We start from the raw sequence: 57,167 nt of genomic DNA on the forward strand, positions 1-57,167 counted from the left end.
AGGCCCGAGCGACTCGGCCAACTCCACGGCTTGGTGCTTGAACTCATCGGTGTAGCTACGACGGGTGATACGGGACATAAGGGACCTCCAGGTGCGATCAAAGTATCGCTTCTTGGCGTCCGCTGACGGGGGGCCAGATCACACGCCCCCGCAACCTCACCCCTCCCCGCCTTCGACACTCTCCCGGCACGTCCGGTAGATCCACGCCATGCGTGGATGAAGCGCTCCCGGAAACGAATGTATCGGGACGAATCTTCTGTAGAGCCGAGCCATGCTCGGCTGCGAGCAAGCGCAGCGCCGCGACCCGCTTTTCGCTCTTCCTTCTTCACTCCGTGGCCGGCCGCACGCCGGAACCTGTCCGAGGCGGGGCGGGTGGGCCGTGCAGGGGCGTTGGCGCCATGAATGGCGCCAACGAGCTTACAGGGACGTACTTGCAGCGTCCCCTGCACGGCCCACCCGCCCCGCCAACCCCATGTACCGCTCTACACGACCCGCCACGAGGGGCTCAGCCGTTGGCCGAATCCAGTAAAATCGCCGGCATGAACGCCCCCACCTTCCCCTACGACACCGCGCGCCTGAGCGAACTGGCCCAGCTGCTGATCGACAATGTCCGCGAACTGGCCCACGCCGGCTGGACCCCGGCCACCAGCAGCAACTTCTCCCACCGCCTGGACGATCGCCACGCCGCGATCACGGTGTCCGGCAAGGACAAGGGCCGCCTGATCGAGGACGACATCATGGTGGTGGACTTCGACGGCCAGGCCGTCGGCCGTCCGCTGCGCCCGTCCGCCGAGACCCTGCTGCACACCCAGTTGTACCGCCGCTTCCCGGACGTCGGCTGCGTGCTGCATACGCACTCGCCGGTGCAGACCATCGCCTCGCGCCTGTACGCGCCGCAGGGTCATGTCCGCCTGGAAGGCTACGAGCTGTTGAAGGCCTTCGCCGGCAACAGTACCCATGAAATGGCCATCGATGTGCCGGTATTCGCCAACACCCAGGACATGAACGTGCTGTCGAAGCAGGTCGATGACCTGCTCGACCGGCAGAACCTGTGGGGCTACCTGATCGACGGCCATGGCCTGTATGCCTGGGGCCGCGACATGGCCGAGGCACGCCGCCACCTGGAAGCGTTCGAGTTCCTGTTCCACTGCGAGCTGGAACTGCGCAGGCTGCGCGGCTGAACCCGCACGCAGGTGCAGATGCCGATCCGGAATCTGCACCTCATGCCCACCCTGCTACCCTGTCTTCCCCCCGAGACGTTCAAGCTGCCGCCATGAGCCGACTGCGCATCTACGACGACACCCGCCCCGAATCGCCGCTGCTGGACACCCAGGACGGCGCGGTCATTGCTGCCGAGCTGCAGAAGATCGGCGTCACCTTCGAGCGCTGGCAGGCCACCGCGCCGGTCGCACCGGGCGCCAGCCAGGAGGAAGTGTTCGCCGCGTACCGCGCCGACATCGACCGCCTGGTGGCCGAGCGCGGTTTCAAGAGCGTGGACGTGGCCTCGATCGCCCCGGACAACCCGAACCGCGCCGAGCTGCGCAAGAAGTTCCTCGACGAGCACTTCCACAAGGAAGACGAGGTGCGCTTTTTCGTCGCCGGCTCCGGCCTGTTCACCCTGCACGTGGGTGACAAGGTCTATGAGATCGAGTGCGTGAAGGACGACCTGATCGCCGTGCCCGATGGCACCACCCACTGGTTCGACATGGGCGAGGAACCCAGCTTCGTGGCGATCCGCTTCTTCACCGAGCCCGACGGCTGGGTCGGCCATTTCACCGGCACCGACATCGCGCAGAAGTTCCCTCGTTACGTACCCACCCAGGCGTCCTGATCCATGCAAGCCCGCGTCATCCTGACCGACATCGAAGGCACCACCAGCAGCATCTCGTTCGTCAAGAACGTGCTGTTCCCCTATGCGCGCAAGGCGTTGCCCGCGTTCGTCGCCGAACATGGCCAGCAACCGGAGGTCCGTCGCTGGCTGGACGCGGTCGCCACCGAGATCGGCGGTGCCTGCCAGGACAGCCTGGTGGCCGAGACGCTGCAGGGCTGGATCGACCAGGACCGCAAGCACACCGCATTGAAGGCGCTGCAGGGGCTGATCTGGGACGAAGGCTACCGCCGTGGCGACTACACCGCGCACTTCTACCCGGAAGTGGCGCCGGTGCTGAAGGGCTGGCACGCTTCCGGCCTGCCGCTGTACGTGTACTCCTCCGGTTCGGTGCCGGCGCAGAAGCTGTTCTTCGGTTTCAGCGACGCCGGCGACCTCAGCCCGCTGGTGTCGGGCTGGTTCGATACCGAAGTCGGCGGCAAGCGCGAGGCCGACAGCTACCGCCGCATCGTGCAGGCCATCGGCGTACCGGCCGGCGAGATCCTGTTCCTGTCCGATGTGGTGGAAGAACTGGATGCCGCCCGCGAAGCCGGGTTGCAGACCCGCCTGATCGATCGCCTGGATGATTACCCGATGCCGCGTACCGGCCAGGCCGCCAACGGCCACGAACGGGTCGAGAATTTCCAGCAGATCCAGCTGTAAGCAAGAAAAAGGGGACGGAGGGGATTAAGTCGTTTGTGGCACACATGGGCCACAAACGACTTAATCCCCTCCGTCCCCTTTGTTGCTCAACGGTCGTTGAGGGTCTTCACCTTCAGCGCTTCGCGCAGGGTAACCAGATCCACCGGGCCGCGCACCGCGATATCATGTGTTTCGCCCGGCAGCAGGTCCAGCAGGTTGTCTTCGACCTGCACATCCAGCGCGCCGAAGTCGATCCACGCCGCGCGCACGTACGCCGCGCTTTCCAGCCGCAGACGATAGTGGTCCCCTTCAATGGACAACGTGGCCTTGAGTTTCTGCCGCGGCAACAGCTGGTCCTTGGCCTCAACGAAACCGACCACCTGCCGCGCGCTCACGTCGCCGTGCTGCAGCAACTCGAACACCGCCACCGTACGCGTCGGGTCGGCACCGGCCAGCAGCTCTGCATCGCTGAAATCGCCCATCGAGGTGACACCCGCCGCCACCAACGTCACCGTTTCCTCGCGACGACGCAGCACCTTCCCCTCCACGTCCATCACCCGCAGACGCCAGCGCGCTTCCAGTGAGGCGCCATCATTGATCAGGCGCACCCGCGTGCTGCCCTCGTCGCGCAGTGCCGCCACCGTCACTGGCGCGAAGAAACGCCGCGCGGCGAAGTGCAGCGCCTTCCAACGGCCGAAATAGTCCACGCTGGACCACGAGGCACCGGGCCAGACATCGTTGAGCTGCCAGTACAGCGAACCCATCGTGTATGGCCGCGAGGCGCGATGATGCAGCGCCGCCAGTGCGATGCCATCGGCCTGCATCACTTGGCTGAGATAGACGAAGTCCTCGAAGTCCTTCGGCGTGCCGTAACCCAGTTCGATGTAGTGCAGCAGACGGCTGTTGCCCTCGCCGGCCATGAATTTCTGGTGCGCGCGGATCACCGGGCTGTCGATGCGCTGTTCGGCGCGGGTGGCGATCTGGTCCACTGTCGCCACCGACGGCCACGCCTGCAGCCCGTACTCGGACATGAAGCGCGGCGTCTCGCGCAGGTAGGCCTGCACCGGCAACGCCGGATTACCCCAGACCTGCCAGTAGTGCTTGTCGCCACGCGTTGAATCGTTGGCCTTCTCGTCAAGGTCGTTGCTCGGTGAGCTGGACCAGTACGGCACGCCCAGCCCCTCCTCGCCCACTACCTGGCGCAGGTCGTTGCCGAACAGGTCGACGTAGCCCTGCCAGACCTTCGCCGCAAATGCCGGGTTGGCCGCCTTCAGGTCGCGGCCGTGGCCCCAGTCCTTCCAGGCGGTTTCTTCCTCGTTGTTGCCACACCACAGCACGATGCTGGGGTGATGGCGCAGACGGCGCACGTTGTCGCGTGCTTCGGCCACCACGTTGGCACGAAACGCCGGATCGTAGCCCGGCTGCATGCCGCCGCCGAACATGAAGTCCTGCCAGACCAGCAGGCCCAGTTCGTCGGCGATGTCGAAGAACGCGTCGTCCTCGTAGTAGCCGCCGCCCCAGTTGCGCAGCATGTTCATGTTGGCGTCGCGCGCGGCCGTCAGCACTTGGCGCAGGCGTGCGGCATCGACGCGAGCGGGAAAGGCATCGAACGGAATGACGTTGGCGCCCTTGGCGAAGATCTCCACGCCGTTGATGACGAAGGCAAAGCCCTGCCCGCCCTTGCGGTCTTCCTCGCGGCGCAGTTCGACCGTGCGCAGCCCGATGCGCTGCTCGCGCGCCAGCTCCGGCGTGCCACCTTGGTCCAGGCGGGCCTGCACCGTGTAGCGGTCCTGCGCGCCGTGGCCGACTGGCCACCAGCGCCTTGGATCGGCCAGTTCAACCGGAACCTCGATGCTGTTCTGGCCGGGCTTCAGCAGCACCGTGCGCTGAACCTGGGCCACGTTGCGGCCCTGCGGATCGCGCACATCCACATTCACCACGGCCGAGCCCGCCGCCGCGCCCTGCTCCACTTGCAGCAGCACGGCCAGCTTCGCCTGCTCCGCGCTCAATGCATCTGTACGCACCGCAAGATCGGTCAGGCGGTGAGCCTCCCAGGCCTGCAGGTCAACCCCGCGCCAGACGCCGGCGGTGACATAGCGAGGCCCCCAGTCCCAGCCAAAGTGGTAGGCCGGCTTGCGCGCGAAGTTGCCGACCATCGCGCCCTTCGGCTCATCGCCATACGGCGACGGGTAGTTGCCAGCGATCTTGTGCGGCATTGCCTGCACGCCCGGCAGCAGGGTGCGGATAGGCGAACGGAACACGATCTGCAGTTCATTGTCCCTGGCCCGCAGGCGCCCATTCACGCGCGCGCGCCAGGTCCGGTGCGCGTTGTCCGCGCGCAGCAGCGGCTTGCCGTTGAGGCTGACGTCGGCGTAGGTATCCAGACCGTCGAAGCGCAGCTCGGCATTGGGCTTGGCCAGCGTCGCCGCATCCACGTCGAAGCGGGCGCGGTACTCCCAGGCGGCCAGGCCGATCCATTGCAGTTCGGCCTCTGGTGCGCCGACATACGGATCACGGATCAGTTCGTGAGCCAGCAGGTCGGTGTGCACGCTGCCCGGCACCGTCGCCGCCCGCCATTGCTGCAGACCTGGATGAGCGGCGCCCTGCGCGTCGCCGGGCAGCATACGGAACTCCCACTGTGCCTGCAGCGGCGTGGCAGCGACCGGGAAGGCGGACGCCGCGATCAGCAGCAGGAGCAGACGGACAACGAGGGGAAGGCGATGCACGGGATGCTCCTGTCTTTCCGCCGGGCATGGTCCGGCGCTACCAATTCAACACGCCACGGTAGCGCCGGACCACGTCCGGCGAGCGCGCAGCGCGGCAGACCTCAACGCACCACGTTCAACACTTCGTAGCACGCACCCATGGTGTGGTAATCCACCTTGCCGGCCGGGCTCTTCTCGTCGCTGTACTTGCGATTGTCGGCATCGAGGATGCGGAACCAGGCGCCGTACCGGTGATCGACGAAGTGTTCCCACGAATACGCCCAGATACGCTCGTACCACTGCCAATAGCGGTCATCGCCGGTACGCTTGGCCATCAGTGCGGCGGTCGCAAGCGTCTCCGCCTGCACCCAGAAATACTTGTCGTCGTCGCAGACGAAACTGTCGCCACCGATCGGGGCGCCATCCATGCCCGGCTGCCGGCGCGACTCCGGCGCGAAACCGTAGTACAGGCCACCCCGCGTCTCGTCCCAGCTGCGCGCCACGGCCACGTCGAACAGGTGCTGCGCGGTCGGCACCAGCCAGTCGACCTGCACATGGCGGTCCAGGATCAACAACAGCTTGGCCCATTCGGTCTGGTGGCCCGGCTGGAAGCCCCACGGGCGAAACAGGTGCTTGGGGTCGTCCAGGTTGTAGTCCCAGTCGATCTCCCAGTTGGAATCGTAGTGCTCCCACACCAGGCCACCGGCCTTGGCGGCCTGGCGACGGGTCATGTTGTCGGCCAGCTGCAGCGCGCGCTCCACATAGCGCTGTTCGCCGCTGGCCTCGAAGGCGGCCAGCATCGCCTCGCACATGTGCATGTTGGCGTTCTGGCCACGGTAGCCGGTGAAGTTCCACTGCCCATCGGCTTCGTCCTTGTAGAGGCCGTGCTGGGGCTCCCAGAAGCGCGCTTCCAGCAGCTGCCAGGTCTCGTCCATCCAGGCGCGGGCCTGTTCGAGACCGGCCTTCAGTGCGCAGCTGTAGGCCAACAGCACGAACGCCACGCCGTAGCAGTGGTTCATGTCGTCCTCGACCTTGCCGTCGCGCAGGGTCCAGGCGTAACCGCCGGTGGCCGGGTTGCGGTGCCCCTCGCGCAGGTAGCGCACGCCGTGCTCGACCGCCTCACGGTACTCGGCGTTGCCGAATTCGCGGTAGGCCATCGCGTAGTTGAAGACGAAACGCGTGCTGCTCACCAGATGGCGATGGTTGGCGTCGTAGATGCTGCCGTCGTCACGGAAGTAGTGGAAGAAGCCACCGTCCGGGTCGATGCAGTGCGGGTGGTAGAACGCCATCGTGTCGGCGATATGCGCGCGCAGGAACGCGGGCGAACGGAAATCGGGCGAGGTGCTCATGCGGTAATGTCCTGTGCCTGCAGCAGCTGCTGCACTTCATCGAGCGAGGGCATCGCGGCGAACGCGCCCTTGCGGGTAACAGCCAGCGCGCCGACTGCGGCGCCGAAGCGCAGCGTGGCGGTGATCGCCTCCGGGTCCTGGCAGAAGGCGGCAAAACCGGTACCGGCGCCGCCGCGCTCCAGCAGCCCAACCAGCACGCCACCGACGAAAGCATCGCCAGCCGCCGTGGTGTCGACGGTGGCCACGCGGAAGCTGGTGACCGTGCCGTGGTTGTCGCGCGTGTACCAGTGCAGCGTGGCCGCACCGTCGGTGACGATCACCCAGCGCGCGCGCGCAGCGAGCAGGCGCCGCAGTACCGCTGCCTCGCCATCGGCACCCAGCGGCGCGGCCAGGTAGTCCAGTTCCTCGCGCGACAGCTTGACCAGGTCGGCGCGTTCCAGCGCCTGCCACAGGCGCGGTGTCGGGTCCTCGTTCGCCGGCCACAGCGCCGGACGCAGATTGAGGTCGAGGCTGACCACCGCACCAGCCGCGCGCGCACGATCCATGCCGGCGAAGGTCGCCTCGGCGATGGCCGCTTCGGTCAGGCTGTTGGAACAGACATGGAAGCACTGTGCGCTGTCGAAGCACGCCGCCTGGAAGTCGCTGTCACGGAACAGCAGGTCGGCTGCCGGCGGGCGATAGAAGCTGAAGCTGCGCTCGCCGCTGGCATCCAGTGCGACGAAGGCCAGTGCGGTCTTGGCCGCATCGGTACGCACGATGTAATCCGTGCCCACGCCGTGCTCGACCAGGCTGTCGGCCAGGAAGTCGCCGAACATGTCGCGGCCCAGCGTGCCGACGAACTGCGTCTTCGCACCCAACCGTGCGGCCGCAACGGCAACGTTGGCCGGTGCACCACCGGCGTACTGCAGGAAGGCGCGCGGCGTGTCGGCCGAGGCCGGCGGCTGCGCTAGTAGATCGATCAAAATTTCGCCGAAGCAAACGATGGCACCCATTCCGGACTCAGCCTCCCTGCGTTGCGGAGGCCGGCGTACGCGCGCCGACCAGTCCGTAGAAAATGATGTAGCCGTAGCACAGCAGCGGCAGGATGAAGCTGGCCTGCACACCGATGTGGTCGGCCAGCACGCCCTGCAGGTACGGCACCACGGCACCGCCGACGATAGCCATGATCAGCAGGCTGGAGCCCTTGTTGGTCAGCGGCCCCAGGCGCTCGATGCTCAGCGCGAAGATGGTCGGGAACATGATCGAGTTGAACAGGCCGATCGCCACCACCGAGTACAGCGCGATGTTGCCGGAGCTCAGCATGGTCGTGACCAGCAGCGCCACGTTGACCAGCGCGAAGATCGCCAGCAGGCGGCTGGGCGAGAAGCGCGCCAGCAGCGCTGAGCCCGCGAAGCGGCCGATCATCGCCATCGTCCAGTAGGCCGACACGTAGTGCGTGGCTTCCTGTTCGCTGAAGCCACCGATGTTGGGCATCGACAGGTAGTTGACCAGGAAGCTGCCGATCGACACCTCAGCGCCGACGTAGAAGAAGATGCCCAGCACGCCCAGCAGCAGGTGGCGCTTGCGCAGCGCATCCAGGTAGCTGTGGTGGTGGCCCTGGTCGGCCTGCTCGGTGGCGTCGCTCAGCGCCGGCAGGCGGAACAGGAACACGAACAGCGCCAGCAGCACCAGCGCCACGGCCAGGCCCACGTACGGTCCCTGCACGGCCTGCGCCTCGGCGGCACGGTAGGCCAGCTGCTCGGCGGCCGGCAGCGCCGCGATGTCGTCAGCGCTCTTGACAGAGTTGGACAGGATCAGCATGCCGCCGAAGATCGGCGCGATGGCCGTGCCCAGCGAGTTCAGCGCCTGCGCCAGGGTCAGGCGGCTGGAACTGGTCTGTTCCGGGCCCAGCAGCGCGACGTACGGGTTGGCGGCGACCTGCAGCACGGTAATGCCCGTGGCCAGTACGAACAACGCACCGAGGAAGGCGCCGTACACGCGCAGTTCGGCCGCCGGCCAGAAGCCCAGCGCGCCAATGCCGGCGATCACCAGTCCAGCCACGATGCCCTTCTTGTAGCCCAGCGCCGCCACCAGGCGGCCCGCCGGCAGCGACATCAGGAAGTAAGTACCGAAGAAGGTGAACTGCACCAGCATCGCCTTGGCGTAGTTCAGTTCGAACACCGCCTTCAGGTGCGGGATCAGGATGTCATTGAGGCAGGTCAGGAAGCCCCACATGAAGAAGATCGTGGTCACGACAGCCAACGCCTTGCCGTTGGTGACGGCGGGTGCGTTGCCCGAAGAACCCGATGGACGGGGCGTTGCGGAGATCGGCATGCGGTACGCGCCTCGATGCGCGGAAGGTCGTTGTTGCGTGGAAGGGGTATGCGGAAGGAATCAGTTCGGTCGTGCGGCACTGCTTTCGCGGATGCGCAACTGCACCGGCGCGACCGTGCGCCGAGGCGGCGCGTCGGGTTCGTCCAGCCGCTGCAGCAGCAGCGCCGCAGCCTGGCGGCCACGCTCGCGCGGGTCGGCGGTGAGCGTGGTCAACGGCGGTACGGCCACCGCCGCCTCGGAAATATCATCGAAGCCGGTGACGGCGAAATCGCCGCCCGGACGGATGCCGCGCGAGTTCAAGCCCAGCATCAGGCCCAGCGCGACGGTGTCGTTGTAGCAGACCGCCGCGCTCGGGCGATGGCCGTCGGCGAAGAGTTCATCGGTGCGCGCAGCCGCCTCCAGGCGGTTCGGTGCCGACTCGATCATCCAGCCCGGCGGCAGCGACAGGCCCGCTTCGGACAGCGCCTGCTGGAAACCCGCGCGGCGCTGGTGGCAGGAACTGGATGCGGCGTGGCCCCCGAAGAACGCGATCTGGCGGTGGCCGCGCTCGATCAGGTGGCGCGTGGCCAGATAGGCGCCGTGCTGGTTGTCCAGGGTCAGGAAGTCCCAGTCGGCCCCGGCCAGTTCGCGGTTGAACAGCAGCACGTTGGCATTGGCACCCAGTGCCTGCCGCAGCTGTGCGGTATCGCTGCCCTCGGCCGGCGACAGGATCAGGCCGGCCGGGGTGTGCTCCATCAGCGTGGACAGCACCGCCTGCTGTCGCTCCGGCGATTCACCCGTGCTGCCGAGCAGGGTCACGTAGCCACGCCCGCCCAACGCCTCGTCCACGCCCGATGCGAACTCGGCGAAGAACGGGTTGGAGAGATCGTTGATCACCAGCGCGATGCTCGACGAGGTACGACGGCGCAGGTTGGCCGCCGCGCGGTTGTAGACGTAACGCTGGCGGCGCAGTTCGGCCTCGACCTTGGCGCGGGTATCGACGTTGACCAGCGGGCTGCCACGCAGCACCAGCGACACGGTTGCCCGTGACACGCCGATCGCGCGCGCGATGTCGGTCACCGTCACCGCCTTGCCGGCGCGCTTGCTGGGACTGTTGCCGTTGTCGTTCATCGTCTTCCCGGACTCCGCTGGAGGCTCAAGCCTAATGGATCAGGGCCGTGTCGTGCCGTGCCGTTCGCTGGGTCAGCGCGAACGGCACAGTCCGGCTCAGCGCAGCTGGCTGCCCGGTGCCGCGCACCAGGACACCGGCAGGTCCTTCACCGCGGTGCCCCAGCCCTGCTCCGGCGCCTTCGCGTCGAGCGCGAACTGCAGGCGCGGGCCCTGCTGCAGGCGGTCCCAGTCCAGCCACACCGGTGCATGCGCCTGGCCGTCGACCCGCACACCCTGCACGTATTGCAGGCGGCGGCCATCGGCACCCGGCGCGTCGATGCGCAGGGTTCGGCCATTGCCCATTTCCACTTCGACCTTGCTGAAGCGCGGCGTGTGCAGCAGGAACTGGCCGCTGCCCGGCACCGCCGGGTACACGCCGATGGCGCTGAACAGGTACCAGGCCGACATCGTGCCGAGGTCATCGTTGCCGGTCACGCCATTAGGGGCATTGGTGAACAACTGCTGCGCGGCACGCACCACGGCGGCGGTCTTCCACGGCTGGCCGATCAGCGTGTACAGCCACGGCGAGTGCAGGTCCGGCTCGTTGTTCGGGTTGTAGCGGAACTGGTTGTAGTAGCTGTAGGGCCCTACCACCCACGCCTTGCGGGCGGCATTGAGCGGATCGGCCTGCAGCGCGTCCATCGCGAAGAACGCATCCAGGCGGCGACCGGCCTGTTCGCGGCCGTCCATCGCTTCGACCAGGCCCGGCACGTCCTGCTGCGCCAGCCACTGGTACTGCCACGCCGTGCCCTCATGGAAACCGTGGTGCGAACGCGGGCTGTAGTGGCCATCGGCCGGCGTGTACCACTGGCCATCCTCGGTGCGCGGGCGCGGGAAGCCGGTGAAACCCGTCTCGGCATCCCGCACCTGCGGGTCCCACACCTTGCGCCAGTTGCGGCCACGCTCACGCAGCGTCGCCGCATCCTGCGCATGGCCCAGGCCATCGGCCATCTGCGAGAGCGCGCAGTCGGCCAACGCATATTCCAGCGTGGCCGAACCACCATGGTGCGGATCGACATCCATGCCCTTGGACGGGAATGCGCGGTCGTAGGCCACATAGCCCTTGTCCAGGTAGGTCGGGTTGCCGGAGCGTCCGGCCATGCGCGAGTTCAGTGGCGGCGTGCCGAAGGCATTGCGGCGCAGTGCATCCCAGGCCTGCGATTCACGGCCCTTGAGCGCGCCGAAGCGCCACAGGTCGACCATGAACGGCGTGACCGGATCGCCGGTCATGATGTTGGTCTCGAAGTTGGCATAACCCCAGCGCGGCAGCCAACCGACCTGTTCGTCGATCGCCAGCAGGGTACGGCCGATGTCGCGCGCCACGTCCGGGCGGGTCAGCGCCAGCCACTGGTTCTGCGCGCGGTAGGTATCCCACAGCGAGAAGTACTCGTAATAGGTCCAGCCATCGGCGCGGTGGATACCGTCGTCATAACCGCGGTAGCGGCCGTCGGCGTCGTTGCCGGTCATCGGCTGCAGCAGTGCGTGATAGACCGCGCTGTAGAACACCGCGCGGTCGTCGGCAGTGCCGCCCTGAACACGCACCCGGCCCAGCTGCTCGCGCCAGGACTGCTGGGACAGCGCACGCATGCGGTCGAAGCCGAGCAGCACCCCATTCTGCATGCCTTCTGCGCGCAGGTTGGTGCGCGCGCCTTCGGCATCCACGTGCGAGATCGCGCTGACCGCCGTCACCGACTGGCCCTTGGCCAGGTCGAAGCTGAGCCAGGCGCCGTTCGGCTTCTGCTCGCCTTCCATGCTGTGGCGCGCGCCCGGCAGGCCACCGCCCTCACCCCAGGTGCCATGCGCCTTGAACGGACGGTCAAACTCGATGCGGAACCAGGTGGTGTACTGGTGGCCGCCACAGAAGCTCTTGGTGACCAGTTTGCCTTCCACCACACGATCGCCGACCACATCGACCACGCTGCCGATCACCGAATGGCGCTCGTTGGCCTGGCCGACATTGACGAGCACGTGGCCATCGCCGCTGGGCTGGCTGAAGGTGTAGCGCTCGGCGGCGGCACGGGTGCGCGCGGTGGCTTCCGCATCGATGCCGCCGTAGCTGGTCAGGCGCACCTTGTAGTAGCCGGCCTGGCCGACCTCACCATCGTGGGTGTAGGTCGATGCGTAGGCCTTGTGGTCGAACTGCTTGGCATTGCCGGTATCGAAATCGCCGCCCGGACCGATCGAACCGGTCACCGGCAGCACCGACACCTGGCCACCCTGCTCCCAGCAGCCGGCGCCGGAAATGAACGAATGACCGAAGCCACGGATCTTCTCGTCGTCGTAGCGCCAGCCCGAATAGTGGCTGCCGATCGGGCTGACCTGGATCAGGCCGAACGGCGCCGACGCGCCCGGGAACGTATTGCCGTCGTCCTTGCTGCCGATGAAGGTATTGACCTCGCGTTCCAGCGCGGCCGGTGCGGCCTGCAGCAGCACCGGCACTGACGACAGCGCGAGCAGGCAGGCCAGGCGCACCAGCGGGCGCGAGGACAATGGGACGGCGGGAGCGGACGGCACTGGACGCATGTCGGGTTCCTGTAGTCGATGACGCGGAGGCAGACGGCCGGGGCCGTCCGGCACCGTTCCGCTGAGCCCTGCCCTGACCTGCAGAGAGCTCCCCCTGGAACGACGCCCGACCCACCAGACCGTGAATTTAGATCGATTCAAGTAGAGCATGCAGGTTCAGCCGAATGCATTCTGCGGCGCAGCATGAGATGGGGTGTTCGGCAGGGCTGCGCCCTGCACCTGCTACGAGCTGGAGCAACAGCAACCGCAACAGCAGAAGCAACAGCAGAAGCCGGTTTCCTGTGGGGAGTCGGGGTGGGTCCGGTTGCGGGGGACGCCGTAAACCCGTCCCTGGGGGCTTGGCCGCGGCATCCATGCCGCGGACACCCCCGCAACCGGACCCACCCCGCCTTCGACAGATTCTCGCGATCTGCAACGGATCAACGCCATGCTTGGCTGAATCTCTGACAGATAACGAAATCAATTGGGGTCAGATCCGTTTTCCATAGGAAAACGGATCTGACCCCATGCCGTTCCACATTCCGTCGCCAGGACAATCCAACCGTCACCGGGAGGCTGTCAAAGGTGGGGCGGCGTGGGCTGGCAGGACCGTTGGCGCCATGGATGGCGCCATCGAGCCCCCATGGACGGGTTTACGGCGTGTCCTGCCAGCCCACACCGCCCCGCCAAACCAGCAGAAAACCAGAGCCGCTTTGGCTTTGGCTTTGGCAGTTGCCGGCCAGCGGCCGGCACTACCGCGGGTGCAGGGCGCAGCCCTGCCGACCCACCCTCCCCTGCGCACGAAAACGATTTCACTGATTTCAGCAAACCGTCATCCCTTCGCCACGCCAGTACCATATTGCGCAGCAGCATGCGCCTGCGGGCGACCCGTGCTAAAAATCGCCCGCCCATCGCTTAGATCGATCCAAGACGACGCTGCGATGGCCGGGAGTTGGGGGAGCAGCAACAGGACGTACCAGGCCACGCGCGCGGCGCCACTGGCAGTTGCTTGGCGACAGCGACAAAGTCACTTCAAATTAGATCGATTCAAGTTGTCCGTGCCACGTCACCGGATCAATCCATGAGAGAGGGAGAGATGGGAATGAAGCATTCAACACGTACGCATGGCCAGGACGCATTGTCGTTGGCCATCGCGCTGGCCTTGGCCGCCGCCGTCATTCCGGGTGGCGCCGCCGCGCAACAGGCCGCTTCCACCGGCTCGCAGGACGCCACCACCCTGGACAGCGTCCAGGTCACCGGCTACCGCTACGCCATTGAAAAGAGCCTCGAGCAGAAGCGCGACGCCAACGCGGTGGTCGAGGTGATCACCGCCGAGGACGTCGGCAAGTTCCCCGACAAGAACGTGGCCGACGCACTGCAGCGCGTGCCCGGCGTGGTCATCACCCGCAGCGGTGGCGAAGGCAAGAGTGTCAGTGTGCGCGGCCTCGCGCCGGACCTGACCCTGACCCAGTTGAACGGCAACTTCGTCGCCTCGTCAGAGACCAACAACGAAGCGACGCGCTCCTTCAACTACACCCTGCTGCCATCGAACATGTTGTCCAGCGCGGAGCTGTTCAAGTCGCCGGAAGCACGCATCGACGAAGGCGGCATCGGCGGCACGGTCATCCTGCATACCCGCCGCCCGCTGGACATGGAATCCAACTCCGGCTACGTGAACCTGGAGGGCACCACCTCCGATACCAGCCACGATGTCGATCCGCAGGCGTCCGCGCTGTACTCGTGGCACAGCAAGGATGAGCGCTTCGGCGTCCTCGTCGGCGTGACCCAGCAGAAGCGCACCACCCGCACCATGGAAGCCAGCACCGAGGACTACCAGTGGTACGGCAATGGCACCACGGCCCGCGATGCCAACGGCAACCTGCTGGAACAGGATGGCATCCACTACTGGTGGGGCCAGTCCGGCTTCAACAACCAGGCTGGCAAGAACTACAGCGAATTCTTCATGCCGACCTCGGTGAACTTCGCGGTGAAGGAAGAAAAGCGCGAGCGCAAGGGCGGCCAGCTGACCTTCCAGTTCAAGCCGGTCGACAACGTCACGATGACCGCGAACTACTTCCGCTTCGAGCTGCAGGGTGACTACACCCAGAACATGCTGAAGGTGCCGGAGTGGAACCTGGCCCGCTACAACCAGGACGGCAACTGGGCCGGCGGCCGCCTGCTCAACGGCCTGGATTTCGACCCGAGTGGCAGCATCGTCACGGGTGCGCAGTACCAGAAGCTGGCCGGAAAGACCTATTACTGCAGTGAGGAAGAAGCAGCGGCAGCCGGCCTGGAACCCGGTGGCTGGGGCCCGGACGACTGCACCATCCCCACTCCGCAGCTCACCGGTGGATACAGCAAGGAAAAGGCACTGTCGCAGACCGCCGACCTGACCATCGACTGGGATATCAGCCCGCTGTGGAAGGCCTCGTTCACCGGCGGCCGCACCTGGTCCGAAGGTGGTCCGTCGATGAATTTCCGCATGTCGGCCAAGCCGCGCCGCAAGGTTGGCAACCAGTGGCAGTCCGGCAACCAGTACACCGCCTGGGACCTGACCGGCACGCCGTCGGTGCAGTTCTCGCCGGACCTGCAGCAGCAGTTGATGGCGGGCGTGGCCGAAGTCGATACCGGCTCGACCGATTCGTCGTGGATGCAGACCGAGGTCAAGCAGAACTACTTCCAGGCCGACGTCACCAAGCTGTTCGAGGCCGGCTGGCTGGATTCGATCCAGTTCGGCGCCAAGTACCGCGATGGCAAGGTCCACCGCAACACCGGCAACACCTATTGGGTGTGCCCGGGCCTGGATCCGTCCGACTATGACAACAACCGCTACCAGGCCGGTTGCGATCCGACCGCAGGCGATGCGCAGCCGGGCTTCTTCCTGTCCAACCCGATCAGCAACATCACCGGCGCGTTCAACGCCAACGTGTTCCCGGGCATCAACTACCCGGCCTACATCGACTACCTGAACAAGACCTACGGTGGCTCGCACAACCGCACCGAAGAAGACTTCGTCTACGACGTCAACGAGAAGATTTATTCCGGCTACTTCCAGGCCAACTTCCGCACTGAGCGGGTACGCGGCAACATCGGCGTGCGCGTGGTGCGGACCAAGCAGTTCGCCCAGTCCAGCGATTCGGTCGAGCGCTTCAACGACTATTTCGTCGACAACGCCAGCGGCGCGCCGATGAGCTGCGATCATCCGGCCGCCGACCCGAACCTGCGCTGCCAGGGTGGCTTCGTCCGCCTGCCCGACCCGCAGGTGCGCGACAAGGTGTATGCCCTGTCGTCGCTGGAAAAGACCTATACCGACGTGCTGCCCAGCTTCAACATTGCCTGGGACATCACCGACAACCTGGTGCTGCGTGGCGCGGCGTCGAAGGTGGTCGCGCGCCCAAGCTACACCAGCATCGCCTATCCCGGTGGCCTGCGCTACATCAGCGAAGAGTACGCCAACGACCGCCGCGTCACCGGCGGCACCGACACGCCCGGCTGGTACGGCTCGGGCAGCAACAAGGCGCTGGAACCGTTCAAGGCGGTCCAGTTCGACCTGGGCCTGGAGTGGTACTTCAAGCCGGGCGCGGTCGCAGGTGTTTCGCTGTTCCGCAAGAACGTGGACAACTTCACCGTGCCGGTGGTGCGCGACCAGCAGATGAACGTCGGCGGGCAGTCGGTCACCGTGCAGAAGTACGAGACCCAGGCCAATGGCCGCGATGGCGTGTCGCAGGGCGTGGAACTGTATGGCCAGTACACGTTCGACTTCGGACTGGGCGTGCAGGCCAACTACACCTACAACGACACCAACCTGGCCTCGATCGTGCTGGATGGCGAGGAAATCGGCTCCTCGCCGCTGGTCGGCAGTGCCAAGAACCAGGCCAACGTTACGGTGTTCTACGAGAACGACAAGTTCCTGGCGCGCGCCTCGTACAACCGTCGTGGTGAAGTGGTCGGCGGCCTGAACAATGGCATGACCACCTACACCAAGCCTTACAGCCAGCTTGACCTGAACGTGGCCTACAACCTCACCCCGGACTGGACGGTGACCGCCGCCGTACTGAACGCCACCAAGTCCGAGCTACGCAGCTACATCGGCAACGACAGCCAGGCCCGCCTGCTGTCCAATCTGTACGCCGGGCGCCAGCTGTATTTCGGCGTGAACTGGAAGTTCTGAGGCAGCGCCGGGCCTGGCCCGGCGCAGTCTTACCCGCCCCGACGGGAATGGTCCTCCACGGCAGCCGCGCTGGTACAGGCGGCTGCCGTTTTCATTTGCCTGCACCGCCGTTCAGCCACCTGCTTGACCCTGCCATCGTTGGAAGGTGCACACTGGTTTCACCTCACGAGCACCGAAGGAGCTACAGATGGAATTCCATGTTGACGGCATGACCTGCGGCGGCTGCGCGCGCAGCGTGACCCGCGCGATCCAGCAGATCGATCCCAGCGCCAGTGTGGTGGCCGATCCGCCGACCGGCCTGGTCAAGGTGCAGACCACCGCATCACAGGAGCAGGTGTTCGCCGCGCTGAACGATGCGGGATTCCCGCCGCGCACTGCCTGATCCCCTGCTTTCTGCCACAGCGGAGCCCGCCCCCTGCACTGTCACTGGGCGGGCTTTTCCTGCACGCGACATGGAAACTCAGCGCTTGCGCGCGCGCCGCCGCACCGCGCCGGTCTTCGCTGCATCGACCGGCGGCGGGGCCTCATCGTCTTCACCCAGCCGCTGCAGGATCGGGCATTCCGGGCGCTCATCGCCGGCACAGCAGCGGATCAGCGATTTCAGCGTGTCGGCCATCTGCCGCATGTGCTCGATGCGCTGTTCCAGGTCGGCGATGTGCTGCTCGGCCAGCTGCTTGACGTCAGCACTGTGGCGCGACGTGTCGTTCCACAGGCCCAGCAGGTCGCCGATCTCGGCCACCTGGAAGCCGAGATCGCGCGCGCGGCGGATGAAGCGCAGGCGATGGATGTCGGCCTGCGAATACGCCCGATAGCCTGACTCCGTTCTATCCGCCGCAGGAATCAGGCCGATCTGTTCGTAGTAGCGGATCATTTTCGCCGACACGCTGGAGGCCTTGGCGGCATCACCGATATTCATGCGATTCTCCTTCAGTGGGTCGCAACGGCGGCATCCGCCATCGGCGGCTGGAAGCGGCGCAGGCGCAGTGCGTTGCCCAGCACGAACACACTGGACAGTGCCATCGCACCGGCCGCGAACACCGGCGACAGCAGCACGCCCCAGACCGGGTACAGCACGCCGGCGGCCACCGGAATCAACGCGGTGTTGTAGGCGAACGCCCAGAACAGGTTCTGCCGGATGTTGCCCAACGTCGCCTTCGATAGCGCAATGGCATTGGGTACGCCCTGCAGGTTGCCCGACATCAGCACCACGTCGGCCGATTCCACCGCGATATCGGTGCCGGTGCCGATGGCCAGGCCGACATCGGCCTCGGCCAGTGCTGGCGCATCGTTGATGCCGTCACCAACGAAGGCGACGTGGCCGTGCGTGGCCTTCAGCCGGCGCACCGCCTCGACCTTGCCTTCCGGCAGCACCTCGGCCACCACTTCATCGATGCCGAGCTGGCGCGCGATCGCCTTCGCGGTCCCGGCGTTGTCGCCGGTGATCATCGCCACCTTCAGGCCCAACCGATGCAGTGCCGCGATCGCTGCCGGGGTGCTCGGCTTGATCGGATCGGATACCGCGATGATCGCGGCCAGGCGACCGTCGATGGCGGCATACAGCGGCGACTTGCCCTGCGTGCCGAGTTCCGCCGCCAATGCTGCGAATGCAGTGATGTCCACGCCCAGGTCGCGCATGAAGCGATCGGCACCGACCTCCACGCGTGCACCCTCGACACTGGCCCGCACGCCCATGCCGGTGACCGATTCGAAGTCGACCATGCCCGGCAACGTGATGCCCTGCCCGGTCGCGGCATCAACAATCGCGCGGGCGATGGGATGCTCCGAGCGCGACTCCACCGCGGCCACTGCCGCCAGAACCCTGTTGCGATCGAAGCCGGCAGCAATCTCCAGGTCGGTCAGGCGCGGGCGGCCTTCGGTCAGCGTGCCGGTCTTGTCCACCGCCACCACCTGCGCGTCCTTCAGCAGCTGCAGTGCTTCGCCCTTGCGGAACAGCACGCCCATTTCGGCGCCACGACCGGTTCCGACCATGATCGAGGTCGGCGTGGCCAGGCCCATCGCGCACGGGCAGGCAATGATCAGCACCGCCACCGCATTGACCAATGCAAAGCTCAGTGCCGGCGATGGACCGAAGATCAACCAGACCGCGAAGGTCGCCAGCGCGGCCAGCATCACCGCCGGCACAAACCACAACGTGACCTTGTCGACCACCGCCTGGATCGGCAGCTTCGAGCCCTGCGCCTGTTCGACCATGCGGATGATCTGCGCCAGCAGGGTCTGCGCGCCCACGGCCGTGGCCCGCACCGTCAGTGCGCCCTTCTGGTTGACCGTGCCACCCACCACGCTGCTGCCCGGCAGCTTCTCGACCGGAATCGGCTCGCCGCTGATCATCGATTCATCGATGTAGCTGCGGCCTTCAACCACCTCGCCATCCACCGGCACGCGCTCGCCCGGGCGCACTTCCACCAGGTCGCCGCTCTGCACTTCATTGATCGGGATGTCGACCGCGCGGCCGTCACGGATCACATGGGCCACCTTGGCCTGCAGGTTGACCAGGCGCTTGATCGCTTCAGAGGTGCGGCCCTTGGCCCGGGCCTCCAGGAAGCGGCCGAGCAGGATCAGCGCGACGATCACCGCCGCCGCTTCGTAGTAGACGTTCACCGTGCCCGGCGGCAGCAGCCGCGGTGCAAAGGTCGCTACCACCGAATAGCCGAACGCCGCGGCGGTGCCCACCGCCACCAGCGAATTCATGTCCGGCGCCAACCGCAGCAGCGCCGGGAACCCCTTCTGGTAGAAACGGCGGCCCGGAATGGCCAGCACCAGCGCGGTCAGCACGAACTGCAGGTACCAGCTGGCCTGCATGCCGAGGGTGGACATCACCCATGCGTGCATGCCGGGAATCAGGTGCGAGCCCATTTCCAGTACGAACACCGGCAGTGCCAGCGCGGCCGCCACGATCAGGTCGCGCTTCAGTTCGGCGCGCTCGGCATCCTTCTTTTCCGCAGCCTGGTCATCGGACTGCACACCCGCCTCGATCACACGTGCGTCATAGCCGGCCTTGTCGATCGCGGCGACCAGCGCAGCCACGTCCGCCATGCCACGCACCGTGGCGCGCTCGGTGGCCAGGTTGACGCTGGCCTGGCTGACGCCGGGCACGGCCAACAGCGCGCGTTCGACACGGCCCACGCAGGAAGCGCAGGTCATGCCTTCGACCGCCAGTTCGGTGGTCGCTGCGGGCACGTCATAGCCCACCCGCTCCACTGCCTGGACAAGCGCCGCGCGATCCACCGGGCCCGACGGACGAATGTCCGCCCGCTCGGTGGCCAGGTTCACCGAGACACTGCCCACGCCCTCGACCTTGGACAGTGCTGCCTCGACCCGGCCTACGCAGCTGGCGCAGGTCATGCCCTCGATGGGCAGGCTGATGGTGGAGGGGCTGGCGGGGGCGGCAGCGGCGCGCGGCGTGCTCATGATCGGATTCCCGGGTTTCCTTCTGGATGCGGACAGGCTAAACCTTGCCATCGTGGGAAGGTCAAATCCAGCCTGTCCGCATGCCTGAAGGGGGCGCCGCCCCCGGTGTTCCGTTTCCGCATCCACGCATGGCGTGGATCTACCGGCGGAGGCCGGTCTCCTCAGAAGGTGAACACATACTCCAATGCGAACTCGCGGCCGACCGCGCTCAGCAACCGGGTCGGGGCGAAGTCATAGTCCAGCTTGTACGGGTCCTTGTGGTTCCAGCTGGCCGAATTGAACACGTTGTTGACGTAGACATTGACCTTGGCGTGCTCGGTCACCTGGTAACCCACGTTGACGTTCCAGGTGATGAACGGCCCGACCCGGCCGAAGTAACGCGAGGTCTGCTGGCCCGCGTTGGGGTTCGGGTTCACCGAGCCATCCGGCAGCTGTGCCGGTTCCAGGCAGTTCAGCGACGGACTGTCACTGGGCACGTAGCCGTCGGCGAACGGCAGGCAACCGCCGGGATTGTCCAGGCGATCGGTGCCCCAGTGATAGCGCACGCCCGGCACCGAACCCACGCGGTCGGCATAGACGTTGGCGTTCCAGTTGCCGCGCTGCCAGGCCAGGCTCGCGCGCAGCTTGCTGCGCAGGTCCCGGTCGCGCCGTTCCGGGTTCGGATCGTTGGCGTAGCGCTGTTCCTTGGTCGAGATCTGGTTGGTGTAGTTCAGGCCCAGCTGGAAGCTGCCCCACTGCGCGGTTTCCAGGCGATAGCGTGCAGTCAGGTCGATACCGCGCACTTCCCGGCTGGCCAGGTTGAACGGGCCGCGCTCGATCGACACCAGCCGGCCGCTGCTGTCGCGGTTCACGCGGGCCAGGATGCCGGCGCAATAATCGCCACCGGCCGGATTGGCCCACGGCGTGCCATCGATGTTCTTGCCCGTCAGGCAGCCGGCCTCGCTGGCCAGCACCTCGTCGGCGCCGACGTCGACGATCATGTCTTCCAGCTTGATCGCCCAGTAGTCGGCGCTGACCGACAGGTTCGGCATCACGTCCCAGACGAAGCCGACCGTCCACGAATCGCCGGTTTCCGAACGCAGCAGCGGCGTGCCACGCCGGTTCACGTCGAAGGTGTACCAGACATCGGTGTTGCCCACGCCACAGTTGTTGACCAGGTAGGCACCGCTCTGGATGCAGCGCAGGCGGTCATAGGTCTGCACTTCGGAACTGCTCGGCTGGCCCAGCAGATAGTGCATGTCCGGCGCGTGGAAACTGGTGGCGTACGAGCCACGCACCAGCAGCGATTCGACCGGGCGCCATTCCAGGCCGACGTTCCATGTGGTCTCCTTCTGGCTGCCGATATCCAGCGCTTCACTGCTGTCATCGGCCTTGTAGTTGCCATAGCGGTCGTAGCGGGCGGCCGCGGTGGCCGTCACGCTCTCCAGCAGCGGGATCTTGAACTCGACGCCGGCCGAATAGCGGGTGCGCTCGCCGCCACCGCGATCGACGTTCTGCAGGTCGAAGTCGATGCCGGCGCGCGGGTCCGGGCTGAGGTGATAGCCCTGCTGCGCGACTTCGGCCACGGCGGCGAACGAGATCGGGCCGGCCCAACCCTGGAACAGTTCGCCGGTGATATCCGCCGAGGCCTGGTTGACCCAGGACGTTGCGCGATTCTTCGCGACGGTGCCCATCTGCCAGTACTGGTCTGGCGTCAGCGGATTCCACCAGCGCGATTCGTTCAGTGCATAGATCGCCTCGCCATCGGCGGTGGTGCCCAGCTTCGGTCCCAGGAAGTAGTCGTACGACTTCTGCTTGTCGACCACGTTCTGCCTTTCCTCCACCCGGTAATACGAGCGCCCCACCGTAGCGCTCCAGTCGAAGCGGTCGGCGAGGCGGCCACGCAGGCCGGCGCTCCAGTCCCAGGACAGTTCGCGGTTGGTGTTGCGCAGGGTGTCCAGGCCGCCGACTTCGTTCGGGGTGAACTGGCGCACGCCCAGGATCGGGCGGTTGCGGTTGGCATCCCAGTAGTAGCCGTTGTCATCGTCGATCAGCGAGACGCCGGGTGGATTGGTGCCCCAGATCGCTTCGGAGCGGTACACCGCCAGGTTGGTCCAGGCCTGCAGGTCGCTGCTGAAATCGAAGGTGGCATACAGGTTGCCGGACACGTTCTCGGCACCACCGGTCAGCAGCCAGTTGGCGTAGTCGGCACTCATGCCGCACAGGCGGCCGGTGTTGGTGATGCGGTTGGCGGCGTAGTTGTAGACCAGTCGATCGGCCGTGTAGTACTCACCGTCGAACTTCTCGCAGGTACCGGTGGGCGGCGCCAGGCGCTGGCCCGTCGTCGGATCGATCAGCGCCAGCCCGGCCGTGGGTCGGAAGCCGACCTTGCGCTGCTCCATGTTCCAGGACGCATACGGCGCATCATCGGCATCGTCCATCTGCGGGCGGTCGCGGCCGAACAACGGATCGCGCTTGGTGTACTGCAACGCATAGGTCACGCTCCAGTTGTCACCCGTTTTGCCGCCGGCCCATGACAGGTCCCAGGTGTCGCGCCCGCCTTCGGTGGAGGTGCCGCCGCGCACGCGCACTTCGTCGCCGTCGTAGTTGGTTTTGAGGATGACGTTGACCACGCCGGCGATCGCGTCCGAACCATAGATGGCCGAGGCGCCGCCGGTCAGTACTTCGATGCGTTCCACCGCTGCGGCCGGAATGTTGCCGTAGTTGGAGAAATTGGTTTCACCGCCATACGGCAGCGGGTAATCGGCCACGCGACGGCCGTTGACCAACAGCAGCGAGCGGTTCGGGCCCATCCCGCGCAGGTTCAGCCCGCTGGCATTGGGCGTGTGCGAACCCCACTGCGAGGCGGCTTCGACGGTACCGGTCGCTTCGGTGAGCGTCTTCAGCGCGTCGTACACGCTGACGAAGCCCTCTTTCTGGATCTGCTGCGCGGTGATCACGTTGACCGGGGCCGGACCTTCGACCGCGGCGCGCTTGATGCGCGAACCGGTAACGGTGACCGCGTCCAAGTCCTTGGTGGACGAACTGGCCGCTTCCTGTGCACCAGCGGCCAGGGGAAACAGGACCAGGACCAGTGCCTGGGACAGCAGGTGACGACGCTTGCGAACGGACTGAGCCATGGGTGATTGCTCTTGGAAAGTGTGGACGCACGGACGGGTGGTGGCGTAGCACGACGGCTGATCCGGGTACCGGGATCGGTTCACGACCGTCCCAGCCCCTCCCCTGTGGATCGATCCAAACTAAAGCACAGCTGAACCGCGCCGGGCATGCGGCGATGCAGCAACCGCTGGCGGAATGCCGCTATCGGCTGCCGGTATCCAGAACAATCAAAGGGTTGCGCAACATCGCTGAGAGAACGGCGCACACGTCAATGACACGAACGCGACAATCGCGCGCGGAACGGTTTTGTCCGCGTTGTCGCGTGCGACTGTAGAGCCGAGCCCGTGCTCGGCTGATGTCGTTTGCCGCAAAGCGCAGCCGAGCGTTGGCTCGGCTCTACAGGAGAAGCGGGTTACCTTGCGCTGTCCAGCGCCTGCCGCAGTGCGGCCACGGTGGCGGTGGCGGTCTGGCTCCAGTCCGGGTCCAAGCCGCGCAGCGCCGGGTTCTGGAACTGCATGGCCGAACGCCGCAGGCCCTTGGCCGAGGCGTGCAGTTCGGTGCAGCCGCTCCGTCGCGCAACGGCCGCGATGTTGGCCGGTCCCAGCCCGGCGCCGGCCATCACCGTGATACGTCCCGCCGCTTGGGTGACCAGACCCGCCAGCACATCCGCGCCGGCCTCGGCGCTGACCTGGCCGCCCGAGGTCAGCACGCGCTGGCAACCCAGCTCAACCACCTGCTCAAGTGCCGCAGGCAGATCGCGGGCAGCATCGAAGGCGCGATGGAAGGTCACCTGCAGCGGCCCGGCGGCCTGCACCAGTTCACGGCACAGCGCCAGATCGATCCCGCCCTGCACATCCAGCGCACCGATCACCACGCCATCGCAGCCGAGCGCGCGGCACTGCGCGATGTCACGCAGCATCAGTTCGGTTTCCAGTGCGTCGTAGTGGAAGTCGCCCGGGCGCGGGCGCACCAGTACGAACAGCGGAATGGACAGGCGTTCGCGGGCGATCGCGATGCTGGCGAACGACGGCGTGGTGCCGCCCTCGGCCAGGTTGTCGAACAGTTCGATGCGATCGGCGCCGCCGGCCTGGGCGGCCAGCGCCGAGGCCAGCGAGTTGCTGGCGATCTCCAGGGTCAGCCGTGTGCTCACGCCTGGGTGCTCGTGTAGATCGACGGCGAATCACGCAGGTCATCCTGGCGCTGCGCATCGCACACCGCGTAGACGAAGCCGCGATGCAGCGCGTAAGCGCCCACCTCGCCCTGCTTGTTCATGGCCAGGAAGCACACCTGCAGCGTCTTGCTCGCTTCGGGGCGCTTGCGCACCACGCGATCGATCGCTTCGCGGCAGGCCTGCGCCGGCGAGCGCCCCTGGCGCATCAGCTCGACCACCAGGAACGAGGCCGCATTGCGGATCATCTCCTCGCCCACGCCCGAGGCAGTGGCCGCGCCCACTTCGTTGTCGACATACAGGCCGGCACCGATGATCGGGCTGTCGCCGACCCGGCCGTGCAGCTTCCAGGCCATGCCGCTGGTGGTGCAGGCGCCGGCCAGCTTACCGCGGGCATCCAGCGCCAGCATGCCGATGGTGTCGTGGTTGTCGCTGTTGCCAGGAATACTACGACGCTCAGCATTGATCTGCGGCTGGTACTTCTCGGTCTTCAGCCACTCGCGCCAGGCCGCTTCGGCCTGCGGCGTCAGCAGGTGCCTGCGTTCAAAACCCTGCTGCACCGCGAACTGCTGCGCGCCCTCGCCCACCAGCAGCACGTGCGGGCTGTTTTCCATCACTTTGCGGGCCACCGACACCGGATGCAGGATGTCCACCAGCGCGGCCACTGCGCCACAACGGCCATCACCATCCATGATGCTCGCGTCCAGGCTCAGCACGCCGTCGCGATCCGGGTTGCCGCAATGACCGACGGTGGGGTTGCACAGCTCGCTCTCAGCCCAGCGTGCGCCCGCTTCCACCGCATCCAGTGCGCTGCCGCCCTGCGCCAGCACCTCCCATGCGGCCTGGTTGGCCGGCACGCCGAAGTCCCAGGTCGAAACCACCTTGGCCCCACCCTGCGTGCGCGCCTGCACGCCCGGCAAGGCCACCATGCCTGCAGCCAGTGCGCCGGCCTGCAGGAACTGCCTGCGATCCACCATCTTCCCCTCCCAGTCTGCAATGCACGGCCGGCCCGATGCCGGCCACGCCGATCAGTCTTGCGTGGGCTGCCGTGCGGCGTACCAGACCGCTGCGCCGAGAACGCCCAGTTGGCCATGCTCCACGCGCCATACCGGCACCTGGCGCAGTACCTCGGTCAGCACGCCCTTGTTGAGGAAGCGCTCACGGAAGCGGCCATCGGCCAGGAAATCCTGCACATGCGCAGAAATGCCCCCGGCCAGGTACACCGAACGCGCACCCACCGCGATCGCTGCGTCGCCGGCCAGGCTGCCCAGCCAGGCACAGAACACCTGCAGCGTTTCCACGGCCAGCGCATCCTCGCCGCTGCGCGCGGCGCCGATCAGTGCCTCGGTGCTGCCCCACACCGGGGTGACATCGCGCAGTTCGCACAGGCACGGATACAGGTTCATCAGGCCACTGCCGGACAGCACGCGCTCGTTGTCCACGTGCGTCCAGCGCTGCAGCAGCTTGCCCAGCACCTGCAGTTCCAGCGCGTTGCCGGCGCCGAGCGCGGCATGGCCGATCTCGCTGGCCAGCACCGGACGCTCGCCGTCGGCAAAGCGCAATGCTGCACCCAGGCCGGTACCGGCGCCCAGCACCAGCGCCGGGAACGCCTGCGCCGGGTCAGCATCGCCATTGAGCGGCACCAAGGTGTCAGGCTGCAGGTAAGGAATGGCCAACGCCACCGCTTCAAAATCATTGATCAGCTGCAGCTCATGCAGCCCGGACTGCACCCGCGTGGCCGACAGCGAGACCGTCCATGGCAGGTTGGAATTGATCAGCACATCGCCATCGAGCAGGCCGGCGATGGCGACCACGGCGGCCTCTACCGGCTGGCCGAGGCCTGCGGTGAAATCAGCAAGGATCGCCGACAGGCTCGGATGCTCGGCGCAGGCATAGGTGCGATGGCTGCCCAGCAGTGGTGCCTGGCCGGGTTGCGTTTCAGCCAGCGCCAAACGGGCGAAGGTGCCGCCGACATCGGCGACAACGAGACTGCGCGGAAGACCGCCGCGGGCGGAGTCGGTGGAAACCGGGGACGCTGCTGCGATGGTCACGCTGGCCTGCTTGGATCGATTGAATCGCCCCGATTCTCAGGCATCGGGGCGGCTTTGCCTAGCGCGCCGGCGGTTCAGGTTGGACTACATGCCTTCCTGTTCGGCCACCTGCACACCATCCACCAGCACGCGCAGGCGCTGCGGGCGGAAGCCGGCGAACAACAGCGGCCGGGTGCGCTCGACCAGCACCTCATGGCCGGCGATGTGGCGCAGCCACGACTGTACCAGCGAGAACGAGAAGTGGGTGCCCGGATGCAGCGGATGCTGCACCCAGACCTTCTCGGTGGCGCTCTGCAGCAGCATCGCGCCGGTGAACCAGTGGCGGCTGAGGGTGACTGGCGTGGTGCCGGCCATGAAGCGGATATCCATGCGGGGTCCTTTCGCTGGAGCGGAGATGCGGGGGATCAGGGCTGTGCCGTCTGCAGGCTGTAGCGGGTGGTGGCGGTGAATACTGCACCATCAGGCTGGGTAGAGCGTACTTCGACCTTGTGACTGCCCACTGCCAGGTCGGTCGGCAGCGCGCCACGCCACAGGTGCGGCGACGCGGTGGCCTCCGGCGAACGGTCGTAGCCGCGCAGGCTGTCAGCCAGATCGTCAGCCACGTTCTCCACCATCAGGCGCGGATCGGGCTGACTGACCTGCTTCATCGGCTGCCAGGCACCGCCATCGACGCGGTACTCGACCACGCTGGCGTCCTCGCCCATGTAGACGTTGGCGTAGACACCCCACGCCGGATAGGCCCCCTGGCGCAGCACCTTCGGCGCATGCAGGCCGATCTGCTCGCTGGCCGGCTTGCCGGCCACGCGGTACTGCAGTTTGTAGCTGCCATTGCCGGCGACGTCCAGCAACGCGTAGCCCTTTGGCGTGCCATCACTCATGGCGCTGTCCGGCACGCCGGCGGCATCCTTCACCCCGGACCAGAATGCGCCGCAGTTGGCACCGACGTTGTATTCGTGCAGCGGCTTGTCACCGTTCCAGCCGTCGGCCTTGCCGTGGTAGACGTGCTGCTGGGTGTGGCTGTGCCCGCTGAGCACCAGCACGTTGCGGAAGTCCTTCAGCAGGTCGAACAGGCGCTGGCGGTCAGCATGACGGAAGGTCTCGCGCCCCGGCGCGGCGTCGAACAGCGGGATGTGCATGCCCAGCACCAGCAGGCGGTCCTTGTGCAGGCCTTTCAGGTAGCTGGCAAGGAAAGCGAACTGGTCTTCGCGCAGGCCACCGACATACTTCGGCCTTGCGTTGGGGTCATACACCACGTCGTCGAGGAACACGAAACTGGCACCGCCCTCTTCCACCGCGTAGGTGTCCGGGCCGTAGATGTTGCGCCAGCTGTCCAGCGAATGCTCGTCGCTGGCTGCATCGAAATCGAGGTCGTGATTGCCCGGCACATGGAACCACGGCACGCCCAGCGACGTGGTGACCTTGTTGATTGCCGGATACAGGGTCAGATCGTCGTTGACGATGTCACCCAGGGTGGTGCCCATGCGCGCCTTGGTCTGGCCGACCAGCGGCGCCACGATCGACTGCTGGTAGTAGCCGATGTCCTTCAGGCTGGCGGTCTGGGAGTCGGTGAAGACCAGCATCTGGAAGCCGCGACGGCTGTCATGGCGATCCGACTGCAGCGCGAAATCCCAGTTGCGGGTGACATCGCTGGTGGCGGCGATGCCGCCGTACTTCAGCGCCGGCGAGCCGTTCGGGCGGAAGTGGCGCCAGAACGAAGGCAGGCCGTCTGTCGCCTTCGGGAACGAATACGCATCGGGCTTGATCACGAACACGGTCTGGCCGTCACGCACCGGAAGGCTGTAGCTGCCATCGGCGGCGGTCTTGACGATCGTCTCGCCGTTGGAGACCTGCACCCCGGCCAGGCCCGGATCGGTCGCACCGCGGCCCGGCTTGCCGTCACGCTCCAGATAGACCTTGCCGGTGACCACGGTGTCCGCAGCCCAGGCCGGCGAGGTCAGCAACAGGCAGCACAGCCAGGCGGCAGGCAGTTTCATGGGAGGCATCCGGCAGAAAGAGACGCGGTATTGTAGAGCCGAGCCACGCTCGGCTGCATTGCCGGCGGGTAGTGCCGGCCGCTGGCCGGCAACCCCTCGATGCCCGAAGATGATGAGGTTGCCGGCCAGCGGCCGGCACTACCACGCTTCAACGATGGCGTTTTTCCAGCACCGCCCGCGCATCGTCCAGCGACAGACCGCGCGCGCGCAGCAGTACCAGCAGGTGGTACAGCAGGTCCGAAGCCTCACCGAGCAGCGCCTCGTCATCCTGCGCAACCGCAGCCAGAGCGGTCTCCACCCCCTCCTCACCCACCTTCTGTGCGATGCGGCGGATGCCGCCCTCGAACAAGCTGGTCGTATAGCTGCCCGGCGGGCGCTGCGCCTCACGCATCGCCACCAGCTGGTCCAGCCCGCCCAGGAAGTCCTTCGGCGCCTGGTCGAAACAGCTCTCCGCACCCGTGTGGCAGGTTGGCCCCGCCGGGCGTGCCATCACCAGCAGCGTGTCGGCATCGCAGTCGACACTGATCGATTGCACCGCCAGGACGTTGCCGGACTGCTCGCCCTTGGTCCACAACCGCTGCTTGCTGCGGCTGAAGAAGGTCATGTGGCCGATGGCCAGCGTGGCGGCCAGCGATTCGGCGCTGACATAGCCCAGCATCAGCACCTGCAGGGTATCGGCATCCTGCACCACGGCCGGCAGCAGGCCGTCGCCCTTGCCCCAGTCCAGCGCCTGCAGCGCATCCAGCGATGGCCTGACTTCAATAGACATCCCGCACCTCGATCTGCTGTGCGCGCAGGTAGCGCTTCAATTCCGGAATGGCGATGGCACCGCTGTGGAACACGCTGGCTGCCAACGCGCCGTCGACGTCGGCCTGGTCAAAGGCTTCGGCGAAGTGCTCCATCGCACCGGCGCCACCGGAGGCGATCAGCGGCACCTGGCACAGGGCCCGCGCCTGCCGCAGCTGCACGACATCGTAGCCACGGCGCACGCCGTCGCTGTCCATGCAGTTCAGCACGATCTCGCCAGCGCCACGCCGTTGAGCTTCGACGATCCAGTCCAGGGTACGCAGCGGTACCGCCTGGGTCTTGTCCGGGTCGCCACTGAAACGGCGCACACGCCACTGGCCGTCCGCTTCACGTACCGAGTCGACGCCCACCACCACGCACTGCACGCCGAACTCGTCGGCCAGTTCAGTGATCAGTTCCGGGCGGCCCAGCGCGGGGGAGTTGATCGACACCTTGTCGGCACCGGCGAACAACACGCGACGCGCGGCTTCCACGCTGTCGATGCCACCGGCCACGCAGAACGGAATGTCGATCAGGCGCGCGATGCGCTCGATCCACGCCACGTCCACCGAACGCGCCTCGGGGCTGGCGCCGATGTCATAGAACACCAGCTCGTCGGCACCCTGGTCGCGATAGCGCTGCGCCAGCTCGGCGATGTCGCCCATGTCGACGTGATCGCGGAAGCGCACGCCCTTCACCACGCGGCCATCGCGCACGTCAAGGCAGGGAATGATGCGGCGGCTCAACATGCCAGCGCCTCGCTCAGGTCCATGCGCTGCTCCAGCAGTGCCTTGCCGAGAATCGCACCACCGCAGCCAGCGGCACGCGCCTCGGCCACATCGGCCACGTCACGGATGCCGCCGGACGCCTGCACCGCCACCCCCGGCAGCAATGCCGACAGGTGCTGGTAGAGGCCGATATTGGGCCCGGCCAGCATGCCGTCGCGGGCGATGTCGGTGCACAAGAGGTGGCGCATGCCGGCGCGCGCGTAGCGCTGGGCCAGGTCATCCAGGGTCACCCCGGCGTTCTCGGTCCAGCCGTGCACCGGCAGCTGCCACTGCCCCTGTGCGTCCTGGCGCGCGTCCAGCGCAATCGTGATGCGCTCGGCGCCAAATTCCTCCAGCCAGCCGACCACTTCATCGGGGCGGCGCACCGCCAGCGAGCCGACCACCACGCGGCCGGCGCCAGCATCAAGCATGCGCGCCACATCGTCGCGGCCACGCACGCCACCACCGGTCTGCACCTGCAGCGGCGTCTGCGCGCGGATCGCCGCCAGCAGCGGTGCCAGCGTATAGCCACCTGCGCGTGCAGCATCCAGGTCGACCAGATGCATCCACTGCGCGCCCTGTGCGGCGAAGGCCTGCGCGCGCGGCAGCGGATCGTCGCCGTAGGAGGTTTCCTGCGCGTAGTCGCCCTGGCGCAGCCGCACCACGCGGTCATCGCGGATATCCAGCGCGGGGTAGACGATGAAACTCATGCAGCAGTGCCCTCAAGGAAGTTGCGCAGCATCAGCGAGCCGGTCTCGCCGGAGCGCTCGGGATGGAACTGCGCGCCGTAGTAGCGCCCCTGCTCCACCACGGCAGTGAACAGCCCACCGTGATCGCACGCCGCGACGGTGTGGGCATTCAGCGGCGCCGCATAGCTGTGCACGAAATAGGCGCTGGCGCGCTCCGGCACACCCTGCAACAGCAGCGACTCCCGTAGCGGCAGCAGCCGGTTCCAGCCCATGTGCGGCACGCGGATGCCACAGGCCGGCACCAGCTTGCGCACCACGCCCGGAATCAGTCCCAGTGTTTCTACGCCCGCTTCCTCGGAGCGTTCGAACAGCAACTGCATGCCAAGGCAGATGCCCATCAGCGGCACCTGCAATCGCTGCAGCGGTTCCACCAGGCCCTGCGCGTGCAGGCGCTGCATGCCGGGACCTGCGGCGCCGACACCGGGCAGGATCACCCGCTGCGCACCCACCAGTTCGTCCGCATCGCGCACCAGCCGCACCGTCGCGCCCAGGCGCTCCAGTGCGTAGCGCACCGAGCCCAGGTTGGCACCACCGGCATCGATCAGCGCGACGTCGCTCACAATGCCCCCTTGGTGCTCGGCAGTGCCGTGCCCTGCCGGGCCAGCGCCGGGCGCAGTGCGCGCGCCAGCGCCTTGAAGCAGGCCTCCACCTTGTGGTGATCGTTGTCGCCGCGTACCTGCAGGTTGAGGTTCAGGCCACTGGCATCGCACAGCGAACGGAAGAAGTGCGGCACCAGCTCGGTCGGCATGTCGCCCACCCGCTCGCGCTTGAACTCGCCCTCGAACACGAAGTACGGGCGGCCGCTGAAGTCCAGCGCAGCGCTGGCCAGGGTCTCGTCCATCGGCAGGGTGAAGCCGTAGCGGCCGATGCCGCGCTTGTCGCCCAGCGCCTCGCGCAGGGCCTGACCCAGCGCCAGCCCGGTGTCCTCGATGGTGTGGTGCTCGTCGATGTGCAGGTCGCCCTCGGCCTGGATGTCCAGCGCGAACCCGCCGTGCTTGCCGATCTGTTCCAGCATGTGGTCGAAGAAGGGCAGTCCGGTGGCGATGCGCGCATCACCGGCACGGTCCAGATCGAGTTCAACGCGGATCTTCGTCTCCTTGGTGTTGCGCTGGACCACGGCAGTACGCGGCGCGTCGGCCAGCGCATGGGCGATGCCCGGCCAGTTCCACTCGCCACCGAACTGTTCGGTGCGCAGCTGGAAGCCACGGATGTTGAGGTTGTCGGCGAACTGCAGGTCGGTGATACGGTCCCCCACCATGCCCGAACGCGCCCAGTCGATGCTGCGGTCCTGCAGGTAGGCGGTCATCAGGCCGATGCCCGGCTTGCGCGTGGGCGCGTTGTCCTGCGGCCAACTGCAGTCGATCAGCACGTCACGGAAGGTGATGCCCTGGCTCTCGAAGATCTGCAGCATCAGGTCGTTGGGGCCATCGAAGCTGGCGCGTGGGTAGCTGTCGCTGCCCAGGCCATCCTGGTTGGTGACGATCACGAACTGGTAGCCGGCATCACGCAGCTTCAGCAGCGCCGGGATCACCTGCGGCACGAAGCGCAGCTTCTCGTAGGCATCGATCTGGAAATCGGACGGCTCCTCGATGAGGGTACCGTCGCGGTCGATGAACAGGATCGGGGTCATGCTGCGGCCCTCCGCGCCGACAGGGCCGCAAGCACGCGGTCGTTCTCTTCGGGACTGCCGATACTGATGCGCAGTGCATCACCCAACTGCGGCGCGGCGCGCTGGTCGCGCACCACCACGCCCACAGCCAGCAGCGTATCGAACGCGGCCTGCGCATCGGCGAAGCGAACCAGCAGGTAGTTGCCGGATGAGCGGTAGACGCGACGCACGCCGGGCAGGCCCGGCAGCGCCTCGCGCAGGCGTTCGCGCTCGGCAATCACCGTGGCTACGCGCTCGGCGGTGATGGTCAGCGCGGCGGGTTGCAGCGCCTGCACCGCCAGTTCCGCGCATGGCGTCGGCACCGGGTACGGCGCCTGGCAGCGGCGCAGCACGGCAATCAGCTCCGGGGCGGCGATCAGGGTGCCAACGCGGGCGGCGGCAAGAGCGTGCGCCTTCGACAGCGTGCGCAGCACCGCCAGATTCGGGTTCGCGGCCAGCAGCGTGGTCGCCGACGGACGCTGCGCGTACTCGACATAGGCCTCATCCACCACCACCAGTGCTTGCCCGCGCAGCGCCACCACCACCCGCTCGACTTCGTCCAGGGCGATGTCACTGCCGGCCGGGTTCGACGGGGCGCACAGGAACACCAGCTTGGCACCCTGCGCCTTGGCCGCGTCGACCACCGCATCCAGATCGGCACGCAGGCCATCTTCGCTGTCCACCAGCGGCACTTCAATCAATGCGGCGCCCTGCAGGCGTGCGCAGACGGCGTACATGCCGAACACCGGCGGCGTGACCACCACGCCGTCGCGGCCCGGCACGCACAGCGCGCGCACCAGCAGATCAATGGCCTCGTCGCTGCCGCGGCCGACCAGCAGCTGCTGCGGCTGTACGCCATACAGTGCGGCCAGGCTTTCACGCAGCGCCAGCGGTTGCGGCTCCGGATAGCGCCGGCTGCTGCCAGCCGCGTCGGCCGTATTGGCCCAGGCGGACTCGTTGGCGTTCAACCAGACCTCGCCCTGCACCGCTGCGCTGCGTGCCGAGCTGTAGCCGGCGAACGCCTGCAGATCCGGGCGCACCAGTGCCAGCACGTCATCAATGGCGGCGCTCATGCGGCGGCCTCCATGCGCAGGGCCACCGCACGTTCGTGCGCGTCGAGGCCCTCGGCAGTGGCGATGGTGCGCGCGCAGCCGCCGATCGCGGCCAAGCCGGCGGCGCTCGCGCTCTGCACGCTGATCAGGTTCTGGAAGCTGGCAACGCTCACGCCGCTGTAAGCACGCGCGGCGCCGGCGGTGGGCAGCACGTGGTTGGTGCCGCTGCAGTAGTCACCCAGTGCTTCGGGGGTGTAATCGCCGAGGAACACCGAGCCGGCCGCCTGCACCTTGTCCAGCCAATCGCGCGGTTCACGCAGCGCCAGGATCAGGTGTTCGGGCGCATAGCGGTTGCTGATCGCGAAGGCCTCGTCCAACGAATCGACCTGGATCAGGCGCGACGCTGACAGCGCCTGCCGCGCAATCTGCTGGCGCGGCAGCAGGGCCACCTGGCGCTCGACCTCAACCTCGACCGCGGCCAGCATCGCGGCATCGTCGGTCAACAGCAGCACCTGTGAATCCGGGCCGTGCTCGGCCTGCGACAGCAGGTCGGCGGCGACGAACGCCGGATTGGCGCCAGCGTCGGCAATCACCAGCACTTCGGAGGGACCGGCCGGCATATCGATGGCGGCGGCGCCCTCCTGCGCGACCTGCTGCTTGGCTTCGGTGACGAAGCTGTTGCCGGGCCCGAACAGCTTGTCGCAGGCCGGAACGCTGGCGGTGCCATAGGCCATCGCGGCGATCGCCTGCGCGCCGCCCAACTTGAACACGCGCTGCACGCCGGTCAGGCGCGCGGCTACCAGCACTGCCGGATCGGCGCTGCCGTCGGTGCGCGGCGGCGTGCACAGCACCACCTGCGGGCAACCGGCCAACTGCGCCGGAACGCCCAGCATCAACGCGGTGGACGGCAATGGCGCGCTGCCAGCAGGTACGTACAGGCCCACCCGGCCGATCGGGCGCAGCATGCGTTCGCAGACCACGCCCGGCGCGGTTTCAACTGCATAGCCTTTACCCATGCCGGCGGCGTGGAAGCGCGCGATGCGCTCGGCGGCGTCCACCATCGCCTGGCGCAGTTCGGCGGGCACGGCCGCTTCAGCAGCGGCGAATTCGGCTTCGGAGACTTCAAACGAGGCCAGCTCGACACCATCAAAGCGCGCGGTGATCGCACGCAGCGCATCGTCGCCCTGTGCACGCACCTGCGCGATCAGGGCCGTCACGGCATCGCGGGTCTGCTGCGCCACGGTCTGCACCGGGCGGGTCAATGCCGCGCTGCGCGCGGCCTCATCAAGTTGGGACCAGATCAGACGGTTCATGCCAGCGACCGCTCCACGCTCAGTACCATCAGGCCCTGCGCACCCGCGCGCTCGAGTTCTTCCATGCGCTGCCAGCTCAGCGGGCCGGGGCACATGGTCTGCAGGCGCAGCGCACCGCCATCGGCCGGCAACCGCACCAGCGGCTCGGCATCGGCCAGCAACTGCGCCAGCGCGTCGACACGATCCTCGCTGGCGCGGAACATCAGCAGCTTGCGGTCCTGGCGCTGCACCACGCCATCGAGGCGGCGCAGCAGCATCGCGCGCAGCGATGCACGTGCATCATCGGGCACCCGTACTGCACCGGCCAGCACCGCCTCGCTGTCGAGCAGGTTGTGCACCGGGGTCAGCTGATTGGCGCGCAGGGTGGCGCCGCTGGACACCAGATCGCAGATCAGGTCGGCGGTGCCCAGACGCGGGGCGATTTCCACCGAACCGGACAGCTCGACCACCTGTGCGTCCACCCCCTGCTCGGCCAGCCACTGCGTGAGGATGGCCGGGTAGCTGGTGGCGATGCGGGTGCCGGCCAGCTGCGCCGGACCCTGCCACTGCCATTCCTCCGGCACTGCCAGCATCAGCCGGCACTGGCCGAAGCCCAGCCCGCGCAGCGCCTGATAGGCGTCCGGCAGGCCGACCTGGCGGCGTGCCGCGGCCTGTTCGTCCAGCTCGTTGCGGCCGACGATGCCGAGGTCGCAGACGCCGTCGGCGATCAGGCCGGGGATGTCGTCGTCGCGCACCAGCAGCAGGTCCACCGGCAGCGATTCGCCGTAGCAGAACAGCTTGTCGCGGCTTTCGCGCCAGCTCAGGCCACAGGCGCTGAGCAGGTTACGGGCGGGCTCGGCCAGCCGGCCACTCTTCTGGATGGCGATACGCAGCCGGTCTCGTGCCGGCGCTGCCTGGGTTGCACTCATGGGGGAGGTCTCGAAGTTCGGAACGGGGCGCGGATCAGCGCGAAGCAAGGCGGTCGATGGCAGCGGCATAGCCTCGATGGCCGTGCTCGAGCGTGCGCGCCACCCGTCCGGTGGTGGTCACGCTGACCCCGGTGCGCTCGTGGATCTCGCGGTACGGCACGCCCTGCTGCAGCAACGGCACCACCTTCCAGCGGTCGGCCATGGCTTCCAGTTCGGCCGGAGTGCACAGGTCGCGCAGGAAGGCTTCCACCTGCTCCGGCTCGCGCAGGGCGGCAAAGGCCAGGGCCAAGGATTCCAGGTCGGCCTTCGGGTCTTTGGCGGCAATCTCGGGGCGGGCTTTCACGGGGGTCGTTTCCATGCATCAATGTAATAGCGCGTTAGTACATTAGCGCATTCTTGCGCAGTGCGTCAAATCGGGGGTTGAGGGGGCGGCAAGGCTGCTGCCCTGCACCCGCCAAGAGCCAGAGCAAAAGCAAATGCTGATTTCCTGAGCGTTGGCGGGGAGGGTCCGGTGGCAGGGGACGCCGTAAATCCATCCATGGGGGCTTGGCCGCGGCATCCATGCCGCTCACACCCCTGCCACCGGACCCACCCCGCCGTCGACAGTTTCCTGCGAGCTGTTGGAACAGCAAGGGGTCGGATCCGTTTTCTGAAGGAAAACGGCTCTGACCCCGGAACGCGGCCCGGAAATGAAAACGCCCACCGGGTGGTGGGCGTTTCGTGGCGTGTCGGCGTGCGGCCAACCGGCAGTTACATCACCTTCGACTGCTCCAGCTCCACCTGCAGGGTGCTCGCCAGCTCATCGCGCGACACTTCGAACTGCTGTTCGCGCAGCAGGTCCTTCACCGCCACCACGCCGCGCGCCAGTTCGTCCTCACCGGCCAGCACCACGAAGCGGATGCCCGCCTTGGCCGCGTACTGGAACTGCTTGCCGATCTTCTTCGGCTCCATCTGCACTTCGGTGTTGATGCCACCAGCGCGCAGGCGGCGCGCGATGTCCAGCGACTGCGGCATGCCCTGCTCGTCCATCAGCGCCACCAGCGCCTGCACGCTGCTGGCCTCGATGCCATCGATCAGGCCGGCCTCGCGCAGCTGCCAGAACAGGCGCGACAGGCCGATGGAGATGCCCACGCCCGGCAACTTGGACTTGCTGTAGTGGCTGGCCAGGTCTTCGTAGCGGCCGCCCGAGCAGATCGAGCCGATCTGCGGGTGGTCGGTCAGCGTGGTCTCGTAGACGGTGCCGGTGTAGTAGTCCAGGCCGCGCGCAATGGAGAAGTTCAGGCAGTACGCGGTTTCCGGCACGCCCAGCGCCTGCACCAGCTGCAGCACTTCGCGCAGTTCGGCCACGCCGGTACGCAGGATCTCCGAAGAACCGGCGTCGGCTTCAAGCGTGGCCAGCTGCGCCAGCGCATCGGCATGACCCTGCGAACGCACGGCCACGAATGCCAGGATCTTCTCGACCTGCTCGGCCGGAATCTCGAAGCCCTCGCCCACCAGCGTCTCGCGCACGTAATCGGCACCGCGCTTGTCCAGCTTGTCCACTTCGCGCAGTACCGCCAGCTGGCGCTCGCCTTCGGCCACGCCCAGGCTCTCGAAGAAGCCGCGCATGAGCTTGCGGTTGTTCAGCTGGATGCTGAAGTCACCGATGCGCAGTTCCGAGAACACGGCGTGGATGACCGCCAGCACTTCGGCGTCGTAGCGTACGCTCAGGCTGTCCTTGCCGATCACGTCGATGTCGCACTGGTAGAACTCGCGGAAACGGCCGCGCTGGGCACGCTCGCCACGGTACACGCGCTGCATCTGGTAACGGCGGAACGGGAAAGTGAGTTCGTGTTCGTGCTCGGCCACGTAACGCGCCAGCGGCACGGTCAGGTCGAAGCGCAGCGCCATTTCCGGCAGCGAACGGTCACCCGACTCGGCGGCATTGGCCAGCGCACCGGTGGACTGCACGAAGTACACCTGGCGCTCGGTCTCGCCGCCGGACTTGGTCAGCAGCACGTCGGACAGCTCGAACACCGGCGTCTCCACCGGCAGGAACCCGAAGCGCTCGTAGTTGCGGCGGATGACGTCCAGCATGCGCTGGAACGCAATCTGCTCGCGCGGCAGCAGCTCAAGGGTGCCGGGCGGGGTACGGGGCTTGATCACGGGCGGAACTCCTGCTGGAACGGGACGTGGGAGGGGGCGACATTCTAGCGCCCCCGCCTCGGGCAGGGTCGAACGGCCGCTTGAAGTATCATAAGGCCCTCCCCCGCCCGCGATACGCCCCCGCAACATGTCACGGCCTTCCGGCGCTCCGCCCGCCACCAACGATCCCGCCTCGCCGTCCTGCACCACGCTGGACTGCCTGCACTGCTCGGTTCGCCACCTTGCGGTGTGCTCGGCGCTGTCGCCCGATGAAGTGCAGGCGCTGGAACAGGTCACCGTTTCGCAGCAGGTCAGCATGGGCAGCACGCTGGCCCGCACGGGTGAAGAACGCGACCATGTCTATACATTGACTGCCGGCGCACTGCGCCTGGTACGCACCCTGGCCGACGGCCGCCGCCAGATCAACGGCTTCGTGCTGCCCGGCGACTACCTGGGCCTGAGCGGCAGCGACCATCACCGCTACGACATCGAAGCCATCGCCGACAGCCGTGTCTGCCGCGTCGCGCTGCCACAGATGAAGGCGCTCCGCAGCCGCTTCCCGCACCTGGAGCGCAAGCTGCTGCAGCGTGCCTGCCAGGAACTGGATGCCGCGCAGGACGCTGCACTGGCGCTGGCACGCCTGCAGCCGGCCGAGAAGCTGGCCGATTTCCTGCTGCGCCTGGCCGCGCGCGAGGCCAAGCTGGGCGGCGACGGCCTGCGCGTGTCGCTGCCGATGGGCCGAGGCGACATCGCCGACCATCTGGGCCTGACCATGGAAACGGTCAGCCGCACCTTCACCAAGCTGCGCCAGCAAGGGCTGATTGCCCTGCCCCACCTGAACGTAGTGGAGATCCTCGACGAGGACGGGCTGCGCACACTGGCCGGTGAAGGGTTGATCTGACCGCATCACGGTTCATGGGGTTGCCGGCCAGCGGCCGGCACTACCAGCGTAATGCAGCACGGGTAGTGCCGGCCGCTGGCCGGCAACCAGGCATTCTCGGTCAGCGCAGCAACACCTCGCGCAACGCCGAGTAATCGGCGGCCAACGGTTCGGCGTGCGCCGCCCGTTGCAACAACGCATCCAATGCCGGCGGCACGGCCAAAGGTTCGCCGATCAACGGCTCGACAACGGCCTCGAACTTGGCCGGATGTGCGGTGGCCACCACCGCCCAGTCGCCCTTGGCACCCCGTGCGCGCAGGTCCTGCAACACCTTCACCGCCGTAGCCGTATGCGGGCAGAACAGCTCGCCACTGCTGGCATGGGCCGCCGCAATCGTCGCGCGGATGGTCACATCATCCACCGCAAACGCACGCAGTGCAGCGCGCAGCTCCGCATCATCTCCGCGGTAAAGCCAGCGCAGGCGTTCGAAGTTGCTTGGCGCACCCACGTCCATTGCATTGGCCACGGTGGCCACACTGGCCTGCGGCTGGTAGTCGCCGCCACTGAAGTACGCGGGCAGCACGGCATTGGCATTGGTGGCCAGCACGATCTGCCCGATCGGCACTCCCAGTGCGCGCGCCAGCACCGCGGCCATCGCGTTGCCAAGGTTGCCGGTCGGCACCACCAGGTTGAGCCGGCGACGATGCAACGCGTAGTGGCTCAGTGCCGTATGTGCGTAGTAACTCATCTGCGGCAGCAGGCGACCGAGGCTGATGCTGTTGGCCGAGCTCAGCGGCACCTGTGCCTGCAGTTCGCGGTCGGCCAGCGCCTGCTTGACCATGGCCTGGCAGTCATCGAAGGCACCGGCCACGCGCAGCGCCAGGATGTTGTCACCAAAGCAGCCGAGCTGGTGCGCCTGGCGCGGTGAGACGCGACCATCCGGATACAGCACCACCACGCGTACGCCTGGCTGGCGATGGAAGGCCGCGGCAACGGCCGCGCCGGTATCGCCGGAGGTGGCGACGACGATGGTCAGGTCACGGTCCTTGCCGGCCTGCAGCTGCGACAGCGTACCGGCCAGGAAACGCGCACCAATGTCCTTGAACGCCGCCGTCGGCCCATGGAACAGTTCCAGCACGTGGTCACCGTCGCCGAGCGCACGCAGCGGCACCGGGAAGTCGAACGCCTCGCGGCAGATCGACGGTAATCCGGCCTCCAGCGCATCTCCGGCGAAGAACGGTGCCAGCAGGTCTGCAGCGGTATCGGCCAGGGTCGCACCGGCTTCCAGCTCACGTGGCGCCGGCAGTACCTGGGGCACGTACAGGCCACCATCGGGCGCCAAGCCTGCAGCGATGGCCGCACTGAGGCCAACGGCCGGGGACCGGCCGCGGGTCGAAACGAATTGCATGGGTTCAGTATCCAAAGAGGGAGAAGGATTCAGCACAGCCGGGCTCCGGGCGCATCCAGCGGCGATACCCAGGCATCGCTGTCGAAGCCGGCAGCAGCGAATGCCGCCTGCACCGGCGCCGCGGCAGCGTGGGCCTGGTCGGCATCTTCGAACCAGGCGAACACGCTGGGGCCGGCACCGGAGATGCCTGCGCCCATTGCACGGGCTGACAACGCCGCATCACGAGCCGCCTCGAAGCCGCCGATCAGTCCCGCCCGTCGCGGCTCCACCAGCACGTCGCGCAGGCCAGCGCGGACCAGCGCCGCGTCGCTGCGATGGCAGCCGCTGAGCACCAGCGCAAGATTCGCACTCTGCGCCACGAATTCACCCAGCGCATAGCTGCCTTGCAGCGCCTGGCGTGCCAGACGGGTTTCCAGCACCGCGTGCGGGTGCACCAGCAGGCTGTGCCAACTGGCTGGCACAGGGATCGGCAGCAGGCGGTCGGCCGTGCACAACGCCAGCCCGCCGAGCAGCAGCGGCCCCACGTTGTCACCATGGCGGCCCCCACTGGCCACGGCCTCGCCATCCAGCGCAAACGGGTACAGCGCCTCGCGCGCGAGTGGTGCATCCAGCAATGCGTTGGCAGCAACCAGCGCAGCGACGCACGACGCTGCCGAGCCGCCCATGCCGGAGCCGAATGGAATGCCCTTGTCGATCTCCACCGCGAAGCCGAAGTCCAGGCCCAGCCCTGCGCGCAGCGACATCAACGCCGCACCTGCGGTGTTTCCGGCCGCCTCCAGCGGCAGTTCGACCGCACTGCCACGGATCGCCTCGATGCGCACCACCGGCTCATCGATACACCGCACGCTCACCGTATCGCCAACGCCTGCGATGGCATGCCCCAGAATATCGAAGCCCACCGCCACATTGGCCACCGTGGCGGGCGCAAATGCACGTGCGATCACAGGCGTGCCCCCTCGCCAGCGGCTACCCGCAGCAGGTCGGCGAACACGCCCGCCGCCGTCACTTCCGGTCCAGCGCCCGGCCCCTGCACCACCAGCGGGTTGTCGCAGTAGCGGCGGGTACGGAACTGCACCACGTTGTCGGTCAGCCGCAGGTTGGCGAAGGCATGGTCGGCCGGCAGTTCCTGCAGGCCCACCGAGGCGCCGTCGGTGCCCAGCCGTGCCACGTAGCGCAGCACCGCGCCACGCGCCCGCGCATCCTGCAGGCGCTGCAGCAGGCTGGCGTCGGACTCGCCCAGCCGCGCCATGAAGTCATCCACGCTGCCGTCGCGCAGCAGTGCCGGCACCAGGCTTTCCACCTGTACCTGTTCCAGGCTGAGCGCGTGACCGGCCTCGCGTGCAAGGATCACCAGCTTGCGTGCCACGTCCACACCGGACAGATCATCGCGCGGGTCCGGCTCGGTATAGCCCATCGACCGCGCCTGCGCGACCAGCTGCGAGAACGGCTGGCTGCCATCGAAGCGGTTGAACAGCCAGGCCAGCGTACCGGAGAAGATGCCCTCGATGGCCAGCACCTCGTCACCGGTATCGACCAGATCGCGCAGCGTGGTGATCACCGGCAGGCCCGCGCCCACCGTGGCCTCGTAGCGGAAGCGCGCACCACTGGCCGCTGCGGCGGCGCGGATGCGCTGGTAGCGCGGCAGCGGCCCGGCACCCGCCTGTTTGTTCGGGGTGACCACATGGATGCCCGCCGCCAGCCAGCCCTCGTAGCGCTCGGCCACCTCGGCACTGCCACTGCAGTCGATCACCACCGCATGCGGCAGGTGCGCAGCCAGCAGGTGCTCGGTGAAACGATCAAGATCGCTGGATTCACCGGCGTCCCGCAGGGCCTCGCGCCAGTCCGCGTGCAGGCCGTCCACTTCCAGGCGCATGCGCGAACGCGAGGCCAGCGCACGCAGGCGAAGATCCACATTGGCCTTGGCCAGCAGCTGCGGGCGCGCGGCCAGCAACTGGTCCAGCAGTGCGGCGCCAACGTTGCCGGGCCCGATCACACCGACCGCGAAGGTCTGCGGCGACAGCCAGAAGCCTGCATGCGCCGCGCGCAGCGCACGGGGGGCATCGGCGCTATCCACTGCGACCGAGATGTTGCGCTCGGACGAGCCCTGCGCAATCGCCAGGATGTTCACCTGCGCACGCCCCAGTGCCTCGAACAGGCGCGCCGCCACACCTGGCTGCCCGGCCATGCCGTCACCGACCGCGGCCAGTACGCTGACGCCCTCACTGACCTGTACGCGCTGCACCTGTCCCGCTGACAACTCGTGCGCAAATGCGTGCAGTAGTGCATCACGGCCACGGCCGGCTTCGGCAGCACGCACCACGCAGCAGATTGAATGTTCCGAGGAACCCTGCGAGATCATCACCACCGACACCTGCGCCTGGCGCAGCGCGGCAAACACGCGCTCGGCGGTACCCGGCACGCCGATCAGGCCGGTGCCTTCCAGGTTCAGCAGGGCCAGCCCGGGACTCAGGGTCAGGCCCTTCACCGGCCCGCGCGGCGAGCGCTCGGCGCTGATCCGCGTACCCGGATGCGCCGGCTGGAACGTATTGCGGATGAAGATCGGCAGGCCGAGGCGGATCGCCGGCGACATCGTCTGCGGGTGCACCACCTTGGCGCCGAAGTACGCCAGTTCGCAGGCCTCGTCGTAGCTCAGCGCTTCCAGCTGCACCGCCTCGGGCACCAGCCGCGGGTCCGCCGACAGCACGCCATCGACATCGGTCCAGATGTGCAGCTCGTCAGCGTTGAACAGCGCGGCAAAGATCGCACCGGAATAGTCGCTGCCGTTGCGGCCGAGGGTGGTGATGCGGTCATCGCGATCGCGTGCGACGAATCCGGTGGCAACCAGGCGCGACTGCGGATGCTGCAGGCGCCACTTGGCCAGGCGGTCGGCACTGGCTTCCCAGTCGACATCCACGCCGAGTTCGCCATGCCCGACCACCAGCACATCGCGCGCGTCGAGCACCGCGCAGTCTTCGCCCAGCGCGCGCAGATGCGTGCCGAGCAGCTGTGCGGAAAACACTTCGCCCAAGCCCTGCACACGGTCCAGCACCTCGCGCGGCAGCTCGCCGATCACCGCCAGCGCGGCCAGCACTTCGGCCAACTGATCGAAGCGGGCGTCGATCCATTCGACCGTCTCGCCCACCTGCTCGCCCAGCAGCGCAACGGCAGCGCCGCGATGGCGTGCGCGCAGGGCATGCCAGGCCTCACGCCAGCCTTGATCGCCCTTGGCCGCCAGCTGGGCCAGTTCGATCAGCGCGTCGGTGACGCCCTTCATCGCCGAGACGACAGTGACCTGCAGCGATTCGGGACGGGCCAGCAGCAGGCCGCCCACATGGCGATAGCGTTCGGCATCGGCCACCGAGGTGCCGCCGAACTTGTGCACGACGGTGAACGGGGCAGCCAGGTCGGCCGGGGCAACGGAATGAGCGGGAGCGTGGGAAGACATGCAGACCTCGGTAGGAGGCCCCGTCGCATGCAGGTGTCGAGTTTCCCCGCCACCTGTAGGGTGCGGGGCCGTGGTTTTCGGGAGTTACACGAAGACGACGGGCCGCACCAGGGCAGTGGTGACGGTGGTGGTGGTAATGGTGGTGATGGTCGCGACCGGCGCAGTCGAACGGCCCGCAATGGCGGGGGCGATCAGGCTGGCGTGGGCGGCATCAAGGACCATGGCGCACAGAAAACACCGTGCGCCCTGCCGCTGTCAAGTGCTGCGATGCAAAAAACCGATGCAGCGATCATCGGCCAACGTGCCGACATTTGGTTGCAACTGAGACAAAGCCGGCATCAGCACGCTTGACGACTGCATTCAGCCGGCATGTTCGGCGATCGCCCGTGGTGTGCGATGCGCATGCGCGCACAGCATCACGCCAACCACGAGGAACACGATTGCCAGCGCTTCCAGCAGCGAGGGCCAGCGCTGCTGCCATGCAAAGGCGTACAGCAGCGCGAACAGGGTCTCGAACACGATCATCTGGCCAGTCAGGGTCAGTGGCAGCAGGCGGCTGGCACGGTTCCAGAATGCGTTGCCGAGGATCGAGGCCACCACTGCCACGCCGGCGCTGATCGCCCAGAACCCGCTCCATTGCGCCGCCGTATGGCTGCCGGTGTGCCCGATGAAGGCCATCGGCACCAGCAGCAGGGCCAGGCCGCCGGTGGTGACGCCGGTCAGCAGCGACCAGTCATGGCTGGACAGGTCCGGCCTGCGCGCCAGCCAGCGGCTGTTGCCGATCGAATACAGCGCCCACGAGAACAGCGCACCGAACGCGCACAGCAGCCCGATCAGGCGCTGCCGCCACGGGGTGGCCAGGTGCTCGGACATCAGCGCTTCCCAACCCACCAGGGCGACCCCCAGCACGCACAGCCCCAGTGCCGGCAGCAGCTGTTTCAGTGGTGCAGCGCCCTGCTCGCGCACGCCAACGAGGGTGACCACCACCGGAATCAGGCCAACGATCAGCGATGCCGCAGCGCCACCGGCCCACTGCACGGCGGTCGCCAGCAGCAGGAAATACACCAGGTTGCCTGCCAGGCTCAGCCACAGCAGGCCGATCCATTCGGCACGGCCCAGCCGCGGTGCCAGCCGCTTCCATCGCGGCAGCAGCAGGGCGACTGCCATCAGGCCATAGACCAGGTAGCGGCCGGCGGACAGTTGCAACGCATTGAACGACTGAAGCACGGCAGGCGCGAGAAAGACCACGCCCCACAGTGCGCCAGCGGCCACGCCATTGGCGATGCCCACGGCCATCGGGTTGTTGCGCATTCGGAATGTCCGGGCGGATGGAACGGGCCGCGCAGTGTAAGCGCTGGCCGCTGGGCGCTCTTGACCCAGGCTGCTGCCTTGTCACCTCTGTAGAGCCGAGCCCATGCTCGGCTGCGATTCACCGTTGTGCAGATAAGGGCAGCCGAGCGTGGGCTCGGCTCTACAGATCAGCCGGCGCCCCTGCGCCACGCAGCGGGGGTCTGGCCACATTCGCGGCGCAGCGCACGGGTCAGTGCGCTCTGTTCGGAATAGCCTGCGGCCAGTGCGATATCGCTGATCGGCGCGGCAGTGGTGCGCAGCTGATGCTTGGCCCAACGCAAGCGGCACGCGCTGAGCCAGGCCTGCGGGCTCAGCCCGAACTCGCGCTGGAACAATGTGTGCAACCGGCTCTCGCTGACACCGACAACTCCGGCCATCCGGGCAACCGGCCAGGCCCGGCCGGGATCGGCCTGCACCGCCGCGCACAGGCCCTGCATGCGCGCGCCACTGCCCGCCGGTGCAAATACCTGCAGCAACTGCGGCAGCAACGCCGGCATCGGCTGCCCTGCCTGCACGGCGGCCAGGCGCTGCCGCAACGCCAGCGGCAGATGCAGCCAGCGCTGGCGGCACAGATGCTCCTGCGTGCCGTCATCCAGCACGCCTGGAGGACAATCAACGATCACGAAACCATTGGGGCCGTCCGCCATCTGGTCATGTGCTTCGCCGGCGGCGACAAATGCCCCCTGCAGCAGGTCCAGCCGGCCGCCGCGCCCTTCCATCTCGAACTGCAGTTCCCCCTGCAGCGGCAGCACCCACTGCGCGTAGTCATGGCGGTCCAGGCCGGTGGCCTGCCCGTAGTGCCGCAGATGGAAGATGGCGCCCATCCGGGCAGTGTGCGCGTGTAACAACGGCCGTGCAAACCGCTGCTATAGTCGATCCGTCATCCAACGCAGGGAGTGCAGGTCATGACCCATCAGCAGCTGTCCCTGGTGCTTGCCACCAGCCTCGGCCTGGCGCTCACCGCCTCGGCCTCCGCGCAGGAACGTACGCCACCGGCCCCGCACTGCATGGACGCGGTCGGCGTCCAGGAAGTGGAGCAGGCTTCATCGCGTTCAATCGCTCTGCGAGCCGCCTCGGGCCAGGCATATCGGATCGACTTCAGCGAAGAGTGCCCCGGCGTCCGCGGTGCCACCACGCTGAAACTTGAAGCACCCGCCGGCTGGGCCTGCGGTCGCCCCAGCGAGCGTGTGGTGGTCGATGGCCGCAACTGCGCGATCAGCGCGGTGACCCCCGTGCAGGATCGCGACTACGCCAGCGTGGCCCGCGACAGCGACCGCCTGCGCATGGCCACCCTGCCCGCCCTGACCATCCGCGAGCGCAGGGACATCCGCCGCAGTTTCGGTGGTTCGCCGTCGTACTGCTTTGCCACGCGCAACGTGCGCGCGTGGTCGTCCGACCCGCAGGGCATGCTGGTGGAGACCAATCCGCATCGCAATGGGGGTCACCGCTACTATCGCGTGGAGCTTGGCAGCCACTGCCGCCAGCTCGACCGTGCGCCACAGCTGAGCTTCCACTCCGGCATGCAGAACGGCCTGATCTGTGGCAATCCGGGCGATCGCATCCTCACCGCCGGATTCGAGAATGGTGACCTGCGCAACGACGCGCTGGCGCCGCTGCCGCAGTACACCCGCGGCGGCTGCACGATCCAGGCGGTCTATCCGGCTTCCAGCCAGGCGTCGAACTAACCGTCGACGCCAAGGAACGCGAACGGTGCGCTGGGCACGAAGTGGCCCAGCGCGTCGCCGGAAAAGGTATTGCGCTGGTCCGGACCGAGATCGAGCTTGAGCACCTTGCCGCCGAAATCCACCTTGTTGAGGTCGACCCAGAACGTGTTCGGGGTCAATGCCGATTCGAAGAAGTACAAGCGCCGCTTGTGGTCGGCCACGGTACGCCAGCGCGTGGAGGAGATGTTCGGCTCGCCCGGCGTGGTAATGCCGTAGGGCACCGACGTATTGCGGATCACGCTGAACACGCTGGCCAGCGCCACCACCGGGTCTTCGGACTTGGGAATGGCGTTGATGTAGAACGAGGCGCGCGCGAAACGGTCGGCTGAGCGGTTGGTACCCGGCAGCATCACCGTGCCGCCGATCTGCTGCCAGTAGCTGTTGAGTGCCAGCTGCTGCTCGAAGATCGGTGAATTGGTCATCACCTGGTAGCGCCGGTCATGGTGGATCACCTGGCGACCGCCGATGTATTCGACGATGGCACTGTCGCCACTGGCATCTGACAGCGACAGGTGCAGCGTGGCCTGGCGGTCTTCGCCCGGCACCTTGTCGGTGACGATCGAGTACGGCTCGCGCTGCAGCGCCGCGACCGCCTCGTCGACGGTGGCGAAGTTGTCCAGCACATACTGCGCCCATAGTGAGATGGCCAGGCCCGGCTTGTTGCCGCGCTGCTTCGGATACTCCGATTCGACCAGCCACAGCAGGTTGGCCACCAGGCCCTTCTCGTTCATGCCATCGGTGGTCGATACGTCATAACCGGTGGCCACCACCGAGCCGTAGCGCGCCGTCCAGGCCAGCGACTTCGGCCCGGCCTGGCCAGTGCGCGCGATGCCGCGCGGCAGCACGTAGAGGTTGGTCGCCACATCGACCTTCCAGTCCATCGAGCGCGCGGTGATCACATCACCGTTGTCGCCCAGGTAGACCGCGCGCGTGCAGGCCAGCGCGGGTGCCACTGCGGCGGCCAGCGCGACCGCCAGCAGTGCCCTTTCCTTCCACTTCATCCGTGCCATGTCGTTGCGCTCCTTTCCCCGTGATCCGTGGATATGACCCGATTCAGGGTGACACAGCGGTGAAGCCCCGGCGAACCAGGCGATCGTGCAGCCAGAAACCTGCAAGCATGGCCGGCACGAACCAAAGCGCTTCGCGCGATCCCACCGCCAGCCCGGCGATGGCAGGGCCCGGGCAATAGCCTGCCCAACCCCAACCCATTCCGAACAATGCCGCGCCCAGCACCAGGCGTACATCGACACCGCGCGCAGCGGGCAGTTGGAAGCGCGTTGCGCATGACGGCCGCGGGCGCCGCAGCGCCCAGCGCTGGCCGACCGCGCTGACCAGCAGTGCCGAGGCCAGCACCCAGGCCAAGGTGGGATCGAAATCGCCGGCGATGTCGAGGAAACCGAGGATGCGGCGCGGATCGGTCATGCCGGCCAGCGCCAGGCCCGCGCCGAACAGCGCCCCTGCCGCGCCGGCGGCCACCATCACGCGGCTCATGCGAAGCCCCCGCCATGACGGATCAGGAATGTAGCCAGCATTGCGCAGGCCATGAATACCAGCACCGCCAGCAGCGACCGCATTGAGCCGCGGGCCATGCCGCACACTCCATGACCACTGGTGCAGCCGTTGCCCAACCGCGTACCGAATCCGACCAGCAGGCCGGCGCCAACCAGCTGCCACGCCGGCAAGGCGTCACGCAACAGGTCGCGGGGCGCTTGATCTGGCACGGCCTGCCAGCACAGCACGCCCCCTGCAGCGGCAAGCAGGCCGAGCAGGAATGCCCAGCGCCAGCCTCGATCGCCGGGCGTTGCGCGCACGCTGCCAGCGGCGATGCCGCTGATGCCGGCTACCCGGCCCGTGGTTGCCAGCAAGACCACCGCCGCCGCACCGATCAACGCACCCCCCGCGACGGCGGCCCACGGCACGGTCATGATCTGCCTCCAGTTGTCCCGTTCATTCGCTTGCCTTTTGAATTAGCTTTTTCTAAATTAGCGTCTTCTAAAGCAAAAGGTCAACCATGGCCCGGATCGAGCTCGACAGTGCCGCGATGGCCGAGCATGCCGCCCAGGCTGCGGCGCTGCTCAAAAGCCTGGCCCATCCTGCACGGCTGCGCGTGCTGTGCCGGCTGGTCGAAGGCGAGGCGCCAGTACCGGAACTGCAGGCACTGACCGGGCTCAGCGCATCAGCGCTGTCCCAGCATCTGGCGGTGCTGCGCGGACTTGGCATCGTCTCGACCCGGCGCGAAGCGCAGTCGATCCACTACCGGGTAGTGGAAGGGCCGGCGCTGGGCGTATTGCAGGCGTTGCACGCGGCGTACTGCGGAAGTGCCGCGCGCTGAACCTTCCACGCAGGTTCAACCTGCGTGCAGCACCGGTTGCACGACCTGATCGAGCAGATCCACCGGGGTCGGCGCCGACAGGTCACCATGCAACGCGCGGGTGAAACCTGACCAGTCGCTGGAAGACAGTTGCCGCAGCAGCGCCTCCTCCACCGGCAACGCGCGCATCGACCAGTACGGAAACTGGCGCTGGCCAAGGCGGCCACGCGCCAGTTCGATGATGTCGATATGGCTACCGGCCTGCAGGATCCGTTCGTACACCGAATCGATACCATCCGGCGGCCCTTCGATGTACTGCAGGAATCGCCCGCCGTCATGCAGCAGCACACCGGTCACGCCCGCCATCTTGTTGAAACGGGCTGCATCGTCAACCAGCGCCCGCAGCCGTTCAGCGGAAAGATCCGGCAGCGCCTGGCTGACGTAGGCGATGGCACGCAGTGGCATGGCGCTTCCTTGACAAGATGTACACCCACGGTAGCAGCTGCGGACGAGTCCGTCTCAGTGCCCGCAGGTGTTCCCTGAAGAATTCAGGTAGCGGCCGCCGGCAGCCCCTCTGTGCGCCTCGGCAACCGGGCTTCGAACACCACCTGACCGGCTTCATTGCGCGCTGCGATGTGCCCGCCGTGTGCGCGCACGAACTGATCGACGATATACAGGCCCAACCCCAGGCCATTGCTGGGATGGAAGCTGGCCTTGAACGGCTCGAACAGGCGCGGCAGCAGCGCGTCGTCGATCCGTCCCGCGTTGCTCACCCGCAGCAGCACGCTGCGCGGATCACGGCCGTCCACCTCCACCCTCGCCTCACTGCCATGGGTGAGCGCATTGCCGATCAGGTTGGCGGCAACCTGTCCCAGCCGATCCAGATCACCCTGCAGGCGGGTATCGCCCAGCATATCCAGATGCACCCGTGCGTGGCCGTGGGCGCTGCCCGCTTCGGCCACCACCGCACGCGTGACCTCGGCAAGATCACAGGCGCTGGCCTGCAGGCGCAGCCCGCCGCTGCGGATCCGCGAAAAGTCCAGCAGCTGCTCGACCATGCGCGCCATGCGCAGCGTGCTGGCTTCCAGGTGCTTCAGGGTCTGCTGCGCGCCGTCATTGCCCGCAGGAAGCTCCAGCGCCAGCTTGTCGGCACACAGCAGGATCGCCGACAGCGGCGTGCGCAGATCATGGGTGAGCACCGCCGCCATCGTCTCGTTGAGCTTGAGCGAGCGCTCCAGCGCCTCGTTGCGCGCCTTCAGCAGCTGCCGCTGCTGGTACAGCTCGATGAAGACATTGACCTTGCTCAGGATCACCTGCGGCGCCACCGGCTTGTGCAGGAAGTCGACCGCGCCGGTTTCGTAGCCCTTGAACGCGCGCAGCGGGTCGTCCGGCGAAGCGGTCAGGAAGATGATCGGCACATCCCGGCTGCGGTGTGATCCGCGCATCAGCTCGGCCAGGGTGAAGCCATCGATCTCCGGCATGTGCACGTCCAGCAGGGCCAGCGCCACCTCATGCTCGAGCAGCAGTTCCAGCGCCTGCGCGCCCGAGCCCGCCAGCAGCAGGTTCACGCCTTCGCGCTGCAGCAGCGCCTGCATGGCCACCAGGTTCTGCGGCACGTCATCGACGATCAGCAGGTTGACCGGGGTCTGCGACTGCGCAGGGTCCGGTGGCAGCAGGTTCATGCAAACAACTCCTTCAGGCGACGGCACATCAGTTCGAGGGGCAGCACGGCATCGGCGCCGGCGTGCTGCAGGGCGGAGGCCGGCATCATCGATGCCTCGGCCTCCTCGGGACATTGCAGCCAGGCGCGGCCACCGGCGGCGCGCACCGCGGCCACCCCTTCACTACCATCGCTGCTGGCACCGGTCAGCAGCAGGGCCAGCACCTGCGCGCCGAACACGGCCGCAGCCGACTCGAACAATGGATCGATGGCCGGGCGCGAAAACAGCACCGGCGCGTCCACCGACAACGCCAGCGAACCGGCGTCTTCCACCAGCAGGTGATAGTCCGGTGGCGCAAAGGTCACCGTGCCTGGCTGCAGCGGCTGCTTGTCTTCGGCCTCGCGCACCGGCAGCGCGCAGTACGGCGCCAGCACTTCGGCGATGCGGCTGCTGCGGTCGCGCGGAAGGTGCAGCACGGCCAGCACCGGCGCCGGTAGAGCCGCGGGCAGCGCGCCGAGCACCGCCTGCAGCGCCGCAACCCCACCCGCCGAGGCCCCGATCACCAGCACGGCCGGTCGTGTCGGCAGTGCCATCAGGCAACCTTCCGGTACAGGCGATGCTCCCGCGAGCAGGTCTCGAACGCGCCGTGGTGGCGCCCGAACTGCAGCGACTCCTTGCTGCCCAGGCCAAGGAAGCCGCGATGCACCAGCGCTTCACGGAACAGGCCCACCGCGCGGTCCTGCAGATCGCGGTTGAAGTAGATCAGAACATTGCGGCACGACACCAGATGCACCTCGGAGAACACGGTGTCGGTGGCCAGGCTGTGGTCGGCGAACACCACGTTGCGGCGCAGCTGGCGATCGAACACCGCGCCATCGTAGGCCGTGGCGTAGTAGTCGGACAGCGAGGCGCTGCCACCGGCCGCCAGGTAGTTCCGGCTGAACTGGGCCATCCGGTCGATGCCATAGGCGCCGGCCTCGGCGGTGGCCAGGGCTGCCGGATTGATGTCGGTGGCGTAGACGATGCTGCGCTCCAGCAGGCCTTCCTCGTGCAACAGGATCGCCAGCGACCACACTTCCTCGCCGGTACTGCAACCGGCCACCCACAGCTTCACCGACGGGTAGGTGCGCAGCACCGGCACCACCTGCTCGCGCAGCTCACGGAAATAGGCCGGGTCGCGGAACATCTCCGAGACCTGTACGGTGAAAAACTGCATCGCCTGCGCGAACAGGTCCGGCTCGTGCAGCAGGCGGTGCTGCAGGTCGGCCAGCCGCTCGCACTCATAGCGCTGCATGGCCTGGCGGATCCGCCGGCGCAGCGACGACACCGCATAACTGCGGAAATCGTAGTGGTAGCGCTGGTAAAGCGCTTCCAGCAGCACCTTCAGCTCCAGGTCGAACAGGGCCTGCTCGTTCATTGCCGCGAGCACCAGACCCGGCACAGCGAGACCAGCTTGTCGACGTCGATGGGTTTGGCGATGTAGTCGTTGGCGCCGGCCTGCAGGCAGCGCTCACGGTCGTCCGGCATGGCCTTGGCGGTCAGCGCGATGATCGGCAGGTCCTGCAGGTGGCGCTGCGCGCGGATTTCGCGCATCGCAGCAAGGCCATCCTTCTCCGGCATCATGATGTCCATCAGCACCAGGTCGACCTCGCGCTCGGCCAGCCGATCCACCGCTTCCTGGCCATTGCGCGCGATCTCCAGCGTGACGCCGAGGGGTTCGAGCACGCTGGACAGTGCGAAGATGTTGCGCACGTCGTCCTCGGCCAGCAGCACCGTCCGACCGTCGAGCACGGTGTCGCGACGGCGGGCCTCGCGCAGCAGGCGCTGCTGGTCGCTGGGCAGACTGGCCTCCACGCTGTGCAGGAACAGGGTCACCTCGTCCAGCAGGCGCTCGGGCGAACGCGCGCCCTTGATGATGATGCTCTTGGAATAGCGGCGCAGTCGCTGCTCTTCCTCGCGACTGAGCGCGCGGCCGGTATAGACGATCACCGGCGGGAAACCGACATCGTCGTTGCCGGCCATGTGCTCGAGCAGGTCGTAGCCGCTGCCGTCGGGCAGCGACAGGTCCATCACCATGCAGTCGAACGTGACCGTACTGAGCTGTTCCAGTGCGCTGGCCAGGGTGCCTACAGCGACGATCTGCAGCTGGTCGCGGCCCAGCAACAGTTCCAGGTTGTGGCGCAGCTCGTTGTCGTCTTCCACGATCAGCAGCCGCCGCATGTCGCGCTGGCTGGTCTGTTCCAGCTGTTCGATCGCCGTCACCAGCCGCTCGCGCGTGGTCGGCTTGATCGCGAAACCGATCGCACCCAGCTCGCGCGCCACCTGGCTGCGGTCCGTGGCCGAGACCACATGCACCGGGATGTGGCGGGTGTCCGGGTTGCGCTTCAGGCGTTCCAGCACGCTCAGGCCCGACACGTCCGGCAGGCCGATATCGAGCAGGATGCCGTTCGGGCGCAGTTCACTGGCCAGGGCCAGCGCCTCTTCCGCCGTGCCCGCTACCACGCAGTCGAAGTCCAGTTCATGGGCCAGCGCCACCAGTGCTTCGGCGAACGTGGCATCATCCTCGACCGCCAGGATCAGGCGCCCGGCGCGCTGGCGGCGACCGCGGTCGTCGGCTACGCCGGCCATCGCAGTAACCGGGGCTGCCGCGGTCGCAGCGCGTACGGGCGCGGCCGGCAGCACGGCCGGCAGCACGGCCGGCGCCGTCGGCGGCGCTGCCACGGGGACCTCGGCAGCGTCGGCTGCGCTCGCCGCAGGCGCACCCTGCAACGGCAGCTCCAAGATGAAGCAGCTGCCGCGCCCGGGCTCACTGTCAACCTGGATGCCGCCGCCCATGCGCTCGGCCAGATCGCGCGAGATCGACAGGCCCAGGCCGGTACCGCCGTAGCGACGGCGGGTGCTGCCATCGGCCTGGCGGAACGCTTCGAAGATGACATCCAGCTGCTCGCGGGCAATGCCGATGCCGGTGTCACAGACCTCGAACCGGATGCGGCCGTTGCCGCCGGCACGCACGTGCAGGCTGACCTTGCCATGCTCGGTGAACTTCACCGCGTTGGCCAGCAGGTTCTTCAGGATCTGCTGCAGCCGCTGGCTGTCAACCACCATCTGGGTCGGTGCCAGGGCGTCGGCTTCGATCTGCAGGGCCAGGCCCTTCTGCCGCGCCATCGGCTCGAACGTCTCGCGCAGGCGCTGCAGCGCGCTCTCGACCACCACCACTTCATCGGACAGTTCGACATGGCCGGCCTCGATGCGCGACAGGTCGAGGATGTCGTTGATCAGCGCAAGCAGGTCGTTGTTGGACGACAGGATCGCTCGCGCGTACTTCACCTGTTCCTCGGTCAGCGTGCCGTCCTTGTTGTCGGCCAGCAGCTTGGCCAGGATCAGCGAGCTGTTCAGCGGCGTGCGCAGCTCATGCGACATGTTGGCCAGGAACTCGGACTTGTAGCGCGAGGTCGCCGCCAGCTCGTTGCTGTTGCGCACCAGCTGGCTCTGCGCGATCAGCAGTGCCTGCTTCTGCGCCTCCAGCTCGTGGGTGCGCTCTTCCAGCTGCACGTTGCTCTGTTCCAGCTCAGCCTGCTGTTCTTCCAGGTGGCTCTGCGACTGCAACAGGCTGCGGCTCTGCTCTTCCAGTTCCTCGTTGGCCACGCGCAGCTCTTCCTGCTGGGCCTGCAGCTCCTCGCCCTGGCGCTGCGACTCTTCCAGCAGAACCACCAGCTGCGCACGCAGCAGCGACGCGCGCAGTGCCATGCCGATGGTGTCGGCGCAGCGCTCCAGCAGCTCGCGATCCAGGTCACGCTGTTCACCCGCCCGCGCGCGGCCCAGCTCGATGACACCGACCACCGTACCATCGCTGCTGATCGGCGCCAGGATGCGCTCGCGCACCGGCAGCCGGCCCAGGCTGGTCTGCAGTTCGAGCACGGCAGCATCTTCGCCGTGCAGGTGGCGGATGCGTTCGTCCCGGGCAACCTGCCCGGCCAGTCCTTCGTGCAGGGCCAGGGAGGCCGGCGTCCCAGAGGGCAGCGCCACGCCACCGGTCAGCTGCAGCCGGCCGCCGTCCAGGCGATAGACCGCACCGACCTCTGCATCCAGCTGCCCGGCCAGGCTTACTGCTGCCGCCTCGGCGATCTGCTCCGGCCCGAGGTCACCGCGCAGGCTCATCGCCACCGCGTTCTCGGCCTCCTGCAGCCAGAGCGCGCGCATCGCCTGGCGCCGGGCCTGGATCGCGCGCGAGACGATCAGTGCGATCATCAGGAAGGCGCAGCCACCGACGGTACGGTTGACAAGCGAGAACGACGAATTGTTGCTGGCTGGCGCAACGTTGAAGCCGATCACCAGCAGGACACAGGCGATCATCGCGACCACGAACGGCGCGCGTGCACTGCGCTGGAACACCGTCACGCCGACCGCGAGGAAGTAGGCCAGCCATACCGCATAGCCGAGCGGGACGACCAGTTCCAACGCGATGGTCGCGGCCAGCAGCACGGCGGACGTCATCCAGATCCAGCGGTCACGCGTAGTCGCACCAGGACGCATGCAGGTCGGTTCCAGAGGGCAAAGGGTGGAAGATGGTACTCCGTGTCGCATTCAGCCGCACAGGACAAATGGCACGTGTCAGGTGTGCACGCATCCTTCACACTTGAATGCCTAGCTTCACGTCCCTCACAGGGGTAACACTTATTTACACGTGGACGCAGCCGCTTCTACGACGTCCGTGCTGACGGACCCTTCCCGACAACTGCGACTGCTGATCGACAGCGTGCGCGACCATGCGCTGTACCTGCTTGATCCTGAAGGCATCGTGTGCAGCTGGAACCCGGGCGCCGAACGTATCAAAGGCTATTCAGCCGATGAAGCGGTGGGAACGCACTTCAGCCGCTTCTACCTGGCCGCCGACCGCGAGGCCGGTGAACCGCAGCGCCTGCTTCGCGTGGCAGCGCAGCAGGGTCATGCCGCCAGTGAGGGCTGGCGCGTTCGCCGCGATGGCTCGTTGTTCCGCGCCAGCGTGGTCATCGAACCGGTCGTGGAAGCCGGCGAACTGCTCGGCTTCGTCAAGATCACCCGTGACATCACCGAGCAGTGGCAGGCGCAGCGGCTGCTGCGCGATGCCCAGCGTGCGCTGCGCAATACGCAGCAGTTCGAGACGGTCGGCCGGCTCAGTCGCGGCCTCTCACATGAGTTCAACAACCTGCTGACCACCATCGGCAACGCCCTTGACCTGCTGTCGCTGCGTGTCAGCAGTGACGATGCACGCGCAGCCGAGCTGCTGGATGCCGCGCAGGCAGCCACCGACCGCGGCGCGCTGCTGACCCGCCAGCTGCTGGCCTTCAGCACCGGCCAGACCCTGATCCGGGAATCGGTGGACATCAATGCGCTGGTACGGCAGTGGCTGCCGGACCTGCAACGCGCCTGCCCGCCCACGGTGGTACTGGAAGCCCATCTCACCCCGGGCCTGCCGCTGGTGAGCACCGATGCGATGCAGCTCCAGACCGCCCTGGCGAACCTGGTGGCCAATGCCGTGGAGGCCACCGCCGATGGCGGCCGCATCCTGATCGGCACCGCGTTGGAACATCGCCTCGACCCGGATGCGGACACCACGCTGCAACGCGGCTATGTCACCCTCAGCGTCTGCGACGAAGGCCACGGCATGGCCGCCGACATCGCCGAGCGGGCCAGCGAGCCCTTCTTCACCACCAAGGACATCGGCAAGGGCAGCGGCCTGGGCCTGAGCCAGGTGTTCGGATTCACTACCCAGAGCGGCGGCTTCGTCGACGTGTCCACCACGCCCGGTGTCGGCACCACGGTCAGCCTGCTGCTACCCGCAACCGAGGAATTTACCCATGACCGATGACCCGATCCGCGTACTGATGGTGGAGGACCAGAACGATCTGCGCGAGATGATCGGCATGGCCCTGCGCGATTTCGGCATCGAGGTGTCCACCACGGCCGACGGGCATGAAGCCGCTGCGTTGCTGAAGGGCGACGCACGCTTCGACGTGGTGTTCAGCGATGTCAGCATGCCCAATGGCATGTCCGGCATCGAACTCAGCGAGCACGTCGCGCGTGAGCAGCCGCATGCACGCATGATCCTGTCCTCCGGCTATGCGCGTTCGCAGCTGCCGCCGCTTCCTGAGCAGGTGGAGTTCCTGCCCAAGCCCTATCGCTTGCGCCAGCTGGTTGAACTGCTCAAGCAGGACTGAAGGCGTACCGGCCTGCGTGGCCATGCTCAGCGCCGGGCCCGCTGCATGAACAGCAGCGCCGGCGTGGATGCAGTGTCCACCGGCTCGAAGCCGAGGGACCGGTACAACGCAACTGCGGCGGCATTGTCCCGATAGACCCGCAAGGTCAGCCGTTCAACGGCATCAGACTGGAACGCCTGCTCGATCAGCGCGTGTACCAACCTCCGCCCGAGACCGCAGCCCCGCGCCTGCGGGGCAACCAGCAGACGGCCCAGATGCATCGTACCCGGCTGGGTGCGCCAGGCCTGGCCGAAACCCACGCGCATGCCGTTTTCTGCCAGCAGCAGCCATCCCGGGCGTTCGCGCAGCTGCAATACGTTCTCGAACTGATCGGGTGGCAGTGGATAGGGCACGCCCGGCCCGGCC

The 57,167-nt window shown here is 67.2% G+C and carries 49 protein-coding genes (1 of these 49 running past the window's edge); 10 read left to right on the top strand and 39 right to left on the bottom strand.

Annotated elements, in window-relative coordinates:
- Positions 1 to 539 precede the first annotated feature (539 nt).
- The 3 genes from AC5P7X_RS14825 to mtnC all read left to right on the top strand — a co-directional run bounded on the left by AC5P7X_RS14825 (position 540) and on the right by mtnC (position 2,530).
- Positions 540 to 1,181, top strand: coding sequence for a methylthioribulose 1-phosphate dehydratase (locus AC5P7X_RS14825; RefSeq protein WP_005416352.1), 642 nt, complete (start codon positions 540 to 542; stop codon positions 1,179 to 1,181).
- A gap of 92 nt (positions 1,182 to 1,273) precedes the next feature.
- Positions 1,274 to 1,831 (top strand): 1,2-dihydroxy-3-keto-5-methylthiopentene dioxygenase, encoded by a 558-nt coding sequence (locus AC5P7X_RS14830; RefSeq protein ID WP_021204389.1) that lies wholly within the window; start codon positions 1,274 to 1,276, stop codon positions 1,829 to 1,831.
- Positions 1,832 to 1,834: 3 nt separating this feature from the next.
- Positions 1,835 to 2,530 (top strand): acireductone synthase, encoded by a 696-nt coding sequence (mtnC, locus tag AC5P7X_RS14835; RefSeq protein ID WP_053500748.1) that lies wholly within the window; start codon positions 1,835 to 1,837, stop codon positions 2,528 to 2,530.
- Between the two features lie 86 nt (positions 2,531 to 2,616).
- Here the strand turns inward: mtnC and AC5P7X_RS14840 are convergent, their stop codons facing one another.
- The 6 genes from AC5P7X_RS14840 to AC5P7X_RS14865 all read right to left on the bottom strand — a co-directional run bounded on the left by AC5P7X_RS14840 (position 2,617) and on the right by AC5P7X_RS14865 (position 12,548).
- Positions 2,617 to 5,235, bottom strand: a complete 2,619-nt coding sequence (locus AC5P7X_RS14840; protein ID WP_070490453.1) for a beta-mannosidase — start codon at positions 5,233 to 5,235, stop codon at positions 2,617 to 2,619.
- A gap of 101 nt (positions 5,236 to 5,336) precedes the next feature.
- Positions 5,337 to 6,563 carry an AGE family epimerase/isomerase gene (locus AC5P7X_RS14845; RefSeq protein WP_329842598.1) on the bottom strand — a complete coding sequence of 409 codons (1,227 nt, stop codon included), beginning with the start codon at positions 6,561 to 6,563 and terminating at the stop codon, positions 5,337 to 5,339.
- Positions 6,560 to 7,555, bottom strand: coding sequence for a carbohydrate kinase family protein (locus tag AC5P7X_RS14850; RefSeq protein ID WP_138953590.1), 996 nt, complete (start codon positions 7,553 to 7,555; stop codon positions 6,560 to 6,562). Before AC5P7X_RS14850 ends, AC5P7X_RS14845 begins: the two co-directional genes overlap by 4 nt.
- Positions 7,556 to 7,562: 7 nt before the next feature.
- Entirely contained in the window at positions 7,563 to 8,876 is a 1,314-nt protein-coding gene (gene fucP, locus AC5P7X_RS14855) for an L-fucose:H+ symporter permease (protein ID WP_495215071.1), read from the bottom strand.
- 60 nt (positions 8,877 to 8,936) lie between these two features.
- On the bottom strand, positions 8,937 to 9,986 hold the full coding sequence (locus AC5P7X_RS14860; RefSeq protein WP_053500739.1) for a LacI family DNA-binding transcriptional regulator: 1,050 nt from the start codon (positions 9,984 to 9,986) through the stop codon (positions 8,937 to 8,939).
- Positions 9,987 to 10,082: 96 nt separating this feature from the next.
- The gene (locus AC5P7X_RS14865) at positions 10,083 to 12,548 is read right to left on the bottom strand and encodes a GH92 family glycosyl hydrolase (RefSeq protein ID WP_372486251.1); all 2,466 of its coding nucleotides are present in this window, start codon (positions 12,546 to 12,548) and stop codon (positions 10,083 to 10,085) included.
- Positions 12,549 to 13,623: 1,075 nt separating this feature from the next.
- On the opposite strand from AC5P7X_RS14865, the gene AC5P7X_RS14870 reads away from it, so the two are divergent.
- Together AC5P7X_RS14870 and AC5P7X_RS14875 are read left to right on the top strand one after the other, a co-directional pair.
- Positions 13,624 to 16,698 carry a TonB-dependent receptor gene (locus tag AC5P7X_RS14870; protein WP_495215117.1) on the top strand — a complete coding sequence of 1,025 codons (3,075 nt, stop codon included), beginning with the start codon at positions 13,624 to 13,626 and terminating at the stop codon, positions 16,696 to 16,698.
- A gap of 187 nt (positions 16,699 to 16,885) precedes the next feature.
- Positions 16,886 to 17,080: a heavy-metal-associated domain-containing protein gene (locus tag AC5P7X_RS14875; protein WP_005416342.1), complete on the top strand. Its 195-nt coding sequence runs from the start codon at positions 16,886 to 16,888 to the stop codon at positions 17,078 to 17,080.
- A 78-nt stretch (positions 17,081 to 17,158) separates the two neighbouring features.
- Here the strand turns inward: AC5P7X_RS14875 and cueR are convergent, their stop codons facing one another.
- The 18 genes from cueR to hisS form a co-directional block, all read right to left on the bottom strand.
- Positions 17,159 to 17,614, bottom strand: a complete 456-nt coding sequence (cueR, locus tag AC5P7X_RS14880) for a Cu(I)-responsive transcriptional regulator (RefSeq protein ID WP_188248180.1) — start codon at positions 17,612 to 17,614, stop codon at positions 17,159 to 17,161.
- An 11-nt stretch (positions 17,615 to 17,625) separates the two neighbouring features.
- Positions 17,626 to 20,127, bottom strand: coding sequence for a heavy metal translocating P-type ATPase (locus tag AC5P7X_RS14885; protein WP_206620078.1), 2,502 nt, complete (start codon positions 20,125 to 20,127; stop codon positions 17,626 to 17,628).
- 161 nt (positions 20,128 to 20,288) lie between these two features.
- Complete coding sequence (locus AC5P7X_RS14890; RefSeq protein WP_253135579.1) at positions 20,289 to 23,246, bottom strand: TonB-dependent receptor plug domain-containing protein; 2,958 nt, start codon at positions 23,244 to 23,246, stop codon at positions 20,289 to 20,291.
- A gap of 392 nt (positions 23,247 to 23,638) precedes the next feature.
- Complete coding sequence (locus tag AC5P7X_RS14895) at positions 23,639 to 24,376, bottom strand: copper homeostasis protein CutC (RefSeq protein ID WP_253135575.1); 738 nt, start codon at positions 24,374 to 24,376, stop codon at positions 23,639 to 23,641.
- On the bottom strand, positions 24,373 to 25,371 hold the full coding sequence (locus AC5P7X_RS14900; protein ID WP_095377680.1) for a glycosylasparaginase: 999 nt from the start codon (positions 25,369 to 25,371) through the stop codon (positions 24,373 to 24,375). Before AC5P7X_RS14900 ends, AC5P7X_RS14895 begins: the two co-directional genes overlap by 4 nt.
- Positions 25,372 to 25,422: 51 nt before the next feature.
- Positions 25,423 to 26,445, bottom strand: a complete 1,023-nt coding sequence (locus AC5P7X_RS14905; protein WP_346608002.1) for a glucokinase — start codon at positions 26,443 to 26,445, stop codon at positions 25,423 to 25,425.
- 84 nt (positions 26,446 to 26,529) lie between these two features.
- Positions 26,530 to 26,814, bottom strand: coding sequence for a hypothetical protein (locus tag AC5P7X_RS14910; RefSeq protein ID WP_005409434.1), 285 nt, complete (start codon positions 26,812 to 26,814; stop codon positions 26,530 to 26,532).
- Between the two features lie 35 nt (positions 26,815 to 26,849).
- Positions 26,850 to 28,439 (bottom strand): calcineurin-like phosphoesterase C-terminal domain-containing protein, encoded by a 1,590-nt coding sequence (locus tag AC5P7X_RS14915; protein ID WP_171956871.1) that lies wholly within the window; start codon positions 28,437 to 28,439, stop codon positions 26,850 to 26,852.
- Between the two features lie 148 nt (positions 28,440 to 28,587).
- Positions 28,588 to 29,208, bottom strand: coding sequence for a bifunctional phosphoribosyl-AMP cyclohydrolase/phosphoribosyl-ATP diphosphatase HisIE (gene hisIE / locus AC5P7X_RS14920; protein WP_053499873.1), 621 nt, complete (start codon positions 29,206 to 29,208; stop codon positions 28,588 to 28,590).
- Positions 29,198 to 29,974, bottom strand: coding sequence for an imidazole glycerol phosphate synthase subunit HisF (gene hisF / locus AC5P7X_RS14925; RefSeq protein ID WP_329842588.1), 777 nt, complete (start codon positions 29,972 to 29,974; stop codon positions 29,198 to 29,200). The genes hisIE and hisF overlap by 11 nt, the downstream gene beginning before the upstream one ends.
- Positions 29,968 to 30,702: a 1-(5-phosphoribosyl)-5-[(5-phosphoribosylamino)methylideneamino]imidazole-4-carboxamide isomerase gene (hisA, locus tag AC5P7X_RS14930; protein ID WP_495215074.1), complete on the bottom strand. Its 735-nt coding sequence runs from the start codon at positions 30,700 to 30,702 to the stop codon at positions 29,968 to 29,970. Before hisA ends, hisF begins: the two co-directional genes overlap by 7 nt.
- Positions 30,699 to 31,301 carry an imidazole glycerol phosphate synthase subunit HisH gene (gene hisH / locus AC5P7X_RS14935; RefSeq protein WP_065177579.1) on the bottom strand — a complete coding sequence of 201 codons (603 nt, stop codon included), beginning with the start codon at positions 31,299 to 31,301 and terminating at the stop codon, positions 30,699 to 30,701. The genes hisA and hisH overlap by 4 nt, the downstream gene beginning before the upstream one ends.
- On the bottom strand, positions 31,298 to 32,371 hold the full coding sequence (gene hisB, locus AC5P7X_RS14940) for a bifunctional histidinol-phosphatase/imidazoleglycerol-phosphate dehydratase HisB (RefSeq protein ID WP_053499882.1): 1,074 nt from the start codon (positions 32,369 to 32,371) through the stop codon (positions 31,298 to 31,300). Before hisB ends, hisH begins: the two co-directional genes overlap by 4 nt.
- Complete coding sequence (hisC, locus tag AC5P7X_RS14945; RefSeq protein WP_495215076.1) at positions 32,368 to 33,462, bottom strand: histidinol-phosphate transaminase; 1,095 nt, start codon at positions 33,460 to 33,462, stop codon at positions 32,368 to 32,370. Before hisC ends, hisB begins: the two co-directional genes overlap by 4 nt.
- Positions 33,459 to 34,754 carry a histidinol dehydrogenase gene (hisD, locus tag AC5P7X_RS14950; protein ID WP_495215078.1) on the bottom strand — a complete coding sequence of 432 codons (1,296 nt, stop codon included), beginning with the start codon at positions 34,752 to 34,754 and terminating at the stop codon, positions 33,459 to 33,461. Before hisD ends, hisC begins: the two co-directional genes overlap by 4 nt.
- Positions 34,751 to 35,662 (bottom strand): ATP phosphoribosyltransferase, encoded by a 912-nt coding sequence (gene hisG, locus AC5P7X_RS14955; protein WP_053499888.1) that lies wholly within the window; start codon positions 35,660 to 35,662, stop codon positions 34,751 to 34,753. The genes hisD and hisG overlap by 4 nt, the downstream gene beginning before the upstream one ends.
- A 34-nt stretch (positions 35,663 to 35,696) precedes the next feature.
- Positions 35,697 to 36,005, bottom strand: coding sequence for a YerC/YecD family TrpR-related protein (locus tag AC5P7X_RS14960; RefSeq protein ID WP_083297606.1), 309 nt, complete (start codon positions 36,003 to 36,005; stop codon positions 35,697 to 35,699).
- A 407-nt stretch (positions 36,006 to 36,412) separates the two neighbouring features.
- On the bottom strand, positions 36,413 to 37,807 hold the full coding sequence (gene hisS, locus AC5P7X_RS14965) for a histidine--tRNA ligase (protein WP_053499893.1): 1,395 nt from the start codon (positions 37,805 to 37,807) through the stop codon (positions 36,413 to 36,415).
- A 127-nt stretch (positions 37,808 to 37,934) separates the two neighbouring features.
- On the opposite strand from hisS, the gene AC5P7X_RS14970 reads away from it, so the two are divergent.
- The gene (locus AC5P7X_RS14970; protein WP_010482595.1) at positions 37,935 to 38,687 is read left to right on the top strand and encodes a Crp/Fnr family transcriptional regulator; all 753 of its coding nucleotides are present in this window, start codon (positions 37,935 to 37,937) and stop codon (positions 38,685 to 38,687) included.
- A 100-nt stretch (positions 38,688 to 38,787) separates the two neighbouring features.
- Here AC5P7X_RS14970 and thrC read toward each other — a convergent pair whose 3' ends face one another.
- The 6 genes from thrC to AC5P7X_RS15000 all read right to left on the bottom strand — a co-directional run bounded on the left by thrC (position 38,788) and on the right by AC5P7X_RS15000 (position 45,693).
- Positions 38,788 to 40,074 (bottom strand): threonine synthase, encoded by a 1,287-nt coding sequence (thrC, locus tag AC5P7X_RS14975; protein ID WP_053499895.1) that lies wholly within the window; start codon positions 40,072 to 40,074, stop codon positions 38,788 to 38,790.
- Positions 40,075 to 40,103: 29 nt separating this feature from the next.
- Positions 40,104 to 41,018: a homoserine kinase gene (locus tag AC5P7X_RS14980; protein ID WP_053499897.1), complete on the bottom strand. Its 915-nt coding sequence runs from the start codon at positions 41,016 to 41,018 to the stop codon at positions 40,104 to 40,106.
- Complete coding sequence (gene thrA, locus AC5P7X_RS14985) at positions 41,015 to 43,519, bottom strand: bifunctional aspartate kinase/homoserine dehydrogenase I (protein WP_495215080.1); 2,505 nt, start codon at positions 43,517 to 43,519, stop codon at positions 41,015 to 41,017. The genes AC5P7X_RS14980 and thrA overlap by 4 nt, the downstream gene beginning before the upstream one ends.
- Before the next feature lie 84 nt (positions 43,520 to 43,603).
- Positions 43,604 to 43,741, bottom strand: a complete 138-nt coding sequence (locus AC5P7X_RS14990) for a hypothetical protein (protein WP_162911581.1) — start codon at positions 43,739 to 43,741, stop codon at positions 43,604 to 43,606.
- Between the two features lie 138 nt (positions 43,742 to 43,879).
- Positions 43,880 to 44,830, bottom strand: coding sequence for a DMT family transporter (locus AC5P7X_RS14995; protein WP_495215081.1), 951 nt, complete (start codon positions 44,828 to 44,830; stop codon positions 43,880 to 43,882).
- A 167-nt stretch (positions 44,831 to 44,997) separates the two neighbouring features.
- On the bottom strand, positions 44,998 to 45,693 hold the full coding sequence (locus AC5P7X_RS15000; RefSeq protein ID WP_053499903.1) for a helix-turn-helix transcriptional regulator: 696 nt from the start codon (positions 45,691 to 45,693) through the stop codon (positions 44,998 to 45,000).
- An 81-nt stretch (positions 45,694 to 45,774) separates the two neighbouring features.
- Between AC5P7X_RS15000 and AC5P7X_RS15005 the strand changes: the two genes are divergently transcribed.
- A complete protein-coding gene (locus AC5P7X_RS15005; protein WP_171956861.1) occupies positions 45,775 to 46,554 on the top strand; it encodes a DUF6491 family protein in 780 nt (259 codons plus the stop codon).
- Here AC5P7X_RS15005 and AC5P7X_RS15010 read toward each other — a convergent pair.
- From AC5P7X_RS15010 to AC5P7X_RS15020, 3 genes are read right to left on the bottom strand one after another with little or no spacing between them, the layout of a single operon-like run.
- Complete coding sequence (locus tag AC5P7X_RS15010; RefSeq protein WP_053499905.1) at positions 46,551 to 47,603, bottom strand: linear amide C-N hydrolase; 1,053 nt, start codon at positions 47,601 to 47,603, stop codon at positions 46,551 to 46,553. The genes AC5P7X_RS15005 and AC5P7X_RS15010 overlap by 4 nt on opposite strands.
- A gap of 43 nt (positions 47,604 to 47,646) precedes the next feature.
- On the bottom strand, positions 47,647 to 48,084 hold the full coding sequence (locus AC5P7X_RS15015) for a DUF6691 family protein (protein WP_329842582.1): 438 nt from the start codon (positions 48,082 to 48,084) through the stop codon (positions 47,647 to 47,649).
- Positions 48,081 to 48,521 (bottom strand): YeeE/YedE family protein, encoded by a 441-nt coding sequence (locus tag AC5P7X_RS15020; protein WP_495215118.1) that lies wholly within the window; start codon positions 48,519 to 48,521, stop codon positions 48,081 to 48,083. The genes AC5P7X_RS15015 and AC5P7X_RS15020 overlap by 4 nt, the downstream gene beginning before the upstream one ends.
- Before the next feature lie 83 nt (positions 48,522 to 48,604).
- Here AC5P7X_RS15020 and AC5P7X_RS15025 point away from each other — a divergent pair, with 83 nt between their 5' ends.
- Entirely contained in the window at positions 48,605 to 48,925 is a 321-nt protein-coding gene (locus tag AC5P7X_RS15025; RefSeq protein ID WP_005416314.1) for an ArsR/SmtB family transcription factor, read from the top strand.
- 15 nt (positions 48,926 to 48,940) lie between these two features.
- Here AC5P7X_RS15025 and AC5P7X_RS15030 read toward each other — a convergent pair whose 3' ends face one another.
- The 5 genes from AC5P7X_RS15030 to AC5P7X_RS15050 form a co-directional block, all read right to left on the bottom strand.
- Positions 48,941 to 49,369 (bottom strand): BLUF domain-containing protein, encoded by a 429-nt coding sequence (locus AC5P7X_RS15030; protein ID WP_005416313.1) that lies wholly within the window; start codon positions 49,367 to 49,369, stop codon positions 48,941 to 48,943.
- An 83-nt stretch (positions 49,370 to 49,452) separates the two neighbouring features.
- Positions 49,453 to 50,586 (bottom strand): hybrid sensor histidine kinase/response regulator, encoded by a 1,134-nt coding sequence (locus tag AC5P7X_RS15035; RefSeq protein ID WP_095377692.1) that lies wholly within the window; start codon positions 50,584 to 50,586, stop codon positions 49,453 to 49,455.
- A complete protein-coding gene (locus tag AC5P7X_RS15040) occupies positions 50,583 to 51,158 on the bottom strand; it encodes a chemotaxis protein CheB (protein WP_049413816.1) in 576 nt (191 codons plus the stop codon). Before AC5P7X_RS15040 ends, AC5P7X_RS15035 begins: the two co-directional genes overlap by 4 nt.
- A complete protein-coding gene (locus AC5P7X_RS15045) occupies positions 51,158 to 51,982 on the bottom strand; it encodes a CheR family methyltransferase (RefSeq protein ID WP_053499919.1) in 825 nt (274 codons plus the stop codon). The genes AC5P7X_RS15040 and AC5P7X_RS15045 overlap by 1 nt, the downstream gene beginning before the upstream one ends.
- Positions 51,979 to 55,098 (bottom strand): response regulator, encoded by a 3,120-nt coding sequence (locus AC5P7X_RS15050; RefSeq protein ID WP_495215084.1) that lies wholly within the window; start codon positions 55,096 to 55,098, stop codon positions 51,979 to 51,981. The genes AC5P7X_RS15045 and AC5P7X_RS15050 overlap by 4 nt, the downstream gene beginning before the upstream one ends.
- A 151-nt stretch (positions 55,099 to 55,249) precedes the next feature.
- On the opposite strand from AC5P7X_RS15050, the gene AC5P7X_RS15055 reads away from it, so the two are divergent.
- Both AC5P7X_RS15055 and AC5P7X_RS15060 read left to right on the top strand, forming a co-directional pair.
- Positions 55,250 to 56,413 (top strand): two-component system sensor histidine kinase NtrB, encoded by a 1,164-nt coding sequence (locus AC5P7X_RS15055; RefSeq protein ID WP_409349650.1) that lies wholly within the window; start codon positions 55,250 to 55,252, stop codon positions 56,411 to 56,413.
- Positions 56,403 to 56,762, top strand: coding sequence for a response regulator (locus AC5P7X_RS15060; protein WP_049413819.1), 360 nt, complete (start codon positions 56,403 to 56,405; stop codon positions 56,760 to 56,762). The genes AC5P7X_RS15055 and AC5P7X_RS15060 overlap by 11 nt, the downstream gene beginning before the upstream one ends.
- A 26-nt stretch (positions 56,763 to 56,788) precedes the next feature.
- Here AC5P7X_RS15060 and AC5P7X_RS15065 read toward each other — a convergent pair whose 3' ends face one another.
- Positions 56,789 to 57,167 carry the 3' portion of a GNAT family N-acetyltransferase gene (locus AC5P7X_RS15065; RefSeq protein WP_053500017.1) on the bottom strand. 86 nt of this gene lie beyond the right edge of the window, so 379 of the gene's 465 nt are visible here — the last part of the coding sequence; its start codon lies beyond the right edge, outside the window; it ends in the stop codon at positions 56,789 to 56,791.

The sequence above is a fragment of the Stenotrophomonas sp. YJH_SMC_53 genome (genome assembly GCF_059369995.1).

Bases quoted from the DNA above. Each gene is read 5' to 3' on its own strand.
- AC5P7X_RS14915 (WP_171956871.1), bottom strand. From the start codon at position 28,439: ATGAAACTGCCTGCCGCCTGGCTGTGCTGCCTGTTGCTGACCTCGCCG.
- hisB (WP_053499882.1), bottom strand. From the start codon at position 32,371: ATGACCCCGATCCTGTTCATCGACCGCGACGGTACCCTCATCGAGGAG.
- thrA (WP_495215080.1), bottom strand. From the start codon at position 43,519: ATGTCTTCCCACGCTCCCGCTCATTCCGTTGCCCCGGCCGACCTGGCT.
- fucP (WP_495215071.1), bottom strand. From the start codon at position 8,876: ATGCCGATCTCCGCAACGCCCCGTCCATCGGGTTCTTCGGGCAACGCA.
- AC5P7X_RS15010 (WP_053499905.1), bottom strand. From the start codon at position 47,603: ATGGCACGGATGAAGTGGAAGGAAAGGGCACTGCTGGCGGTCGCGCTG.
- AC5P7X_RS15040 (WP_049413816.1), bottom strand. From the start codon at position 51,158: ATGGCACTGCCGACACGACCGGCCGTGCTGGTGATCGGGGCCTCGGCG.
- AC5P7X_RS14885 (WP_206620078.1), bottom strand. From the start codon at position 20,127: ATGAGCACGCCGCGCGCCGCTGCCGCCCCCGCCAGCCCCTCCACCATC.
- AC5P7X_RS15035 (WP_095377692.1), bottom strand. From the start codon at position 50,586: ATGAACCTGCTGCCACCGGACCCTGCGCAGTCGCAGACCCCGGTCAAC.
- hisG (WP_053499888.1), bottom strand. From the start codon at position 35,662: ATGAGTGCAACCCAGGCAGCGCCGGCACGAGACCGGCTGCGTATCGCC.
- hisC (WP_495215076.1), bottom strand. From the start codon at position 33,462: ATGAGCGCCGCCATTGATGACGTGCTGGCACTGGTGCGCCCGGATCTG.
- hisF (WP_329842588.1), bottom strand. From the start codon at position 29,974: ATGTTGAGCCGCCGCATCATTCCCTGCCTTGACGTGCGCGATGGCCGC.
- AC5P7X_RS14865 (WP_372486251.1), bottom strand. From the start codon at position 12,548: ATGCGTCCAGTGCCGTCCGCTCCCGCCGTCCCATTGTCCTCGCGCCCG.
- AC5P7X_RS14870 (WP_495215117.1), top strand. From the start codon at position 13,624: ATGGGAATGAAGCATTCAACACGTACGCATGGCCAGGACGCATTGTCG.
- AC5P7X_RS15030 (WP_005416313.1), bottom strand. From the start codon at position 49,369: ATGCCACTGCGTGCCATCGCCTACGTCAGCCAGGCGCTGCCGGATCTT.
- AC5P7X_RS15060 (WP_049413819.1), top strand. From the start codon at position 56,403: ATGACCGATGACCCGATCCGCGTACTGATGGTGGAGGACCAGAACGAT.
- AC5P7X_RS14910 (WP_005409434.1), bottom strand. From the start codon at position 26,814: ATGGATATCCGCTTCATGGCCGGCACCACGCCAGTCACCCTCAGCCGC.
- hisA (WP_495215074.1), bottom strand. From the start codon at position 30,702: ATGAGTTTCATCGTCTACCCCGCGCTGGATATCCGCGATGACCGCGTG.
- AC5P7X_RS14995 (WP_495215081.1), bottom strand. From the start codon at position 44,830: ATGCGCAACAACCCGATGGCCGTGGGCATCGCCAATGGCGTGGCCGCT.
- AC5P7X_RS15045 (WP_053499919.1), bottom strand. From the start codon at position 51,982: ATGAACGAGCAGGCCCTGTTCGACCTGGAGCTGAAGGTGCTGCTGGAA.
- thrC (WP_053499895.1), bottom strand. From the start codon at position 40,074: ATGCAATTCGTTTCGACCCGCGGCCGGTCCCCGGCCGTTGGCCTCAGT.
- AC5P7X_RS15000 (WP_053499903.1), bottom strand. From the start codon at position 45,693: ATGGGCGCCATCTTCCATCTGCGGCACTACGGGCAGGCCACCGGCCTG.
- AC5P7X_RS14990 (WP_162911581.1), bottom strand. From the start codon at position 43,741: ATGGTCCTTGATGCCGCCCACGCCAGCCTGATCGCCCCCGCCATTGCG.
- AC5P7X_RS14900 (WP_095377680.1), bottom strand. From the start codon at position 25,371: ATGGTGGATCGCAGGCAGTTCCTGCAGGCCGGCGCACTGGCTGCAGGC.
- hisIE (WP_053499873.1), bottom strand. From the start codon at position 29,208: ATGTCTATTGAAGTCAGGCCATCGCTGGATGCGCTGCAGGCGCTGGAC.
- AC5P7X_RS14845 (WP_329842598.1), bottom strand. From the start codon at position 6,563: ATGAGCACCTCGCCCGATTTCCGTTCGCCCGCGTTCCTGCGCGCGCAT.
- AC5P7X_RS15015 (WP_329842582.1), bottom strand. From the start codon at position 48,084: ATGAGCCGCGTGATGGTGGCCGCCGGCGCGGCAGGGGCGCTGTTCGGC.
- AC5P7X_RS14850 (WP_138953590.1), bottom strand. From the start codon at position 7,555: ATGGGTGCCATCGTTTGCTTCGGCGAAATTTTGATCGATCTACTAGCG.
- AC5P7X_RS14860 (WP_053500739.1), bottom strand. From the start codon at position 9,986: ATGAACGACAACGGCAACAGTCCCAGCAAGCGCGCCGGCAAGGCGGTG.
- hisD (WP_495215078.1), bottom strand. From the start codon at position 34,754: ATGAACCGTCTGATCTGGTCCCAACTTGATGAGGCCGCGCGCAGCGCG.
- AC5P7X_RS14830 (WP_021204389.1), top strand. From the start codon at position 1,274: ATGAGCCGACTGCGCATCTACGACGACACCCGCCCCGAATCGCCGCTG.
- AC5P7X_RS15025 (WP_005416314.1), top strand. From the start codon at position 48,605: ATGGCCCGGATCGAGCTCGACAGTGCCGCGATGGCCGAGCATGCCGCC.
- AC5P7X_RS15050 (WP_495215084.1), bottom strand. From the start codon at position 55,098: ATGCGTCCTGGTGCGACTACGCGTGACCGCTGGATCTGGATGACGTCC.
- AC5P7X_RS15005 (WP_171956861.1), top strand. From the start codon at position 45,775: ATGACCCATCAGCAGCTGTCCCTGGTGCTTGCCACCAGCCTCGGCCTG.
- cueR (WP_188248180.1), bottom strand. From the start codon at position 17,614: ATGAATATCGGTGATGCCGCCAAGGCCTCCAGCGTGTCGGCGAAAATG.
- AC5P7X_RS14890 (WP_253135579.1), bottom strand. From the start codon at position 23,246: ATGGCTCAGTCCGTTCGCAAGCGTCGTCACCTGCTGTCCCAGGCACTG.
- AC5P7X_RS14875 (WP_005416342.1), top strand. From the start codon at position 16,886: ATGGAATTCCATGTTGACGGCATGACCTGCGGCGGCTGCGCGCGCAGC.
- mtnC (WP_053500748.1), top strand. From the start codon at position 1,835: ATGCAAGCCCGCGTCATCCTGACCGACATCGAAGGCACCACCAGCAGC.
- AC5P7X_RS14970 (WP_010482595.1), top strand. From the start codon at position 37,935: ATGTCACGGCCTTCCGGCGCTCCGCCCGCCACCAACGATCCCGCCTCG.
- AC5P7X_RS14825 (WP_005416352.1), top strand. From the start codon at position 540: ATGAACGCCCCCACCTTCCCCTACGACACCGCGCGCCTGAGCGAACTG.